Genomic DNA, 54,905 nt, shown 5'->3' with positions numbered 1-54,905 from the left:
ACAGAGCGACGACCCCGCCGAAGTGGCCCGCGGCATCCGCAAGCAGATGGAATCGCCAGCCATCAGCATCGAAGTGGATGGTGACCTGCTGATCATTCCGCGCACCAGCATCAAGTACCTGCAGATCAGCCCGGCGCCGATGCGCATGCCGGAGACCACGGTTCTTGGCGCCGAATTGATCGAGTAACGCGCGCTGAATGCTCTTTGTAGGAGCGAGCTTGCTCGCGAATGTGCCATCCGGCAGTACCGACGTTGAGGCGGTTCGCGAGCAAGGACTGGGCGTCCCCCTCGATCCTACAGGTTTGCCCACCCACGTCGCTCGGATAGACAAAGGCCGCCTTGCGGCGGCCTCTGCTGGACTCAGTTACCCTCGCGGCGCAGCGCCTGCGGGGTGAAGTCGCGCGGCCCCAGCGGAGCGTTGAAGTCGTACATCGGCTCGTTGTTGTCCAGGCCGTCGACGAAGTAGCGCGCGCCATCCAGGTCATACAGCGCCTCCAGGGTGCTGAGCACCGTGGGCACGTCGTAGTAGTTGATCGGGTGCACTTCCTGGGCGCGGATCAGCTTGCCGTCCTGGTTGTAGATATCCGTGGCAAGGATCTGCCAGCTGTCTTCATCCAGGTAGAAGCGGCGCTTGGCAAACGGATGGCTCATCCCCTTGCGCAGGGTCGCCTCGACCACCCAGACCCGGTGTGGCTCGTAGCGCAACAGCTCGGGGTTGAGGGTCTTGGTGCGCAGGATGTCGGCGTAGGGAATGCCCTTCTGGTGCACCGCGTAGCTGTTGTAGGGCACCAGCATCTCGCGCTTGCCCAGCAGCTGCCACTCGTAGTGGTCCGGCGCACCGTTGTAGACGTCCACGGTGTCGGCGGTAGCCAGGCCATTGGTGTCCGGCTGCAGGCTGTCGTAGGCCAGGCTCGGCAGACGGCGCACGCGGCGCTCGCCACGGTTGAAGCGCCAGGCCTTGCGAATCGACAGCACCTGGTCGAGGGTCTCCTGCACCACCAGTGCGGAGCCGGCCAGCTTGGCCGGGGCGACCACGTTGTACTTGTAGTAGAACAGGGTGTTGTTCAAGTCCTGGGGGGTCATGCCCTCGCGGCCGTAGTTGAAGTACACGTAGCGGTCGAGCTTGAGCAGGTTGTAGCTGCCGTTGGCGAGCACGGCGGCCTGGTTGGTGACCATGTGAATCTGCTCGCCACGGTAACGCATGATGTGGTTCCAGATCGCTTCCAGGCCACTCTTCGGGATCGGAAACGGCACACCGGCGGCGGCGCCCTGCACACCATTGCCGTCGGCGATCAGCTCGGCGTTCTCGGCGTTGAAGCGGGTGGCGTCATAAATGCGCTGGGGCAAGGATGCGCTGCGGCGGCTAGGGAAAACGCGCAGGTAGTAATCCGGGTTCTCCTGCAGCAGCGCCTGGGTGCCCGGGGTGAGCAGCGCCTGGTACTGCGCCAGATTCTTGCTGTCGACCTTGTACTGCACGGCATCGCCGGCATAGGGATCGATATGGTGGGCGCCGGGCTGGTAACCCGCCGGCGGCGCGGTGATGCCACCCGTCCAGGCCGGGATGGTGCCGCTGGCGTTGCCGGCCTTCTCCGCCCCCATCGGCGTCAGGTCGCGGCCCAGTCGCGCCGCCTCGGCAGCATCGACTTTCGCCTGCGTCGGCAGGGCCCACACCCCTGCCACCAGCAGTACAGCAAGTTTCTTCAACACAGCAGACTCCTTTGCGACGGACTCCTGTCCGCCACTCTTATTTTCGTCCGCGGCGGGCGCCGCTTCTGTCAGGAGGTGAGGGTGGCCTTCCCGGCCGCCGGGTGGTCCCGGTCTAGTCGATGTTCATCCATGAAAAAGGCCTGCATGGCAGGCCTTCGGGTGGTTCAGTCGACGCGCTCGAACTTGAGGTCCCAGACGCCATGCCCGAGGCGTTCGCCGCGGCGCTCGAACTTGGTCACCGGCCGCTCGTCCGGGCGCGGTACATAGGTATTATCCGCCGAAAGGTTGCGGTAGCCGGGTGCGGCATTCATCACTTCCAGCATGTGCTCGGCATAGTTTTCCCAGTCGGTGGCCATGTGCAGCACGCCACCCACCTTCAGCTTCTGCCGCACCAGTTCCGCCCAGGCCGGCTGGACGATACGGCGCTTGTGGTGACGCGATTTGTGCCACGGATCGGGGAAGAACAGCAGCACGCGGTCGAGACTGGCATCGGCCACGCAATCGCGCAGCACTTCCAGTGCGTCGCAGCTGTAGACGCGGATGTTGGTCAGGTTCTGCGTGAGCATGCCGTTGAGCAATGCGCCCACGCCCGGACGGTGCACTTCCACGCCGATGAAGTCCTGGTCCGGCGCGGCGGCGGCCATTTCCAGGGTGGCGTGGCCCATGCCGAAACCGATCTCGAAGGTGCGCAGCGCCTGGCGCCCGAACACCTGGTCGAAGTCCCGCAGGCCGTCGGCCAGCTCCAGACCGTACTTCGGCCAGCCCTGCTCGAGGCCACGCTGCTGACCCTCGGTCATGCGCCCGGCGCGCATCACGAAGCTCTTGATGGTGCGCATCGGCCGGTTATCGCCGTCGGGCAGGATTTCGGGAGTATCACTCATGACTCGAACCTTGCGGGTAAATGCACACGCGGGCCGGTTACCAGAGGCAAACCGGCCCGCGCGCTGGGGTGGAAATACTTAGTTGATGAGGCCGGTCATCGGCGACGACGCGCTCGCATACAGCTTGCGCGGCATGCGGCCGGCCAGGTAGGCCAAGCGGCCAGCGACGATGGCGTGCTTCATGGCCTCGGCCATCATCACCGGGTTCTGCGCGTGGGCGATGGCGGTGTTCATCAGCACGGCCTCGCAGCCCAGCTCCATGGCGATGGTGGCGTCGGAGGCGGTGCCCACGCCCGCATCCACCAGCACCGGGACGGTGGCTTCCTCGAGGATGATGCGCAGGTTGTACGGGTTGCAGATGCCCAGGCCCGAGCCGATCAGGCCGGCCAGCGGCATCACCGCGATGCAGCCGATCTCGGCCAGCTGGCGGGCGATGATCGGGTCGTCGCTGGTGTACACCATGACGTCGAAGCCGTCCTTGACCAGCACTTCGGCGGCCTTGAGGGTCTCGACGACGTTGGGGAAGAGGGTCTTCTGGTCGGCCAGGACTTCCAGCTTGACCAGATTGTGGCCATCCAGCAGCTCGCGAGCCAGGCGGCAGGTGCGCACGGCCTCGACGGCGTCGTAGCAGCCGGCGGTGTTCGGCAGGATGGTGTAGCGATCCGGCGGGATCACATCCAGCAGGTTGGGCTCGCCTGGGTTCTGGCCGATATTGGTGCGACGCACGGCGACGGTGACGATCTCGGCACCCGAGGCCTCGATGGCCACGCGGGTCTCTTCGAGGTCCTTGTACTTGCCGGTGCCGACCAGCAGGCGCGAATTGTAGGTGCGGCCAGCCAGGGTGAAGGGCTTGTCGACCGGCAGGGTGGAGGAAGCTTGGCTCATCGGATCACTCCTCAGGAATTGGGAAAGCTTTGCGGGGCCTGAAAGATGTGGCGGCGGACTCTAGCCGCCGCCGATGGCATGCACCACTTCCACCTGGTCGCCTTCGCTCAGGGCGGTGGCGGCGTGCTGGCTGCGCGGCACGATGTCCAGATTGAGCTCGACCGCGACACGCTTGCCGGTGAGGTCGAGACGCTCGAGCAGGTTGGCGACGGTCTGGCCGTCGGGCAGCTCGAAAGATTCGCCGTTCAACAAAATACGCATGGGCGGGACGGTCATTGCTGGAGGGGGTCGGCATTCTAGCCCGATCGCGCCCGATGACCAAGGCATCGGGCGTCGCAGCTCCGTTTTTCTGACGTCCGGGTCAGCCCAGGCGCGCGGCCGCGGCCAGCAGCAGCGACCAGCCGATGAGGAAGAACAGGCCGCCGATCGGCGTGACGATACCCACACTCAAGCCCGCCAGGGTCAGCAGGTAAAGGCTGCCGGAAAACAGCAGGATACCGGCGACGAAGGCCCAGCCAGCCCATTTCACCAGCGCGCCGCCGACCTGCACCGAGAGCAGCGCCACGCCCAGCAGGGCCAGGGCGTGCAGCATCTGGTAGTGAACGCCGGTCTGGAACACCGCCAGGTACTCCGGCGTCAGGCGACTTTTCAGGCCGTGGGCGGCAAAAGCACCAAGGGCCACGCCGGTGAAGCCAAAAAAGGCGGCAAGCATGAGGAAGATGCGCAGCATGCGAAAGCTCCAGGCAGATGAGTGCCGCTATAATGGCCCGCTCATCCGTCCCGGCAAAGCCAAAACGGTAATAGACCCTAAATGCCCAAGCTGCTCCGCCGCCTGCTCAAGATTGCGCTCTGGTTCGTCGCCATCAGCGTGGCGCTGGTCATCGTCCTGCGCTGGGTGCCGCCACCGGGCAGCATGCTGATGGTGGAACGCAAGATCGAGTCCTGGTTCGACGGCGAACCGATCGACCTGCAGCGCAGTTGGCGCTCCTGGGACGAACTGCCGGAAGACCTGAAGATCGCGGTAATTGCCGGCGAGGACCAGAAATTCGCCGACCACCATGGCTTCGACCTGCCGGCGATCCAGCAGGCACTGGCCCATAACGGGCACGGCGGCAGCGTGCGGGGTGCCAGCACCATCAGCCAGCAGGTGGCGAAGAACGTCTTCCTCTGGTCCGGACGCAGTTGGATTCGCAAGGGTTTCGAGGCCTGGTTCACCCTGCTGATCGAGACCTTCTGGCCCAAGCAGCGGATTCTCGAGGTTTACCTGAACAGCGTGGAGTGGGACTCCGGGGTGTTCGGCGCCCAGGCCGCCGCGCGCCATCACTTCGGCGTCGACGCCCAGCGGCTGTCACGCCAGCAGGCGAGCCTGCTGGCCGCCGTGCTCCCCAACCCGCGCAAATGGAGCGCCAGCCACCCCGGCGCCTACGTGCGCCAGCGCGCCGCCTGGATTCGCCAGCAGATGTGGCAACTGGGCGGTGACGACTACCTCGGCCGACTGTAAACCCTTCCAGCGCCGGACGGTCTTGTCCAGCGACTCAATGCGGCCGGGTCTTCTCGAAGGTGCTGCGCGGCACCACACGCAGCCATTGCAGCAGGCCATCCTTGTGCAGCAAGGTCAGACCCCGTTCGGGGTAGACCCAGGCTTCGCCGGCATCGGTCTGCAGGCGCAGTTTGGGATCGCCCAGACTGACCGCCAGGCGTCCGACGGCCAGTTCTTCCTGCGGCGCCAGCGCCAGTTCCGCCACCGGCTTGCTTTCCAGCTGACGCATCAGCTCGGTGCTTAACGGCTGGTCCTTGCTGTCGGGTTGCATGCCGGTGGCCTTGGCCAGGCTGTCATGTTCGCCAGGGCTCAGCTGCAACTCCGCCTCGACGTGCCAGAGCCCTTCGTCGGCATGCAACTGGCCGCGATAGTTCAGTTGCGGCCCGTCCTGGCTGGCGGTCAGCCAGAGCTCGCCCGGCAGCAGCGCCTGGACCTCGCCCAGGGTCAGGCGACCATCGGCCAGCGGCGCGAACACCTTCTCCTTCCACTCGCCGAACCAATGCGGCGGCTTGGGTGGCGCCGAGGTGCGCGCGACCCACGAGCCCAGGGCGAAGGCCAGCACGGCGATGACCAGGAAGAACATCCCGTAGGCGGGGCGAATGCGCGGCATGGAGTTCTCCGGTTGCGCGGGCAGAAAAAAACCGCACCAGGGGTGCGGTTCTCGGACTCGCCGGGGCGCGCCGAAACCCGTCAGGCTTCGATGCGACCCTTGAGTTTGTTCATCGCGTTCTTTTCCAACTGCCGGATGCGCTCGGCGGACACGTTGTACTTGGCCGCCAGGTCGTGCAGCGTCGCCTTCTCCTCGGCCAGCCAACGCTGGTAGAGGATGTCGCGACTGCGTTCGTCCAGGCCTTCCAGCGCCTCGTGCAGGCTGGCGGTGGAGCTATCGCTCCAGTCCGCTTCCTCCAGCTGGCGCGCCGGGTCGTAGCGATGGTCTTCCAGGTAATGCGCCGGAGACTGGTAGGCACTTTCGTCGTCGGCATCGGCCGCCGGGTCGAAGGCCATGTCCTGCCCGGTGAGACGGCTTTCCATCTCGCGGACTTCGCGGGCTTCGACGCCCAGGCTTTCGGCGACGCTGTTCACTTCGTCGTTGCTCAGCCAGGCCAGACGCTTCTTCTGGCTGCGCAGGTTGAAGAACAGCTTGCGCTGCGCCTTGGTGGTCGCGACTTTCACGATCCGCCAGTTACGCAGGATGAACTCATGGATTTCCGCCTTGATCCAATGGACGGCGAACGACACCAGGCGCACACCCATTTCCGGGTTGAAGCGCTTCACGGCCTTCATCAGGCCGACGTTGCCTTCCTGGATCAGATCGGCCTGAGCCAGGCCGTACCCGGAATAACTCCGGGCGATGTGCACGACGAAGCGCAGGTGCGCCAGAACCATTTGCCGTGCCGCTTCCAGATCTTGCTGATAGAAGAGGCGTTCGGCCAGTTCGCGCTCCTGCTCCGGCGACAACAGCGGAATGCTGTTCACCGAGTGCACATAGGATTCCAGGTTTGCACCGGGAACCAGGGCATAAACAGGTTGCAGAGAAGTGGTCATGCGAATCCTCCGATTCACGAAACTCGCGCAGTGTAGCACTGCGAAATCTGACTGCAAGCGGGTGTAAAAGTTCCTTTACACCCACTTAACCCCAGCAAAATCAGGGGGTTTCAGCGGGGCGCCAGCTCGCGCAGGTGCCGCGCCACGGCCAGCCAGGCGCCGATCCAGCCCAGCAGCACGGCGCCGACGGTGAGCGACAGGCCATCGTCCACCGGCACCCCGGCCAGGCCGAAGTCGCTGCCGTAGAGCCCGGCCAGGTTGACCACCGCGTCGTTCAGCCAGTTCAGGCCGAAGGCCAGCAGCGCCCAGGACAGGATGCCCGCGCCCAGGCCGTACAAGGCGCCCATATAGAGGAAGGGGCGGCGCACGTAACCGTCCGTCCCGCCGACCAGCTTGATCACCTCGATTTCGTTACGGCGGTTTTCAATGTGCAGGCGGATGGTGTTGCCGATGACCAGGAGCAGGGTCAGCACCAGCAGGATCGTCAGGCCGAAGACGAAGCGGTCGCCCAGCTTGAGGATCGCCGACAGGCGCTCGACCCAGACCAGGTCCAGCTGCGCCTGTTGTACGCCCGGCAGTTCGGACAGGCGTTGACGCAAGGCATCCAGCTGGGCCTTGTCGATCTGCTTGGGAGTCACCGAAATCACCGCCGGCAGCGGGTTGTCGGGTAGCTCCTTCAGAGCTTCCCCCAGGCCGGACTGTTCCTGCAGCTCTTTCAGCGCATCGTCGCGGCTGATCAGTTGCGCCTCGATCACGTCGGGCATTTTCTCGATCTGTTCGCGCAGGTCCTGGCCCTGGCTGTCAGTGGCCTTCAGGTCGAGGAACAGGGAAATCTGCGCGGCGCGCTGCCAGGAGCCGCCCAGGCGCTCGACGTTGCCCAGCAGCAGCGACAGGCCCATGGGCAGGCTGAGGGTAATGCCCATCACCAGGCAGGTGAAGAAACTGCCGAAGGGATGGCTGAACAGACGGTGCAGGCTGTCGGCCAGGCTGGCGCGGTGGTTTTCCACATAGGCGGCCAGCGAGGCGCTCTGGTCCTGGTTCTCGTGCTCGTCCGGGCGCTCGCGGGTGTTGCGCTGCGGCGTGCCCTCTTCCGGGCCGTGGGGCAGGTCGTTGGCGCTCATCAGGCGGTCTCCTCGCGGTCGGCGATGATGCGGCCGCGCTGCAGGGTGATCATCCGGTGACGCATCCGCGCGATCAGCGCCAGGTCGTGGCTGGCGATCAGCACGGTGGTGCCCAGGCGATTGATGTCTTCGAATACGGCCATGATTTCCGAGGCCAGGCGCGGGTCGAGGTTGCCGGTCGGCTCGTCGGCGAGCAGCAGGGCCGGGCGGTGCACCACCGCGCGGGCGATGCCGACGCGCTGCTGCTGACCGGTGGAGAGGTCGGACGGCAGGTCCTGGGCCTTCTCCTTGAGATTTACCCGTTCCAGCGCCTCTTCCACGCGGCGGGCGATCTCCGGCTTGGGCAGGCCGAGGATCTGCATCGGCAGGGCGACGTTGTCGAACACGCTGCGGTCGTTGAGCAGCTGGTGGTTCTGGAACACCACGCCGATCTGCCGGCGGAGGAACGGAATCTGCGCGGTGGAGATGCGCGACACGTCCTGCCCGCCGAGCAGCAGCTTGCCGGAGGTGGGCCGCTCCATCGCCAGGATCAGGCGCAGCAGGGTGCTCTTGCCCGCGCCGGAGTGGCCGGTGACGAACATGATCTCGCCGCGGGGCACGCGGAACGAAATCTCGTGCAGGCCAACATGGCCGTTGGGATAGCGTTTGCCAACCTGCTCGAAACGGATCATGCGATCTCCCGGGTCTCGAAGAGTGCGCGGACGAAGGCGTCGGCCTCGAAGGTTCGAAGATCGTCGATCCCCTCGCCGACGCCGATGTAGCGGATCGGCAGGCCGAACTGCTTGGCCAGGGCGAAGATCACCCCGCCCTTGGCGGTGCCGTCCAGTTTGGTCAGGGCGAGGCCCGTGAGTTCCACTGCGTTGTTGAACTGCTTGGCCTGGTTGATGGCGTTCTGCCCGGTGCCGGCGTCGAGCACCAGCAGGACTTCGTGGGGAGCCGTCTCGTCCAGCTTGCCGATCACGCGGCGCACCTTCTTCAGCTCTTCCATCAGGTTGTCCTTGGTGTGCAGGCGACCGGCGGTATCGGCGATCAGCACGTCAATGCCACGGGCCTTGGCGGCCTGCACGGCGTCGAAGATCACCGAGGCGGAATCGGCGCCGGTGTGCTGGGCGATCACCGCGATGTTGTTGCGCTCGCCCCACACCTGCAGTTGCTCAACGGCAGCGGCACGGAAGGTATCGCCGGCGGCCAGCATGACCTTCTTGCCTTCCAGCTGCAGCTTCTTAGCCAGCTTGCCGATGGTGGTGGTCTTGCCGACGCCGTTCACGCCGACGACCAGGATCACATAGGGCTGCTTGCCGGACTCGATGGCCAGCGGCTGTTCCACGGGACGCAGCAGGCCGGTCAGTTCTTCCTGCAGGGCTTTGTACAGCGCCTCGCTGTCGGCCAGTTCCTTGCGCGCCACGCGCTTGGTCAGGTTCTGCACGATGGTGGTGGTGGCCTCGACGCCGACGTCGGCGGTCAGCAGGCGGGTTTCCAGTTCGTCCAGCAGGTCGTCGTCGATGGCCTTCTTGCCCAGGAACAGGCTGGCCATGCCCTCGCCGATGCTGGCGCTGGTCTTCGACAGGCCCTGCTTGAGGCGGGCGAAGAAGCCGAGCTTGGCCGGTTCGGCCGCGGCAGGCTTGGCTTGCGGTTCGGGTTCCGGCTGCGGGGCGGGCTCGGGCTCCGGCTGTGCGATCACGGCGGGAGCTTCAACCACGGCCACGGGCTCGGGCTGGGCGGGCGCGGCAACGGGCGCAGGCTCGACCGGCTGGACGGCCGGCTGCGGCGCCTCGGCAACGACCGGCTGCGGAGCGGGCTGCGGCTCCGGCTGCACCGGCGGCTCGACCGGCACGCTGGCCGGCACCACGTCGACTATCGGTTCGGGGGTCGGCTCAGGCGTCGGCTCGGCGCGCGGGGCTACCGGCTCGGCCTGGGCGGCAGGCGCCTGCTCGGGTGCGGGAACCGGTTCGGCGGCAACAGGCTGTTCAACCTGCGGCGCGACTTCGGCGGCGGGTTGTTCCTCGGCCTGCGGCTTCTTGCGCCACCAGCTGAACAGTCCTTTCTTTTCCCCGACGGGCGGGGCCTTCTTGTCGTCGTTGGAACCAAACATGTAGGGATCGAATCTCTAGGGGACGCCACGGAGGCAGGCAGCAAAAAAGCCTCGAAACAGCTTTGAGAAGCCCTGAACGTGGCCGCCCGGAAAACGGATGGGTATCCTAGCATCTCCTCGCCCGCCGGGGTTAAGAGGCTGGCCGCCAGCCTGCATAGACCCTGCGGATAGCCCGAAAGGTTCATTCGACGATGAAAACCCCTGCACGCCGCCACGCCGGCCTGCTGCTCGGTTCCCTGTTGCTGCCGCTGATGGCGGTTGCCGCAGACCCACAGCCCACCCACGAATACACCCTGGACAACGGCCTGAAGGTCGTGGTCCGCGAAGACCACCGCGCACCCGTGGTGGTTTCCCAGCTCTGGTACAAGGTCGGCTCCAGCTACGAGACGCCCGGCCTCACCGGCCTGTCCCATGCCCTGGAACACATGATGTTCAAGGGCAGCCGCAAGCTCGGCCCCGGCGAAGCCTCGCTGGTGCTACGCGAACTCGGCGCAGATGAGAACGCCTTCACCACCGACGACTACACCGCCTATTACCAGGTGCTGGCCCGCGACCGCCTGCCGGTGGCGCTGGAGCTGGAAGCCGACCGCATGGCCCACCTCGCCCTGCCGGCCGACCAGTTCAACAGCGAAATCGAGGTGATCAAGGAGGAGCGTCGCCTGCGCACCGACGACAAGCCCAACTCGCTGGCCTTCGAGCGCTTCAAGGCCGCCGCCTACCCTGCCAGCGGCTACCGCACGCCGACCATCGGCTGGATGGCTGACCTGCAGCGCATGACCATCGACGACCTGCGCCACTGGTACCAGGCCTGGTACGCACCGAACAACGCCACCCTGGTGGTGGTCGGCGACGTCAGCGGCGACGAGGTGAAAGCCCTCGCGCAAAAGTACTTCGGCGAAATTCCCAAGCGCGACCTGCCTGCCGCGCGCAAGCCGCTGGAGCTGGCCGAACCCGGCGAGCGCCGCCTGACGCTGCACGTGCGCACCCAGCTGCCGAGCCTGATCATGGGCTTCAACGTGCCGAGCCTGGGCAGTACCGACAATCCGCGCGAGGTCAACGCCCTGCGCCTGCTCTCGGCGATCCTCGATGGCGGCTACAGCGCCCGCCTGGCTTCGCGCCTGGAGCGTGGCGAGGAAATCGTCACCGGTGCATCCGCCTCCTACGACGCCTTCGCCCGTGGCGACAGCCTGTTCTTCCTCTCCGCGACACCCAACGTGCAGACCGGCAAGACCCTCGACCAGGTCGAGGCCGCCCTCTGGCAGCAACTGGAAGAGCTGAAGAAAACCCCGCCGAGCAAGGAAGAACTGGAGCGCGTGCGCGCCCAGGTGATCGCCGGCCTGGTCTACGAGCGCGACTCCATCGCCAGCCAGGCCAGCACCATCGGCGAGCTGGAAAGCGTCGGCCTGTCCTGGAAGCTGGCCGATCAGGACCTGGAGTCCCTGCAGGCAGTCACCGCCGAGGACATCCAGAAAGCCGCCCGCACCTATTTCACCCGCTCCCGCCTGACCCTCGCCCAGGTCCTGCCGGAAGTCGCCACCGACAAGGAGCCGAGCCATGAGTGAACGCAATGGCCTGCGCTACGGCCTGGTCGGGCTGATCGTCATCCTGCTGATCGCCGGACTGGTACTCTTCGTTTCCCGCCCCGCCGCCAATACCGAGGTCGCCAAGCCGGCGCCCGAGGCGAGTGCCCCCACCGGCCTGCAATCCCTCGCCGAAGCCGCCGGCAAGGCCCCCAGCCACCGCAAGCTGAACATCCAGCAGTGGCAGACCGCCGAAGGCGCCCGCGTGCTCTTCGTCGAAGCCCATGAGCTGCCGATGTTCGACCTGCGCCTGACCTTCGCCGCCGGCAGCAGCCAGGATGGCGACACCTACGGCCTGGCCATGCTGACCAACGCCATGCTCAACGAAGGCGTGCCCGGCAAGGACACCAGTGCCATCGCCGCCGGCTTCGACGACCTGGGCGCCAACTTCGGCAACGGCTCCTACCGCGACATGGCGGTGGCCAGCCTGCGCAGCCTGAGCGAGCCGGCCAAGCGCGACGCCGCGCTGGCGCTGTTCGACCAGGTGATCGGCCAGCCGACCTTCCCCGAGGACGCCCTGGTACGCATCAAGAACCAGGTGCTGGCGGGCCTCGAGTACCAGAAGCAGAACCCCGGCAAGCTGGCGGGTCTTGAGCTGTTCAAGCGGCTTTATGGCGATCACCCTTACGCCCACTCCAGCGACGGTAACGAGAAGTCGATCCCGAAGATCACCACCGCCCAGCTGCGCGCCTTCCACCAGAAGGCCTACGCCGCCGGCAACGTAGTCATCGCGCTGGTCGGCGACCTGACCCGCGAGCAGGCCGAGAGCATCGCCAACCGCGTCTCCCAGTCGTTGCCCAAGGGCCCTGCCCTGCCGGCCCCGGCCGAGCCGCAGACGCCGAAGGCCGGCGTCACCCATATCGAGTTCCCGTCCAAGCAGACCCAGCTGATGCTGGCGCAGCTGGGCATCACCCGTGACGACCCGGACTACGCCGCGCTTTACCTGGGCAACCAGATCCTTGGCGGTGGCGGCTTCGGCTCCCGGCTGATGGACCAGGTGCGCGAGAAGCGCGGCCTGACCTACGGCGTCTACTCCGGATTCACCGGCATGCAGTCGCGCGGGCCCTTCACCATCGGCCTGCAGACCCGCGCCGAAATGAGCGAAGGCACCCTCAAGCTGGTCCAGGACATCGTCCGCGACTACCTCGACAAGGGCCCGACGCAAAAGGAACTGGACGACGCCAAGCGCGAACTGGCCGGCAGCTTCCCGCTGTCCACCGCGAGCAACGCCGACATCGTCGGCCAACTGGGCGCCATTGGCTTCTACAACCTGCCGCTGGACTACCTGGAAACCTTCCTCAGCCAGGTGCAGGCACTGAGCGTCGAGCAGGTGCAGCAGGCCATGCGCCGCCACCTCGACCCGAACGCCTTCGTCATCGTCACCACCGGCCCGACCGTGCCGCAGAAGCCGCTGCCGCCGCCCACCGAAAAACCCGCCGCGCAACCTGCCGGCGTACCGGAGCACTGATGAGCAAACGACCCGGCGGCGCCCCGCGCGCCGCACAACGTCCCCACGGCGGCCAGGGCCAGCTGCGCATCATCGGCGGCGAGTGGCGCAGCCGGCGTTTCGCCTTCCCCGACGGCCCGGGCCTGCGCCCGACCCCGGACCGCGTGCGCGAGACCCTGTTCAACTGGCTGGCCGCCTACGTCCCCGGCGCCCGCGTGCTGGACCCCTTCGCCGGCAGCGGCGCGCTGTTCCTCGAAGCCCTGTCCCGCGGCGCCAGCGCGGGCCTGGCGCTGGACACCAACGCCGAAGCGGCAACCGCCCTGCGCGGCCACCTCGGCACCCTCCAGTGCACCAGCGGCCAGGTCCTGCTGACCGACGCCCTGCGCTACCTGGAGGGTCAGCCGCCAGCCCCGTTCGACCTGGTATTCCTCGACCCGCCCTTCCACCAGGACCTGCTGCAGAACGCCTGCCGTCTGCTGGAAGAACGTGGCTGGCTGGCCAAGGACGCCTGGGTCTACACCGAAAGCGAAGCCGCGCCGTCCAGCCTCGGCCTGCCGGCCAACTGGCGGCTGCACCGGGAGAAGAAGGCCGGGGCGGTGAACTACGCGTTGTGGCAGCGCGAGGAGTCCTGAACAGGGACTGAACCTTTGCAGAAATTGCAGCGGTTCCAGCCTTGAGGAGTCGCTGGAGCAGTTTCCGACGGGAAACAGCACTATCAACCGACGGCAATGGAAAGCTGAACGATGACCACCTCCCCACTCTCGATCCGCGAACAACTGCTGGCTCTGGAGGAACGCTGCTTCGAACAGCCCGCCAGCGACTGGGCGGGTGACATCGCCCTACCTGATGAACTGGAGCGCTTCTACCGTGAAGTCGGCCCGTGCGACTGCAACCTGGATACCGCCGGCAATCCATTCTTCCTTCCCTCGCTGGCGAAGCTGTGGAAACAGCAGGCCGGCTATCGCTGGCACGGTCTGACCGGCGAGCGGCTGGCGGGGTGGAGCGAGGACTGGATCGTGGTGGCAGACCAGGGTGCCGATCCCTTCATTCTCGAGTGCTCCACCGGCCGAATCCTCTTCGACCAGCATGGCGGCCCCTGGGACCCCGCGCCGATGTTCGACGATCTGTGGCAAATGACTGCCTGCCTCGCCGCCTTCGCCCGGGTCTGGCGCGGAGCCGGCGAGGACATCTTCGCGGCGGATTACAGCGTCAACCCGATCTACCGCCGCGAGCTGATCGGCGAACTGGCGCAGCTGCTGGGCGACACCAGCCGCGCGGAAGACCTGGCCGACGAGTTCGGTTGGTAGGCCGGCTCAGATCGACCTCCCGGCATCGACGGTGCTGGTGCGCACCAGCTCCACGCCGTCAACCACCATCTTCCATTGGCTGCCGTCCTGGTAGGGTGGTTTGGAGACCTTGAAGTGCGTATCGAACGGGCCGAACCCCACGGTGAATCCGTCGGCCTCGTAGCGCTTGATCGGCGCCTCGATGGACTTTGAAGTACTACCCGAAATCCGCTTGTAGGCAACACGGCCGTCCGCCGTAACCAGCACTCATCTCCGGTGAAGTCCATAAGCCGACGTATGACCGGTGCTCCTGCGGCACCGGCTCGCCACACGCGGCCAGCCACAATACCAGGCTCAACGCCGCGATTTGCTTCCACATCCCATCCCCTCCTTTGCGTGGGTTTCCCTGACGGCGGATGCACAAGGCATCCATTGCACGGCCGACTTGGCGTTACTATCACAGCTCGTCAGCCCATTTGATCCATGATGACTATACCCTCCCCGTTCAAACCCGCCTGGTGGCTCCCCGGCCCGCACCTGCAGACGCTCTACGGCTCCCTCCTGCGCCAGTTGCCGAGCCTTGCCCGCACCCGCGAGCGACTGTGGCTGGAGGATGGTGACTTCATCGACCTGGACTGGCACGGCCCGCATGAAGCCGATACGCCGCTGGTGCTGGCACTGCATGGGCTGACCGGCTCCTCGTCCTCGCACTACATCCTCGGCCTGCAGCAGCAACTGGCAGCGCAGGGTTGGGCCAGCGTGGCGCTGAACTGGCGGGGCTGTTCGGGGGAATCGAACCTGCTGCCGCGCGGCTACCACTCCGGCGTCAGCGAGGACCTTGCCTCGGTGATCGCCCACGTCCGCGCCAAACGGCCCATGGCGCCGCTGTATGCGGTGGGCTATTCGCTGGGTGGCAACGTGCTGCTCAAGCACCTGGGCGAATCCTCGGACAGCTGCCCGCTGAAGGGCGCGGTGGCGGTGTCGGTGCCGTTCCGCCTGGATCAGTGCGCCGACCGCATCGGCATCGGGTTCTCCAGGGTCTATCAGGCGCACTTCATGCGCGAGCTGGTTGCCTATGTGCAGACCAAGCGCCAGGCCTTCGCCGCCGGCGGCCATGCGGAGAAGCTCGCCGCGCTGGAGCGCCTCGGCCCGCTGGACGGCATGCGTACCTTCTGGGATTTCGACGACCGGGTGACCGCGCCGCTGCACGGGTTCGCCGATGTCCACGACTACTATCGACGGGCGTCCAGCCGCTATTACCTGGGCGGCATCCGCGTGCCGACCCTGGTCATCCAGTCCAGCGACGATCCCTTCATCCACGCGCAGAGCATTCCGCAGGCCGGCGAGCTCTCGGCCTCCACCGAGCTGGAGCTGCTGGCCCACGGCGGCCATGTCGGCTTCATCGGCGGCTCGCCAGGGCGGCCGGACTACTATCTGGAACGCCGCATCCCGCAATGGCTGCGGCAGCGGCACGGAGCCTGACTGCCCTGGATCAGCCGGTCGTGGCCGCGATGAGGCAGACTGGAGGCGTACCCAGGAAGGGAAGGCCGGACAGGAGTGATGCCATGACCGACACAGCGCTGACGATTCTGCACAACCCGACACTAAGCGATGCGCAGTGCGCCGGGATCGCCGCGCTCTATCGCGCGGTGGGCTGGGGTTCGCCCGGCACGACACAGGAAATACGCGAGCTCTACGAATTCTCCAGCTACACCCTGCTGGTCCAGGACGGCGAACAGGTCACCGGCCTGCTGCGGGCCGAGAGCGAAACGGCACAGACCACCTGGCTGGCGGAAATCGCCGTGCTACCGGGATTCCAGTCATGCGGTGTGGGACGCCTGCTGATGGCGCGTTTCATCGCTGACCATCCGCAGCGCACGCTCTACACGGACGCCACCGAGGGCGTGGAGGAGTTCTTCCTGCGCCACGGCATCGCCCTGCGCCGGCCACGGGTGCCGGGGCCGCGCAAGGTGGATGCTTGAGAGGGATAGCGCGCGACGAGAGCCCCGCGAAAAAATCAGTCGTCCAGCGGCACGTACAACCGATCGAACACCGCTGCCACCGCCTCGCGCGCATCCGGGGCGATATGCCCGCTTTCCAGCGCCAGCACCTGGTAGAGCCCCCGGCGCAGCAGGGCTTCGCTGAGGTCGCCGGTCACCTCGCGGGTGGTGCAGAGGAAGCGCACCCAGGAGGTGAGGATGATCCAGGCATTGAGGGTCAGCGATTCGAGCTGGGTGTCATCCATCAGCAGGATGCCGGCATCGACGAAGCCGCGATACACGGCCTTGGCGTTGACCAGCGCGCGGCGGGCGAAGCTGCGGTAGTTGGCGGCCAGTTCCGGGTCGGCGTCGAGCAGGTGCTCGAGGTCGCGGTGCAGGAAGCGGTAGCGCCACATCGCCTCCAGCAGCGATTCGAGGTAGTAGATCTTGTCTTCCACCATCAGCGCGCGGTCGTCCGGCACGCGCAGGAACTGGTCCACATAGCCTTCGTACTCGGCGAACAGCTCGGCGATGATCGCCTGCTTGTTGCGGTAGTGGTAGTACAGGTTGCCCGGCGAAATGCCCAGGTGGGCGGCGATGTGGTTGGTGGTGACGCTGCGCTCGCCCTGGGCGTTGAACAGCTCCAGGCTGGCCTGGACGATGCGCTCGCGGGTCTTGATGCGTGGGGCCATTCGCGGAACTCGTGAAGACGGATTGCGGGGCAAAGGTACACCGATTGCTACCGCGTAACACCTGGGCAGGCGCATCCCAACTTTTCGTTGGCTGGGCCTGGCGACGCGGACACGGCATGCTGATTGACAGTCTAGAGTAATTGCTCTAAAAATCCAGCGACAGTACAACAACACGAAGCGCCTACCCACCGGACGCTTCCCCAGCCGCTTCCGCCAAGGAGCCCGTCATGGTCGCCGACATCGCCTACCTGCAGCAGAGCCAGCAGCAGATCAGCCAGCTGGAATCCCTCCTCGAACGCCAGCGTCAGGCGTACCGCGCCAACCCGATGCCCGACGCCGGCCAGCGCATCGCCTGGCTGAAGAGCCTCGCCAACCTGCTGGTCACCGAGCAGCAGGCGATCATCGACGCGATCAACAGCGACTTCAGCAACCGCTCGGCCGACGAGACCCTGCTCGCCGAGGTGATGCCCAGCCTGCATGGCGTGCACTACGCGGCCAAGCGCGTGAAGAAGTGGATGAAGCCGTCGCGCCGCAGCGTGGGCATGCAGTTCCAGCCGGCCACGGCCAAGGTCATCTACCAGCCGCTGGGCGTGGTGGGGGTGATCGTGCCGTGGAACTACCCGCTATTCCTCGCCATCGGCCCGCTGACCGGCGCGCTGGCCGCCGGTAACCGGGTGATGATCAAGATGAGCGAATCCACCCCCGCCACCGCGCGCATGCTCAAGACGCTGCTGGCGAAGATCTTCCCCGAGGACATGGTGGCGGTCGTCGAAGGCGAGGTGGAAGTGGGCGTGGCCTTCTCCAGGCTGCCCTTCGACCACCTGCTGTTCACCGGCGCCACCAGCATCGGCAAGCACGTGATGCGCGCCGCCGCCGAGAACCTCACCCCGGTGACCCTGGAACTGGGCGGCAAGTCGCCGGCCATCGTCTCCACCAGCGTGCCGATGAAGGACGCCGCCGAGCGCATCGCCTTCGGCAAGTCGCTCAACGCCGGGCAGACCTGCGTGGCGCCTGACTACGTGCTGGTGCCGCACAACCGCGTCGACGAGTTCGTCGACAGCTACCGCCAGGTGGTGCAGGGCTTCTTCCCGAAACTGGAGAACAACCCGGACTACACCGCGATCATCAACGAGCGCCAGCTGTCGCGCCTGAACGGCTACCTGGCCGACGCCAAGGCACGCGGCGCCACGGTCATCCCGCTGTTCCCGCAGGCCCAGGGCCGCCGACTGCCGCAGGCGCTGCTGCTGAACGTGAACGACGAGATGAAGGTGATGCAGGAGGAAATCTTCGGCCCGCTGCTGCCGGTGATCCCCTACCAGAGCCTGGACGAGGCGCTGCGCTACATCAACGAGCGCGACCGCCCGCTGGCGCTGTACTACTTCGGCTACGACAAGCGCGAGCAGGATCACGTGCTGGCGCAGACCCATTCGGGCGGCGTGTGCCTGAACGACACCCTGCTGCACGTGGCCCAGGACGATATGCCGTTCGGCGGCGTCGGCCCCTCGGGCATGGGGCACTACCACGGCCATGAAGGCTTCCTGACCTTCTCCAAGGCCAAGGGCGTGTTCAGCAAGCCGCGCTTCAATGCCGCCCGGGTGATCTACCCGCCCTATGGCAAGTCGCTGCAGAAGCTGGTGTACAAGCTGTTCATCCGCTGATCTTCCTGGCCGCCGGCAACCCCGGCGGCGCTCTTCACAGGTACTCTCCATCGTAGGTGACCAACAAGAATGACAGACACCTCCCTGAGCGCACCGGGCCTGTCCCGGCGCGGCGTCCTCAAAGTCGGCCTGCTCGGTGGCGCCTTCCTCGCCACCGCCGGCGTCACCGCCACCCTGAGCGGCTGCTCGGCCAGCGTGCCGGCCAACGGCTACAAGGTCCTGCGCGACTCCGACATGCCCTTCCTGCGCGCCCTGATCCCGGTGATGCTGGCCGGCGCCGTGCCCGCCGAGCGCATGGCCGATGCGGTCAAGGGCACCCTGGAAAGCCTCGACTTCGGCCTGGACCGTCTCTCTCCGGAAATGCTCAAGCTCACCGTCCAGCTGTTCGACGTGCTTGCCCTGCCGATCACCCGCGGCCCGCTGACCGGCATCTGGGGCAGCTGGGACAACGCCAGCGCTGCCGACGTGAAGCACTTCCTCGAACGCTGGCAGAACAGCTCGATCTCGCTGCTGAAGATGGGCCACAGCTCGCTGCTGCAACTGGTCCTGATGGCCTGGTATGGCCGCCCGGAGTCCTGGGGGCACTGCGGCTACCCCGGCCCGCCGAAGGTCTGACCCGGCCAGAACAACAAGAATTCGCCTGAGAGAATCCCGATGCCTGTACCCGATCTGTTCGCCGCTGGCCTTGCCGGTGGCTGGAAAGTCCATGACGGCTCACGCCTGGAAAACGACCTGACCCTCGAAGCCGACGTGGTGATCGTCGGCACCGGCGCGGGCGGCGGCACCACCGCCGAAACCCTCAGCGCCGCCGGCTACAAAGTGCTGCTGGTGGAGGAAGGCCCGCTGCGCACCAGCTCCGACTTCAAGATGCAGGAAGCCGAGGCCTACCCGACCCTGTACCAGGAAGGCATCGGCCGGATGAGCAAGGACGGCGCCATCACCATCCTCCAGGGCCGCGCGGTGGGCGGCACCACCCTGGTCAACTGGACCTCCAGCTTCCGCACGCCGGAGCCTACCCTGGACCACTGGGCCAAGGAGCACGGTGTGAAGGGCCACAGCGTCGCCGAGATGGCGCCCTGGTTCGAGAAGATGGAACAGCGCCTGGGCGTCGCGCCCTGGGCACTGCCGCCGAACGCCAACAACGACGTGATCCGCAAGGGCTGCGACAAGCTCGGCCTGCACTGGAAAGTCATCCCGCGCAACGTACGCGGCTGCTGGAACCTCGGCTACTGCGGGATGGGCTGCCCGACCAACGCCAAGCAATCGATGCTGGTGACCACCATTCCGGCCACCCTCGACAAGGGCGGCGAGTTGCTCTACCTCGCCCGCGCCAACCGCCTGCTGATCGACGGCGACAAGGTCAGCGGCCTGGAATGCCTGGCCATGGACGAGCGCTGCGTCGCCCCCACCGGCCGCAAGATCACCGTCAAGGCGCGCCACTACGTGCTCTCCGGCGGCGGTATCAACACTCCGGCGATCCTCATGCGCTCCAAGGCCCCGGACCCGAACGGCCGCGTCGGCCAGCGCACCTTCCTGCACGTGGTGAACTTCAGCGCCGCGCTGTTCGACGAGGTGATCAACCCCTTCTACGGCGCGCCGCAGTCGATCTACTCCGACCACTTCCAGTGGGACGACGGCGCCACCGGGCGCATGTCCTACAAGCTCGAAGTGCCGCCGCTGCAACCCTCGCTGACCGCTACCCTGCTCGGCCGCTTCGGCGAGGACAACGCCATGCGCATGGAACAGTTGCCGCACACCAACGTGCTCCTCGCCCTGATGCGCGACGGCTTCCACCCCGACAGCGCGGTCGGCAGCGTCAGCCTGCGCGGCGACGACACCCCGGTGCTCGACTACCAGATGACCGACTACACCTGGGACGGCATCCGCCGCGCCTTCCACACCATGGCCGACATCCAGTTCGCCGCCGGCGCCAAGGCCGTACTGCCGCTGCACGCCGACGCCGGCTATGTGAAGACCGCCAAGGAAGCCCACGCGCTGATCGACGGCCTGAGCCTGGAGCTGTACCGCACCCGCCTGGGCAGCGCCCACGTGATGGGCGGCTGCGCCATGGGAGAGGACCCGAAGCAGTCGGTGTGCGACAGCCTCGGCCGCCACCACCAGCTGCAGAACCTGTCGATCCACGACGGCTCGCTGTTCCCCACCAGCATCGGCGCCAACCCGCAGCTGTCGGTGTACGGCCTTACCGCGCAACTGGCAGATGCCCTGGCCAAGCGCCTGGGCAAGGCCTGAAGCGATTCCCCGGCCGCCCATGCCGGCGGCCTTTCGTAGGAGCGAGCTTGCTCGCGAACCAGGGTTTCCCGGAGAAATCGGAGCCGGGCGGTTCGCGAGCAAGCTCGCTCCTACAAGGGGGCAGCGACCGCGAAGCCGGCCGCGCAGGCTCTGGCACGGGGCCTGCGCGTGACTGCATGGTCCGCCGCCGATAAACTCAGGTAGTCCGCGCGCGGAAGCACTACCAAGGTCGCTTGGCCCCACGGACATGCTGCGTTACCATCCGCCCCGCTGATGCCCAGCCTGCCAACAAGAGCCGACCAGGACGCCGCGATGAATCGAGTGCTGTACCCGGGTACCTTCGACCCCATCACCAAAGGCCATGCGGATCTGGTCGAACGCGCCTCGCGACTGTTCGACCAGGTGATCATTGCCGTCGCCGCCAGCCCCAAGAAGAACCCCCTGTTCCCGCTGGAGCAACGGGTCGAGCTGGCTCGCCAGGTCACCTCGCACCTGCCCAACGTCGAAGTCGTCGGCTTCTCCTCGCTGCTCGCGCACTTCGCCAAGGAACAGAACGCCAACATCCTGCTGCGCGGCCTGCGCGCGGTGTCGGACTTCGAGTACGAATTCCAGCTGGCCAACATGAACCGCCAGCTCGCTCCCGACCTCGAAAGCATGTTCCTCACCCCGTCGGAGAAGTACTCCTTCATCTCCTCCACCCTGGTGCGCGAAATCGCGGCGCTGGGCGGCGATATCACCAAGTTCGTCCACCCCGCCGTGGCCAGCGCCCTGGCCGAGCGCTTCAAGCGCTGATACGCGTGGCCGCCAAGGATGGCGGCGACAGTCCCTCCTCTGATCCCACTTCGCGTGCAACGAGCGCGCCGATACGGCACAATTTCACCATTGTTGCTACCGATCGCCATGGCTGCCGCCCTGGTTGGAGTTGTTCGATGTCCCTGAAAATCACTGACGATTGCATCAACTGCGACGTCTGCGAACCCGAGTGCCCCAATGCCGCGATCTCCCAGGGTGAGGAGATCTACGTGATCGACCCGAACCTGTGCACCGAGTGCGTCGGCCACTACGACGAGCCGCAGTGCCAGCAGGTGTGCCCGGTCGACTGCATCCCTCTCGACGAAAACAACGTCGAGAGCAAGGAGCAGCTGATGGAGAAGTACAAGAAGCTCACCGGCAAGGCCTGATCGCGCGCATTTCGATATTTTTTCATTGAGCTCTCACAAACCCTTGGGCCACGGGATTGTCTATCCTCCCTAGTTCGCCCAATCAGGTTTTCCAGCCGGTGCAGCCGGCGGTTCGTGAGATGCCATGTCCCTGTTGAATATCCGCTCCCGCGCCACCCTGCTCGGCTTCTGCAGCCTCCTGCTGCTGAGCGCCGCCCTGCATGCCGCGGAACACCCGGCGCAGGCCGGCGTTGCCACTGCCCACCCGGCCGCCACCGTGGCCGGCCTGGAAACCCTCGCCGACGGCGGTAACGCCTTCGACGCCGCCGTGGCCATCAGCGCCGCGCTGGCAGTGGCCGAACCCTATGGCTCGGGCCTGGGCGGCGGCGGCTTCTTCCTGCTGCGCCAGGCCGGCGACCCGCCGACCTACCGCTTCATCGACGCCCGCGAGCGCGCCCCGCTGGCCGCCCATGCGCGGATGTACGAGCGCAACGGCAAGGTCGACCCGCAGCTGTCGATCAACGGCGCGCTGGCCGCCGGCATCCCCGGCCTGCCCGCGGCGCTGGCGGACATCACCAGCCGCTACGGCAAAAAGACCCTGGCTAATAACCTGGTGCCAGCGATCCGCCTGGCCACCGACGGCGTCTCCGTCGACCGCATCTACATCGACCGCGCGTCCTGGCGCCTGGACGCCATGCGCAAGGACCGTGAAACCGCGCGCATCTTCCTCCCCAGCGGCAACCTGCCTGAAGAATGGGACCTGGTGCGCCAACCGGAGCTGGCGCGCACCCTGGAGCGCCTGGCCCGTTATGGCCGGATCGGCTTCTACGAAGGCGATACCGCCGACAAGCTGGTGCAGGGCGTCCGCGCCGCCGGCGGCGTCTGGAGCCTGGAGGACCTGGCCAGCTACCGCACCGTGGAGCGCCCGGCGCTGCGCTATCCGCTGGCCGACGGCAAGGAACTGATCAGCGCCCCGCCGCCCTCCGCCGGCGGCGTCGCCCTGGCCCAGAGCCTGGGGATGCTGCAGCAACTGCCCTGGCAGAAGGCCGAGCCGGTGCAGCGCGCCCACTATGTGGTGGAAGTGCTGCGCCGCGCCTATCGTGACCGCGGCCTGCTGGGCGACCCCGACCGCGTCGCCAATCCGGTGACGCAACTGCTCGCCCCCGACTACCTCAAGCGCCTCGCCGGCGGCATCGACCCGCAGCGCGCCACCCCGAGCGCTTCCCTACCCCCGGCGCCGGCCTGGCGCGAGGGTGACCACACCACCCACTTCGTGGTCATGGACGCGGACGGCAATGCGGTGGCCGCCACCCTCTCGGTCAACCTGCCGTTTGGCGCCGCCTTCACCGTGCCCGGCACCGGCGTGCTGCTCAATGACGAGATGGATGACTTCGCCACCGACGTCAGCGGCGCCAACGCCTATCAACTGGCCGGCAGCCAGGCCAACGCCGTGGCCTCCGGTAAGCGCCCGCTGTCGAGCATGAGCCCGAGCTTCATCGAGAGCCCCACGGAACTGGCGGCCTTCGGTACCCCCGGCGGCAGCCGAATTCCCAGCATGGTGCTGCTGTCGATGCTGGATTACCTGGATGGCAAGCCGATCCAGCAGTGGGTTTCGTCCCCGCGCTACCACCATCAGTACCTGCCGGACGTGATCGAGCACGAGCCGCGCGCCTTCAGCGGCAGCGAGATGGCCGAGCTGAGCCGCCGTGGCTACACGCTCAAGGATGTCGGCCGCGCCTACGGCAACCAGCAGGTGCTGCTGTGGAACAAGAAATCAGGAGCGGTACAGACGGCCAGCGATCCGCGCGGTATCGGCATCGCCACCGAGCTGGCGATGCCGCTGCGCTGATCAGGGCCGGCTCGTCAGGGGCGCCTCAGGGAAGAATCAGGGCTGGCGCGTCGTCGTCCTGCGGCTCGAACAGGCCATGTTCGGTGCCCAGCTGCAGCACGTTGCGCAGGCTCTGGACGATGCGGCTGGCATAGCCCAGGTCGTTCATCAGCGAGCTGGTCTGCAGACCATCCAGCTTCTGCTGGCGCACCGCAGCGAACAGCCGCTGGCGGAAGGCCGTGTCGAACGCCGCGGCGCTTTCGTCGAGCAGTTGCAGGCGCGCCAGGAGCGCGTCTTCCGGCAGCTCACCACCAATCAGCGCCCCCATCGCCCGTACTTCCCGCAGCATGCCGAGCAAGTGGCGGCGCAGTTCCACATAGGCCTCGCGTGTGCTCGACGGTTCGCCCTGCAGGGCCTGGCCGAGGTTCTTCTGCAGGTGCTTGGCGTCCTTCACCGCATCCACCAGTTGCAGCGCCACCACCTGGCAGGACAGCCAGAGCCGCTGGTGCTCCTCGTCCAGCGGCACGTCCAGGCGGCCCATGAAGCTCAACAGGTCGCCGTAGACGCCCTTGATATGGCGCTGGTAGAGCACCTCCGCGGACAGCGCGTGGCGGTCAGGCGCAGCCTGCAACTGGCCCTCGTCCACACGCGGCTGGCTGAGCATTTCCACCGGCAGGTACAGCGCGTGGCAGATCACCTCGATGCTCAACCGGCCCAGGTGGCGCAGCTCCTGCAGCACCGCGCTGGCAGAAGCGTCGGCGGAGTCCAGTGCCCGCTCGTTGAGGTAGCGCGCGTGGGTGCGCTCGATGCTCGGCTCGGCGGGCGCCATGTCGGTGATCAGCACCGGCGGCTCCTCCACCTCCGGCAACCAGCGCACCAGCGCCTTGGCCAGGGCCCCCTGCAACGGCCAGAACAGCAGCACGCCCATGCCGTTGAACAGCGTGTGGAACAGCGCCAGCTGGATCATCGGGTTGTCCGCCAGCCCGAATGGCGTCACCAGCGCGTGCACCAGCCAGGTCAGGGGCGAGAGCAGGATGAAGGTCAGCACACCAGTCACCACGTTGAACAGCACGTGCGCCAGCGCCAGCCGCTGCCCGCTGCGGTTGCCGCCCAGGGAGCCGACGAAGGCCGTGGTGACGCTGCTGCCGACGTTGGAACCGATGGCAATGGCCAGGCTCTGGCCAAGCTCCAGCTGGCCGCCGGCCAGTGCCGCCAGGGTGAGCATCAGGGTGGCGTGGCTGGATTGCAGCACCACGGTGATCAGCATGCCGAAAGTGACGAACAGCAGCGAACCGAGCATACCTTCGGCCTGTAGTTCGCTGGCATCCAGGGCATCGCCGAAGCTCTGGAAACCTTCCTTGATCTGGTCGATGCCCAGGAAGATGAAAGCGATCCCCAGGAGGATGCGCCCGGCCGCCTTGCTCTTGTCACCGTTGAAACCCATCAGCACGCCGAACACCAGCAGCGGCAGGGCAAGCGGACTCAAGCTGAGGTTCTGCCCGGCCAGGGCGAGCAGCCAGATGCCACTGGTGGCGCCGAGGTTGGCGCCGAAGAGAATGGCGATACCACCGGCCAGCTGGATCAGCCCCGTGCTGATGAAGGCGATGGTGAGCAGGGAAACCAGGGTGGAGGACTGCAGCAGGAAGGTGCCGACAAGGCCGAACAGCAGGCTCTTGCCACGGGTCGCGGTACTTTTCTCCAGCCAGCGCTCCAGTTGGCTACCAGCCAGGTCGCGCAGGCCCTCTTCCAGGCACTGCATGCCGAACAGGAACAATGCCAGCCCCGCGCCCAACTGCAGCAGACCGGCACTGGACCAGAAGCTATAGCCAAGACCAACGGCAACCAGCAACAGAAGCACGGGACGCAGGTGCTTCTTCAGCCGGGTCGTATCCATACGTTACCTGCTGCAATCGACGCATCACCAAGGATGCGCTCGCTATCACGGGACGGCCCGAAGCAGCCGTCCCCAAGGGCAGGACTCAGTCCTGCTTGTAGCCGCTCTTGGTGCAGCCCAGGCAGCGAACGAAGGCGGACTTGCCCGGCTCGACCACCAGCGCCTGGCCCGCTTCCTTGACGTTGCCACCCAGCGCGCTGAACGGCAGGGTAACCACGAACGCAGCGGCGCCCACCACGGTGGCGGCGATCAGCAGCGGACGGGCGAAGATCAGGTCGCCCATCATGGCGTAGCCGGGCGGAGCCTCGACGGTGTAGATCGGGTCGCCGCTGGTGCTGGAAGCCACCACTTCTTCGGCGACGGCCGGCATCGCCGACAGCCCGCAGGTCAGTGCCAGGACAACGGCGGTGGTGCGAAACAGGTTCATGGAGAGAAGTCCTTTTTATGTAGTTGGGCAGGCAGACTGCCATTAACTATAACAGCGCTCCGTGACTTGTCGCGTGACAGCCTTCAATCGCCGAAGAATGCATATTCAGGCTTTTTCGGTACAAACGGCCGGTAGAAATCCAGCATCCGCCGCAGATCGACCGCCTCATCCCCCGTCGGCCAGAAGGGCTCGCCGATGACGATGCGCCGCCCCGGATAGTCCAGCGCGGCCAGGACGATGGGCACGCCCGCGCCACGAGCGATGTGGTAGAAGCCCATCTTCCAGCGTTCGACCTTCTTGCGGGTGCCCTCCGGCGAGAGGATCAGCATCATCTCGCGGCTTTCGCGGAAGGCCTGCACCGCCTGGTCCACGGTATTGAGCTTGAGGTGCCGCTGGATCGGGATGCCGCCCCAGCGACGCATCAGTCCGCCCAGCGGGCCACTGAACAGGGTGTGCTTGCCAAACCACCGCGCGTTCAGGCGCAGCACGAACTTGGCGGCGAGGAACAGCATGAAATCCCAGTTGGAGGTATGGTGGGCGCCGATCACCACGAACTTGTCGAGAGCGGGCAGCGAGCCCTCGATGCGCCAGCCCGCAACGCGCAGCATGGCATGGCCGAGCGCCTCGGCCATGGGGTTGCGGGGCAGATAATTACCGGACATGAATCACCTGGTGGCCCCCTCGAGAGGGGCCATTGTTGTTATGGATTATTTTAGAGCGACAGAGTAACGGGGGTGGCGAGCGTCAACGTTGGCAGCGCGGACAGTACACGCTGGCGCGCTGGCCGAGCCGGACCTCGCGCAGGGTCGAGCCGCAGACCTTGCAGAACTCGCCGCCGCGTCCGTAGACGAACAGCTCCTGCTGGAAGTAACCCGGCTGGCCGTCGCCGCCGACGAAATCGCGCAGCGTGGTACCACCGCGCTCGATGGCGATCGCCAGGATGCGTTTGATCTCCTGCGCCAGCTTCAGGTAGCGGGCCCGGGAGATAGTACCGGCCTCGCGGCGCGGGTCGATGCCGGCAGCGAACAGTGCCTCGGTGGCGTAGATGTTGCCCACGCCGACCACCACCGCGTTGTCCATGATGAAGGGCTTCACCGCCATGCTGCGCCCGCGGGACATCTGGTACAGCCGCTCGCCCTCGAAGGCTTCGGTCAGCGGCTCCGGCCCGAGATGACGGAGCAACTCATGCTCCAGCGGCGCCTGGCTCCACAGCAACGCGCCGAAGCGCCGGGGATCGGTGTAGCGCAACGCCAGGCCCGACTCCAGCTCGATGTCCACATGCTCATGTCGCGCCGCCGGCAGCCCGCACTCGACCAGGCGCAGGCTGCCTGACATGCCCAGGTGGCTGATCAGCGTGCCGACCTCGGCATTGAGCAGCAGGTACTTGGCCCGCCGTTCCACCTGCAGGATGCGCTGCCCGGAGAGGCGCACGTCGAGGTCATCGGGTATCGGCCAACGCAGACGGCGCTCACGGACGATCACGCGACTGACGCGCTGGCCTTCGAGGTAGGGCGCAATGCCCCGGCGGGTGGTTTCGACTTCGGGTAATTCAGGCATGGATCACGACGGTAGAAGAAGGTCTTTGTAGGAGCGAGCTTGCTCGCGAACGGGTCGACCGGCAACACCGGCGTCAGGCTGGTTCGCGAGCAAGCTCGCTACTACGCAATGCGGCAGGGCCAATCAGTCCAGCGCACGCGCCAGCTGGATCAGTTCCTCACGCCATTCCGCGGCCTTCGGCAGGGCGAGGAACGACGGATTGAGCAGCGTATCCCGCGCCTCATAGGTGAAGACCTGGCCATGCAGGTCAAGCATTTCGCCGCCGGCACCTTCCAGGACGCCCTGGGCCGCCGCGGTATCCCACTGCGAGGTGGGCGCGAGGCGCGGATAACAGTCCGCCGAGCCCTCGGCCAGCAGACAGAACTTCAGGGAACTGCCGATATTGGCCAGTTCCAGGTCGCCGAAACGCTCCGCCAGGCCGGCCAGCAGGCGCTCCTGGGCAGGGCTCGAATGGCGCTTGCTGGCCACCACGGTGAAGGCTTCGGCCGGGCTGACCCGCACGCTGATTTCCTGCGGATCGCCACCGCGCTCCTCGCGCCACGCGCCAAGCCCGGTGCCGCCGTAGTAGCAACGGCCGCTGGCGGGGATGCCGACGACACCGAACACCACCCGACCGCGCTCGATCAGCGCCACGTTGACGGTGAACTCCTCGCTGCCGGCGATGAACTCCTTGGTGCCGTCCAGCGGGTCCACCAGCCACCAGCGCGTCCACTGGGCACGCTGCTCAAGCGGGATGTTGCAGTCTTCCTCCGACAGCACCGGCACTTCCGGCGCCAACGCGCGCAGACCGTCGGCCAGCAGGCGGTGGGCGGCCAGGTCGGCGGCGGTCACCGGCGACTCGTCGGCCTTCTGTTCGACGTTCAGATCACTGCGCCAGAACGGCAGGATCACGTCGCCGGCCTTGTGCACCAGGTCGATGACCGCGGGAAGAAAGGCATGCATCACGGTTGGTATTCTCCTCGTTGGGTCAACAGGTCGCGCACCAGGTAGAGCGCGGCCAGTGCGCGTCCTTCGCTGAACTGGGCATGCTGGGCGAGGCTGGACAGCTCCCGCAGACTGATCTTGTCCACCCGCATCGGCTCCGGCTCGTCGCCGGGCAGGCTTTCGGGATAGAGATTGCGCGCCAGCACCACCTGGATGCGCTGGCTCATGTAGCCGGGCGACAGCGACAGTTCGGTGATGTGCTCGAGTTCGTGGGCGCCGTAGCCGGCCTCCTCCTTGAGCTCGCGGTCGGCGGCGGCGAGGATGTCCTCGCCCGGCTCCACCAGCCCCTTGGGCAGCGACAGCTGGTATTCGTCGACCCCGGCGCAGTATTCCTCGACCAGAACCACATGCTCGGCATCGAGCATCGCGACCACCATCACCGCGCCATAGCCCTGCCCCTTGCCCACCAGCCGCTCATAGGTGCGCTCCACACCGTTGGAGAAGCGCAATTGCAGCTCTTCGACGGCGAACAGTCGGCTTTTGGCGACGATCTCGCGGGCGAGCACCGTGGGTTTCTGACGCATGGGGCGACTCCTGGGGGTGGCCGGGTCGGCTATGATAACCCGCCTTCTCCGATTGTCCGTGTCGGATGTTGCGCGGAGCCTGCCGATTCACTGCGCAATTACGACACCCTGTTACCGAGCCCACCATGCCAAGCCTGCCCTGGTCAGCCATCGATACCGTCCTGCTCGACATGGACGGAACCCTGCTCGACCTGCACTTCGACAACCATTTCTGGCTCGAACACCTGCCCAGGCGTTACGCCGAACACCACGGCATCAGCCGCGAGCAGGCCGACGCCGAGCTGCTGCCGCTGTTCCGCGAGCATGCCGGACAACTCAACTGGTACTGCCTGGACTTCTGGACCCGCGAGCTGAAGCTGTCGGTCCGCGACCTCAAGCGCGAGGTCGCCCACCTCATCGCCCTGCGCCCGGATGCCGACCTGTTCCTCGCCGCGCTGCGCCTGCACGACAAGCGCGCGGTGCTGATCACCAACGCCCACCGCGACTCGCTGTCACTGAAACTGGAACGGGTCGAGCTCGCGCCCTGGTTCGACCGCCTGATCAGCTCCCACGACTACGGCTACCCCAAGGAAGACCGGCAGTTCTGGCAGGCGCTGCAGGCCGATATCGGCTTCGACCCGGCACGCAGCCTGTTCATCGATGACAGCCTGCCGATCCTGCGCGCGGCGCGGCAGTTCGGCGTCGGCCACCTGCTGGCGGTGCGCCAGCCCGACAGCCGTGGCGGGCCCAAGGACACCGAGGAGTTCGCCGCCCAGGACAGCTACCGGACGCTGATCGAAGGGCTCTGATTCCCGCTCGGCAAAAAAGAGCCCGGCACTGGGCCGGGCTCGTGGGCGTTACGCCGGAATCCGCAGCACCTGGCCGGGATAGATCTTGTCCGGATGGCTGAGCATCGGCTTGTTCGCCTCGAAGATCTTCATGTAGGCGTTGGCGTTGCCGTACTCGGCCTTGGCGATGGCGCTCAGGGTGTCGCCCTTCTTCACGGTGACGAAGCGCGCTTCCGGGGCCGGCGTGGCGACGGTGATGTGGTCTTCCACGCCGGAGACACCCGCGACGTTGCCCAGGGTCAGCAGGATCTTCTCCTTCTCCTCCTGGCTGGCCACTTCGCCGGTGGCGATCACCTTGTCGCCCTCGACGCTGACCTGGATGTTCGGGTTGCCCAGGCCGACCTTGGCGATATGCTCCTTGAGCGATTCGGCGGCCTGCGCCTCCTGGCCCACGATGCTTTCCCACAGCTTCTCGCCGGCTTCCTTCACAAAAGCAAAAATGCCCATTTCCAATCTCCCTACAGTTACAGTGACAGGCGGCCGGCATTGGGCAGACCGCGTGCGCTAGGAGTCTAGTCGGCAAGATTGGTAACGCCCGCCGGATTATTCCCAGCCCAGCCTTTTTACCGACTGAAAGCCGCCTCCCGGAGCCATCCAGCGATGGACATCAAACAGCTCAAGTTCCTCTGCGCCCTCGACGAGACGCGGCATTTCGGCCAGGCGGCGGCACGCTGCCACGTCACCCAGCCGACCCTGTCGATGCGCCTGCGCAGCCTGGAGGAGGAACTGGGCCTGGAGCTGGTGCGGCGCGGGCAGCGCTTCGAAGGCTTCACCGAGGCCGGCGAGCGCGTGCTGGCCTGGGCCCGCAGCCTGCTGGCCGCCCACGACGGCCTGTACGCCGAGGCCGCCGCCTGCCGGGGCCAACTGGTCGGCACCCTGCGCCTGGGCCTGGTGCCGCTGGCGGGTTTCGACCCCATGCGGCTGATCGAGCTGTTCGCCCAGCGCCACCCGGAGCTGCGCTTCCAGCTCTACGCGCTGAGCTCGGAGAACATTCTCGAAGGCCTTGGCCGCAACCAGTTGGACCTCGGCCTGTCCTACCTCGACCGCCTCGACCGTGAGCACTTCGAAGGACTGGAACTGGCCGGCACGCGGATGGGTCTGCTGCACGACCGCCGGCACTTCCAGTTCGACAGCCCGACCCTCGGCTGGGACGCCCTGGCGGACCTGCCCCTGGGCCTGCTGTCGACCGGCATGCATTTTCGCCAGTCCATCGACCATGGTTTTCGCAGCCGTGGCCTGACACCCCGGCCGCGTCTGGAAACGGACGCCGTGCACCAGTTGCTGCAAGCCGTGGAGCGCGGCCTGTGCTGCGCAATCATGCCGCTGGGCAGTGGGCTGGACGCCCAGGGAGAGCACTTCGCCCTCACCCCGATAGAGGACGCCCGCACCCTCTCCCCACTGGGGTTGATCATTCGCCGCAGCGAGCCGCGCTCGGCCCTGGCCGAAGCCTGCTTCCGCGAAGCGGCCACGCTGTTGGACGACTCTCCGACCGAGTGATAGACGGCGTCGATCACGGTATCGAAACTACCCATTAGACGCTCCCCGCGTATCGGCCTAGTCTGGCGCTATTACTAGAGAACCATAGGGCTCAGCCCATGCCTTGCTTGATCGCCCGCCCGGCCGCCGCCGAGGTCCGGGCTCCCGACACGTCCGCCGACGCCCCCGTCGACGGCTACGCCTACGCCGAACTCACCCCGGAAAGCGACATCGGCAGCACCCCGCTGGCCGACGAAGTCGCCCTGGCCATCGCCTACAACGGCCTCAGCCAGGCCGTGATGATGGTCTCGCCGAACGATCTGGAAGATTTCGTCCACGGCTTCAGCCTCGGCGCCGGCTTCATCGAATCCATCGACGACATCTATGACATCCGCCTGACGCCCCACGGCGATGCAATTGCCGCCGAAGTGCAGGTCAGCAACCGCGCCTTCTGGGCGCTCAAGGAGCAGCGGCGCCAGCTGGCCGGCAATACCGGCTGCGGCCTGTGCGGTGTCGAGGCGCTGGACCAGGCGCTGCCGGACCTACCGGTACTGCCGTCTGCACCGCTACCACCCGCCGCCCACCTGGCCGGCCTGCGCGAGCGGGTGAATGCCGCCCAGGAAATCGCCCGCCGCAGCGGCGCCGTGCACGCCGCGCTGTTCGTCGACGGCAGCGGCGAAATCCGCCTGTGCCGCGAGGACATCGGCCGGCACAACGCCCTCGACAAGCTGGTCGGCGCCCTCAAGCGCCAGCGCCTGGACCTCCGCGACGGCTTCGCCGTGGTCACCAGCCGCTGCAGCCTGGAGCTGATCCACAAGGCCCTGCGCGCCGGACTACCCACCCTGGTCAGCCTGTCCGCTCCCACCGCGCTCACCGTGCAGTGGGCCCGCGAGCACAACCTGAACCTGATCCATCTGCCCCACCGCAGCGCCCCGCGCGTCTACAGCCCGGCTCCGAAAGCCGTCTGACCGCCCCCTGAAAAAAGCGTCGCCGCCGTCCTTCAAGAAAGAGCCCACATGAGCCTGCAATCCGTAAAACCTCGCTATCAACCCTACAAAGGCCCGGCCGCTGGTTGGGGCGCACTGATCAGCGTCACCCGCTTCTGGCTGGACAGCAAACAGCCGTTCAAGAACCTGCGCGCACTGCTCAAGACCAACCAGAGCGGCGGCTTCGACTGCCCCGGTTGCGCCTGGGGCGACTCGCCCGAAGACGGCCGGGTGAAGTTCTGCGAGAACGGCGCCAAGGCAGTGAACTGGGAAGCGACCAAGCGCCGCGTGGACGCTGCCTTCTTCGCCCGCCACAGCGTCAGCGCGCTGCGCGAGCAGAGCGACTACTGGCTCGAATACCAGGGCCGCCTGACCGAGCCGATGCGCTACGACCCGGCCACCGACCGCTACCAGCCGATTGCCTGGGACGACGCCTTCGCCCTGATCGCCCAGCACCTGAACGCCCTGGAAAGCCCTGACCAGGCCGAGTTCTACACCTCAGGCCGGGCCAGCAACGAGGCGGCCTTCCTCTACCAGCTGTTCGTCCGTGCCTACGGCACCAACAACTTCCCCGACTGCTCGAACATGTGCCACGAAGCCAGCGGCGTGGCCCTGGGCGCGAGCGTGGGCGTCGGCAAGGGCACCGTAACCTTCGACGACTTCGAGCATGCCGACGCGATCTTCGTGTTCGGTCAGAACCCCGGCACCAATCATCCGCGCATGCTCGAACCACTGCGCGAAGCGGTGCAGCGCGGTGCCCAGGTGGTCGCCTTCAACCCGCTCAAGGAGCGTGGACTGGAGCGCTTCCAGCACCCGCAGAACGCGCTGGAGATGCTCACCAACGGTTCCGAACCGCTGAACACCGCCTTCTTCCGCCCGGCGCTGGGCGGCGACATGGCCGCCGTACGCGGCATCGCCAAGTTCCTCCTGCAGTGGGAGCGCGAGGCCCAGGCCAAGGGTGAGCCGGCGGTGTTCGACCACGCCTTCATCGCCGAACACACCCAGGGCGTCGAGGCCTACCTGGCCACGGTGGACGACACCAGCTGGGACCACATCGTCCAGCAGTCGGGCCTGAGCCTCGATGAGATCGAGCAGGCGGCGATCATGTATCGCCGCGCCGAGCGCGTGATCGTTTGCTGGGCCATGGGCATCACCCAGCACCACCATTCGGTGCCGACCATCCAGGAACTGGTCAGCCTGCAACTGCTGCGCGGCAACGTCGGCCGCCCCGGCGCCGGCCTGTGCCCGGTGCGCGGCCACAGCAACGTGCAGGGCGACCGCACCATGGGCATCAACGACCGCCCACCGGCAGCCCTGCTCGACGCTATCGAACGCCGCTTCGACTTCAAGGTACCGCGCGAGCACGGCCACAACACGGTCGAGGCGATCGAGGCGATGCTCAAGGGCGAGGCGAAAGTCTTCATCGGCCTGGGCGGCAACTTCGCCCAGGCCACCCCGGACAGCCCGCGCACCCACCGCGCCCTGGAGCGCTGCGCACTGACCGTGCAGATCAGCACCAAGCTCAATCGCAGCCACCTCACAGTGGGCGGCGATGCACTGATCCTGCCGTGCCTGGGCCGCACCGACATAGACCGCCAGGCCGAAGGCCCACAGGCGGTAACCGTGGAAGACTCCTTCAGCATGATCCACGCGTCTTTCGGCCAGCTGGAGCCTTCCTCGAAGCTGATGCGCTCGGAACCCGCCATCATCGCCGGCATCGCCAAGGCCACCCTGGGCAACCACCCGGTGGACTGGGACGCGCTGATCGCCCACTACGACCGCATCCGTGACCTGATCGCCGATACCATCCCCGGCTTCGCCGACTTCAATCGCCGCGTGGCGCACCCCGGCGGCTTCCACCTGGGCAACGCCGCCGCCGACCGGCGCTGGAACACCGCCAGCGGCAAGGCCAACTTCCACGACCAGCCGCTGCCGGCGGACCTGGTCCACGAGAAAGTCCGCCAGTCCGGCCAGGAGCCGCACCTGATCCTGCAGACGCTGCGCTCCCACGACCAGTACAACACCACCATCTATGGCCTGGACGACCGCTACCGCGGCGTGCGCGGCCAGCGCGAGGTGGTATTCGCCAACGAAGCGGACATCCACCGCCTGGGCTTCGAGCCAGGCGAGAAGGTCGACATGGTGTCGCTCTGGGCGGACGGCGTGGAGCGCCGGGTCAACGGCTTCACCCTGCTGGCCTACGACATCCCCAGCGGCCAGGCGGCGGCCTACTACCCGGAGACCAACCCGCTGGTACCGCTGGAAAGCCACGGCGTGGGCAGCTACACCCCGACCTCCAAGTTCGTCGCCATCCGCATCGAGAAGGCCCGGCCGAGCCTGCGGATCGTTTGATGTTGTGCGGCAAGCCGGGGCCTGTGCCCCGTAGGGCGTACAACCGTTCGCGGTTGTACGCCGATACGCGCTGATTGCCGGCTGGCGCAGTGGTTGAGTTCGAAGCGCACGTGACGGGCGTCCAGGCGGAAGTCCGCACGGACGGGGGCCGAGCTCAGGCGGCGTATAACGCCGAACGTTATACGCCCTACCCGCCCGTGGCCTTTCCAGGCGCGCAGGAGATTACATCCCGCGAAAAATCCGCCGGAATCGCATACGTAGGAAGGGAATGAACGCTAAACTCGGAAGGGCATCAGGGGCAAGCGTGAAAAGCCATCATTGCAATAGCACTTTTCGTCAAAAACACACACAAAACAAAGCCCCGGAATAACACTCAGACCGCGCAAACTCGAAAAAGTTCTGACCCTAAATCAAATACTTGCATTATTTGATGAAAGTCGTGTTATTCGTCGGAAGTGCCTTGTCAGAGCCTTCGCACGAACCGAGGATCGCTTCCAACATCCCCACAGAGAGATCCTCTCTATGAAATACTCCTCGATGCTCCTGTTGTCTCTTGCGCTGGTTGGTGGCACCGCCTTCGCGGACGGCGACACCCGTGCCGGCGTCGGTGGCGCCCTGGGCGGGGTATTGGGTTCGGTCATCGGCCAGTCGGTCGGTGGCAGCACCGGCGCCGCTATTGGTAGTGGTATCGGCGGTGCGGCCGGTGGTGCGGTCGGTGCCCGCCACGGCAACAAGACAGAAGCCGCCATCGGCGGTGGCCTGGGCGCAGCCGGCGGCCAGGTGATCGGCAACAAGATGGGCGGCACCACTGGCGGTCTGATCGGCGCGGCCCTGGGCGGCGGCGCGGGCGGCGCACTGGGCAACCACTACGCCGACAACAACCGCGACGACGACGATGATGACTACCATCACGGCTACCGTCGTGCCCGCTACTACGACCGCGGCGACTGGCACGATAACGGCCGCCATCGCGGCTGGTACAAGCACAAGCACCATCGTCGCCATTGGGACGATTGATCCGCGGCAGGCAAACCGCGATCAGTCCACGGAAATGATGACTGACAGCCGGGCAGGCGTTGCCCGGCTGTTTTGTGTGCGGGACAATTTCCCCATCCCATTCCTAAATTCAGGTTCGCAAGATGCGTAAGACTCTTTCTGTTCTGGCGCTGGCCCTCCTGGCCAGCCAGGCCATGGCCGATGACACCAAGGCTGCCATTGGCAGCGGCGTAGGCGGTGCCCTGGGCAACGTCGTAGGCGGCGCCCTGGGCGGCTCCACCGGCGCAGCCATTGGCGCTGGCGTTGGCGGCGCAGCCGGCGGCGCGATGGGCGCGAAGAACGGCAACAAGACCGAGGCTGCCATTGGCGGCGGCCTGGGTGCTGCGGGCGGCTCCGTGATCGGCAACAAGGTCGGTGGCTCCACCGGCGGCACCATCGGTGCGGGCCTGGGCGGCGCCGCGGGCGGCGCGCTGGGCAACCACATGTCCGACAAGAACAACGATGACGATGATGACCACGATGGCCATCACGACAACGGCTACCACAAGGCCAAGGGTCACCATAAGCACAAACACAAGTATCACGACGACGATTGATGCTGTGTTGAACCAAGAGCCCGCCTTCCGGCGGGCTCTTTCATTTCAGGCCTGGAGAGCGGGCAACAGGGAGAGCAGCGCGCTCAGCTCCTGCGGCGGACGCCGCTCGATGCGCCAGTACTCGCTGCCGTCGTCGGTGCGCGAAAGCCAGCCGCCGTCGACCAACGCCCGGCGCAACAGCAGGTGATCGCCGAGGCACTCCTGGGCGCGTAGCCGCTCGTTGAGTTCCGGCTCGCTCCAGCGCTGGCGCGCCGGCAGCCGCGACCACAGCACCCAGAGGCAGGCCTCGCGATGGCTGTGCTTCTTCGGCCAGCGTTGCAGGCAGCCGGACTCGTCGAAATAACGCCGCCACTGCTCGATGCGGCGGAAGTCCACTACCGCCTCGGGCTCGGCCTCGCGCACCAGACGCGCCTCGGCCTGGTGGCTGGCGCGCAGCGCCTGATAGTTGCGAAAGCCAACCGCGCGGGCCAGCAGATTGAGCATTTCGACATGGCCGGGACGTTCGGGCGACTCGTCGAGCTGACGCGCCAGCGATTTTGCCAGGGCGGAAATGTCGGGGGCGTTGAAGGGCAAGCGTTGCCTGGACACAGTGCAATCCTCGTTGCGTGCCAAGACCTCGCGTAGAGGTTATCGGGGGTCGCCGTATTCCGATGCGGCACTCAAGGAATGTGTGTCGGATCGTCAAGGGTGCGGGGAACCGCGCGGCAGGTTTAGCGCTCTCCATACGGAGGCGGCGACGCCTGGGTGAACTGCCGACCGGCGGCCAGCATAGGCCGGCGGTGGCGCCCAGGGCAAGTCCCGGCTGGTTCGGCAAAGCTGGTATAGGCTTGCCGAGCAGGGATCACTGGCGAGAAGGAGCTATCCGTGAAAGCTGTAGCGGTTGCCGGACTGTTGTTGACGCCGTTGCTGGCGAATGCAGCGCAGGCCGGAAGCTGGCAGATATGCCGGCTGGAAGTGGAGATCACCGAGACGGTGAAACAGCCTTACCCGGGGCTCAAGGGGCGAGTGGAATCGGTCAAGGCCAGACCCGCCGAGGCGCAATGCCCGGACAAGGGCGCAGTGATCGCCTTCGAGCCGGAGAGCGCCGACTGGCAGAGCATGATCCCGCGCAGGCACTGGCCGGCGCCGGGGCAGCGGGTGTGGATGCGCTACCAGTACCTCGATGGGACGTGCAAGAACGATGGGAACGAGCGGCCGTGCCGGATCGAGCATTATCCGATGGGGTGGTGAGTCGGTGGGCTGATGCAACGTTCCCTTCGCAATGACTGGCCCCTGGCGCTCCTACGGATTGCAACGACTTCGGATCGCTCCTGCGACCATGGAGTCCTCCTCGATGCCTTCCACAAGAGCATCGCGGACAAGGTCCGCTCCTACGTGAAGTCCTGCGCGGGGGCCTGCCCTCTCCCTAACCCACTCCCTGAAGGGAGTGGGGACCGTTCGGTGCAGGATGAAACCATGGCGTCCGTTAGCACGATCTGCTCCCTCTCCCTTCAGGGAGAGGGCGGGGGAGAGGGAGAGGCCCAGGCACGGATTTTCAGAAGAAGACAGTTGCTCCTGCGGAAAGCCGTTCAGGCGCGGAGCAGTACTTCCATCGCCTCACGCAGTGGCGCCGGAATCGGCACCGGCCGACTGCTCGAGCGATCGACGAACACATGCACGAACCTGCCTGCCGCGCAGGCCAGGTCCTCGCCTTGGCGGAAGATCGCCAGCTCGTACTGCACCGAGCTGCTGCCCAGCTTGCCAACCCGCAGGCCGACCTCGATGCGCTCGGGGAAGGCCACCGGGGCGAAATAGTCGCAGCTGGAGCTGACCACGAAGCCCACCACCTCGCCGTCGTGAATATCCAGGCCGCCGCGTTCGATCAGGTAGGTATTCACCGCCGTGTCGAAGAAGCCGTAGTAGGTCACGTTGTTCACGTGGCCGTAGATGTCGTTGTCGTGCCAGCGGGTGGTGATCGGCTGGAAGTGCGCGTAGTCGACGCGGCTGGGGTGTTGTTCGCTCATCGCTCTCTCAGTAGGCGGCTCGGTAGATGGCCAGCGCGTCGCTCTCGCTGACTTCACGGGGATTATTCACCAGCAGGCGCTGCTGCAGCATCGCGTCGGCGGCCAGGCGCGGCAGGCTGTCCTCCGGCACGCCGGCGTCGCGCAGGCGCGAGGGCAGGCCGCAGCGCGGGCTGAGGGCGGCCAGTTCGGCGATGAACTGCTCGGTGCGGTCGGCGTCCGTGCGCAGGCGCTTGCCCAGCAGCAACGGCGCCAGTTCGGCGTAGAGCGGGCCGGCGTCGGGCGCATTGAAGCGGATCACTTCCGGCAGTACCAGCGCATTGCTCAGGCCGTGGGGAATGTGGAAGTGCCCGCCCAGTGGATAGGCCAGTGCGTGCACGGCGGCCACCGGGGCATTGGCGAAGGCCTGCCCGGCCAGGCAGGCGCCCAGCAGCATGGCCTGGCGCGCCTCGCGATTGCGGCCGTTGTGCACGGCTTCGCCGAGGTTCAGCGCCAGCAGACGCAGGGCCTCGCGGGCCAGCAGGTCGGACAGGGGATTCTTCTTCAGCTTGCTGGTGTAGGCCTCGATGGCGTGGACCATGGCGTCGATGCCGGTGGCGGCAGTGACCTCCGGCGGCAGGCCGAGGGTGAGGTCGGCGTCGAGCAGCGCCAGGTCCGGCAGCAGGTGCGGGCTGACCACACCCATCTTGGTGGTCTCGCCGGTGGTGACGATGGCGATCGGCGTGACTTCCGAGCCGGTGCCGGCGGTGGTCGGCACCTGCAGCAGCGGCAGGCGCGGGCCACGGGCGTTGCCGACGCCGAAGATATCCTTCAGCCCTTGGGAGGCCAGCGGATGCGCCAGCAATGCCACCAGCTTGGCCACGTCCATCGAGCTGCCGCCGCCGAAGCCGATCACCAGTTGCGCGGCCATTCGGCGCGCCCGGTCGGCGGCTTCCAGCACCACGCTTTCCGGCGGGTCGGCCAGCACCTGGTCGAAGACTTCCACCGCCACGCCGGCGGCGGCAAAGCCCGGCAGCACGCCATCGAGCATGTTCAGCCGGGTGATGCCGGGGTCGGTGACGATGAGTACGCGCTGGGCGCCGCGTTCGCGGCAGAGTTCACCCAGGCGGGCGGCGGAGCCACTCTCGCAGAGGATCTGCGCGGTGGTGGCGAAGCTGAAAGGCTGCATGACGGTCCCCGGTCTTGTCGTTATTCGGCGGAAAATCCGTTGGCCTACTTGGCGGCCAGCCCGGGGAGCATAGCAACGGGGCGCAATATCACGAAACCTTGTACCGCCTGGCGAAACCGTTATTCACCGACTGAATGGGGGCACGAAGGCTCATGAGGCGTAGGAGCGGACTCCGTCCGCAATCCGGCCTCACGCTGGGTCCATCGCGGACAAAGTCCGCTCCTACGAAAGAGGTCCCGCAGAAACAAAAAAGGCCGGCATTGCGCCGGCCTTTTCTTCATCGAGGACAGGTCAGACAGCGACCGGCGCCTTGATGTGCGGGTGGGCCTCGTAGCCGACCAGCTCGAAGTCCTCGAAGCGGAAGTCGAACAGGTCCTTCACCTCGGGATTGATCTTCATGGTCGGCAGCGGCAGCGGCTGGCGGGTCAGCTGCAGGTCGGTCTGTTCCAGGTGGTTGGCGTACAAGTGGCAGTCGCCGCCGGTCCAGATGAACTCGCCCGGTTGCAGGCCCGCGACCTGCGCAACCATCAGGGTCAGCAGCGCGTAGCTGGCGATGTTGAAGGGTACGCCGAGGAAGATGTCGGCCGAGCGCTGGTACAGCTGGCAGCTGAGCTTGCCGTCGGCGACGTAGAACTGGAACAGCGCGTGGCACGGCGGCAGGGCCATCTCGTCGATCAGCGCGGGGTTCCAGGCGGAGACGATCAGGCGGCGCGAGTCCGGGTTCTTCTTCAGCATCGCCATCAGGTTGGCGATCTGGTCGATGTGACGACCGTCCGGCGCCGGCCAGGAGCGCCACTGGTAGCCATAGACCGGGCCGAGGTCGCCGTTCTCATCGGCCCATTCGTCCCAGATCGAGACGCCGTTTTCCTTCAGGTAGGCGATGTTGGTCGAGCCTTTGAGGAACCACAGCAGCTCGTGAATGATCGATTTCAGGTGGCACTTCTTGGTGGTCACCAGCGGGAAGCCTTCGGCCAGGTCGAAGCGCATCTGGTGGCCGAACACGCTGTAGGTGCCGGTGCCGGTGCGATCGCTCTTGAAGGTGCCGTGTTCGCGCACGTGGCGCATGAGGTCGAGGTACTGTTTCATCGATGCAGTCTTAATCCGGTGAGGCTCTGCGGCGCGGCTCGCGATGGCCGCCGGCGGATCGATCCGCCCGGGCAGAATCTGAACAAGCGGCAATACTAAGGGGCGCGGCCCACTCTCGCCACCCCGACCGGCCCGGTGGCCGCCGTAAGTTCCGAACGACACGACGCAAGCGGCGCCAGACCGCGCGCCGCCACCTTTGCCTGGTGCCAGAGAGGTTCGCATGTCCGACGTTCAACGACCCGACTTCCCCCTTTCCCGCCGCCGCCTACTGGCGGTGGCCTGCACCGGCGCAGCAGTAGGCGGCGTGCTGCTCAGCCCCGCCGCCCGCACTTGGGCCGCGCTGACGCCCCAGGCTGAGGCGGAGCTGGCCAGCTTCATGACCCTCTCCCAGCGCCTGACCGGGCGCAGCAACCTCGACCCACGCATCGGCCAGCGCCTGTTCGAGGCCCTGGCCCAGCGCGACACCGCGCTCAAGCAGAGCCTCGCCGAGCTGCAGGCGCACCTGGCCGAGCCGCCCGCCAGCTGGGGCGAGCGCCTGCAGTGGCTGGCCCGGCAGATCCTGGGCGGCTGGTACCTGGGGCAGATCGGCGATGCCAGTAGCGCCAGCGTGGTCACCTACGAGCAGGCGCTGATGTTCAAGGCGGTGGACGACGTGCTGGTGATCCGCAGCTACTGCCCGAACAAGCCGGGCTTCTGGGCGGCCCAGCCGGCCGAGCGGGAGGTGTGAACATGGCCGAGACGCAACGCGCGGATTTCGTGGTGGTCGGCTCCGGCGTCGCCGGGGCGCTGGTGGCCCATCAGCTGGCGCTGGCCGGCAAGGATGTGCTGATCCTTGAAGCCGGGCCGCGCATGGCGCGCTGGGAGATCGTCGAGCGCTTCCGCAACCAGGCGGACAAGTCCGACAACCAGGCGCCCTACCCCTCGAGCCCGCACGCCCCGCACCCGCAATTCCACCCGGACAACCACTACCTGATCCAGAAGGGCACGCACCCCTACGACGTGCAGTACCTGCGCGTGGTCGGCGGCACCACCTGGCACTGGGCGGCCTCGGCCTGGCGCTTCCTGCCCAACGACTTCAAGCTGCTCAGCCTCTACGGCGTGGGCCGTGACTGGCCCATCGAGTACGCGGAGCTCGAACCCTGGTACCAGCGCGCCGAGGAAGAACTGGGCGTCTGGGGACCGGGCGACGAGGAGCTGGACTCCCCGCGTAGCCAGCCCTACCCGATGCCGCCCCTGCCGCTTTCGTGGAACGAGCAGCGCATCAAGACCCTGCTCAACGCCAACGGCTACCGCGTGGTCACCGAACCGGTGGCGCGCAACAGCCGTCCCTACGACCAGCGGCCGACCTGCTGCGGCAACAACAACTGCATGCCGATCTGCCCCATCGGCGCCATGTACAACGGCATCGTCCACGTCGAGAAGGCCGAGGGCGCCGGCGCGCGGCTGGTGGAAAACGCCGTGGTGTTCAAGCTGGAGAAAGGAGACGGCGGCAAGATCACCGCCGCGCTGTACAAGGACCCGCAAGGCAACGAGCACCGGGTCGAAGGCGGCACCTTCATCCTCGCCGCCAACGGCATCGAGACGCCCAAGCTGATGCTGATGTCCGAGGTCGGCAACAGTTCGGACATGGTCGGCCGCAACCTCATGGACCATCCCGGCACCGCCGTGCAGTTCTATGCCAACGAGAAGCTCTGGCCGGGCCGAGGGCCGCAGGAGATGACCTCGATGGTGGGCTTCCGCGATGGCGCCTTCCGCAGCGAGTACGCCTCCAAGAAGATCCACCTGTCGAACCTCTCGCGCACCGACCAGGTGGCCGCCGAGCTGATCCGCAAGGGTCCGCTGCTGCTGGGCCGCGAGCTGGAAGCGCAAATCCGCGACCGCGCCGCGCGCTTCGTACGCTTCGACAGCTTCCACGAAATCCTCCCGCACCCGGAGAACCGCATCGTTCCCAGCGCCAGCGAGCGCGACGCGGTGGGCATCCCCAAGCCGGAGTTCACCTACGCGATGGACGACTACGTGCACAAGAGCGCGGCGCACACCCGCGAGGTGTACACCCACGCGGCGAAGTTGCTGGGCGGCACCGAAGTAGTGTTCGAGGACAACTTCGCCAACAACAACCACATCACCGGCACCACCCTGATGGGCGTAGACCCGAAGGACTCGGTAGTGGACAGCCACTGCCGCAGCCACGACCACCCCAACCTGTTCATCGCCGGCAGCGCCGTGATGCCCACCGTCGGCTCGGTGAACTGCACCCTGACCATCGCCGCCCTGGCCCTGCGCCTGGCCGACCAACTGAAGCGGGAGGCCTGACGATGAAAACCCTGGCACTCCTCGCCCTGCTCGCCGCACCGCTGCAGGGCCACGCCGCCAACGCGCTGGACCCGGCGCCGCAGGACCTGCTGCAACGCGGCGAATACCTGGCCCGCGCCGGCGACTGCGCCGCCTGCCACACCGCGCCGGGTGGCAAGCCGTTCGCCGGCGGCCTGCCGCTGGTCACGCCACTGGGCGCCGTGTACTCCACCAACATCACCCCCGACCCGAAGACCGGCATCGGCAGCTACAGCTACGACGACTTCGCCCGCGCCCTGCGCGACGGCGTGGCCAAGGGCGGCACCCGCCTCTACCCGGCGATGCCCTACACCGCCTACGCGAAGATCAACGACGACGACATGAAGGCGCTCTACGCCTGGTTCCTCAACGGCGGCGTGCAGGCGGTGGCGCAGCCCAACCAGGACTCGGACATCGCCTGGCCGCTGGACGTGCGCTGGCCACTGGCGATCTGGAACCTGCTGTTCCACGACGACCAGGTCTACCAGCCCAATCCGAAGCAGAGCGAGGCCTGGAACCGTGGAGCCTACCTGGTCCAGGGCCTGGCCCACTGCGGTACCTGCCACACCCCGCGCGGCATGGCCTTCCAGGAAAAGGCCATGAATGAGCGCAGCACCGGCTTCCTCGCCGGCGGCGCCCTGGGCGGCTGGTACGCCTTCAACATCACCCCCGATACCCACAGCGGCATCGGCGGCTGGAGCGACGCGGAGATCGTGCAGTACCTCAAGACCGGCGGCGTGCCGGGCAAGGCCCAGGCCGCGGGCCCCATGGGCGAGGCGGTCGAGCACAGCTTCCAGTACCTGACCGAGGCCGACCTGCAAGCCATCGCCAGCTACCTGCGCAGCGTCCCGGCAGTCAGTGACGGCGAGCGCAAGGCGCGTTTCCAGTGGGGCAAGCCGGCCGAGGACGTGATCACCCTGCGCGGCCAGGACTTCGCCGCGCAAAAACAGGACGACGGCGCCCGCCTGTACCTGGGCAACTGCGCCAGCTGTCACTCCTGGAGCGGCGAAGGGGTGAAGGACGGCTACTACCCGATGCTGCTGAAGAACAGCGCGGTCGGCGCCCTGCAGCCGGACAACCTGGTGCAGGTGGTGCTCGGCGGCGTGCACCGCAAGGTCGGCGACGAGGAGCTGTTCATGCCCGGTTTCGCCGGCACCCTCAACGACGAGCAGATCGCCACGCTGGTGAACTACCTCACTGCGCAGTTCGGCAATCCGGAGATAAAAGTCGACAGCGCGCGGGTCGCGGAAATACGGCAGCCATGACGCCAACCCCAACGTAATGGCGGGTCGCCATCTCAGGATGAAAATGGCCCGCCCGCGTTGACAGCCTCCCCCTGCTCACGGAAGCTCCCTTACCCCTGGAGTCGTCGCGGAACAACGGATGTCCATGTCCAACAAGACCAAGAAGCCTCGCCCCACTCCCCCCGCATCCCAGCCTTCAGCCCCCCGCCGCACCTGGCTTGCAGTTGCTGCCGGGGTACTGCTCCTGGTCACCCTTGGCGCCTGGATCTGGGTGCAGCAGGACAGCGGCGTCACCCTGCCCAGCGATCAGCCACCTGCCCAGGCCGCCGCGCCCGCTCCGCAAGCGCCGACGCCCGCTGCGCAAGCCGCGCAACTGGTCGCCGAATCCACCTGCGAAGGCTGTCACCAGGCGCAGACCAAGGACTGGCAGGGCTCCCATCACCAGCAGGCGATGAAGCCGGCCAGCGAAGGCAACGTGCTCGGCAATTTCGCCGATGTCACCTTCAAGGGCGAGGTCGAGACCACCCGCTTCTTCCGCAAGGGCGACGAATACTGGGTCAACACCCCCGGCAACGACGGCAAGCCGGCGGACTTCAAGGTGGCCTACACCTTCGGCATCGAACCCTTGCAGCAGTATCTGCTGGAATACCCTGGCGGCCGCCTGCAGGCCCTCGGCGTGGCCTGGGATAGCCGCAAGAACCGCTGGTTCCAGCTCATGCCCGGGCAGCGCATCGACTACAAGGACGAACTGCACTGGACCCGCCCCGCGCAGAACGCCAACTTCATGTGCGTGGAGTGCCACACCACCGGTTTCAAGCGTAACTACGACGCCAAGACCGACAGCTTCGCCAGCCACTGGAACAGCCTCGGCGTCGGCTGCCAGGCCTGCCACGGGCCGGCGTCGAAGCACCTGGAATGGGCGCAGAAGCCGGACCGCAGCGCCGACAAGGGCTTCGAGGTGCCGCTGAAGAACGCCAGCCAGAGCACCATCGTCGAGACCTGCGCCCGCTGCCATGCCCGCCGCGCGCCGCTCGGCGACGGCTACCAGAACAAGCACCGCTTCATGGACGACTACCTGCCCAGCACCCTGACCCGCGAGCTCTACGAGATCGACGGCAAGATCAAGGACGAAGTCTTCGAGTGGGGTTCCTTCACCCAGAGCAAGATGTTCGCCAAGGGCGTGCAGTGCACCGACTGCCACAACCCGCACAGCGGCGAGCTGAAGGCGCCGGGCAATGGCGTCTGCCTGCAATGCCACAACACCGCCGGCAAGCCGGTGCGCCCGCAGATCGACGGCAAGGGCCTGAAGGCGAAGAACTACGACTCGCCCGAGCACCATCACCACGAACCCGGCAGCCCCGGCGCGCAGTGCACCTCCTGCCACATGCCAGGCCGCTACTACATGGTCAATGATTACCGACACGACCACGGCTTCAGCCTGCCCGACCCTGCCCATGCCCGGCGCATCGGCGCGCCGGATGCCTGCCAGGCCTGCCACAAGGACACCCCGGCGAAGAAGATCGCCGAGCAGTTCCGCCAGTGGTATGCCAGCGAACAGCCGGCCAAACCGAACGCCTCCGACAACCCCACACCGCGCTACGACGACACCCTGTGGAAAGCCCGTGGCGGCAAGCCGGGGGCCTCGCGCGCGCTGCATCTGCTGCTGGCCTCGCCCGAGCTGCCGGCGATCCGCCGTGCCACCCTGCTCGCCGAGTTGCCCGCCTATCCCAGCCCGCGCTCGCTGGAACTGGCAGGGCAGGGCCTGAAGAACTCCGATCCGCTGGTGCGCACCGCTGCCATCAACGTCCTCGTGTCCCTCGCCAACGGCCCGCAGCAGGCACTGGTGCTGGCGCCCATACTGGCTCCCCTGCTCTCCGACCCGATCCGCGCCGTGCGCATCGCCGCCGCCTGGCAACTGGCGCAGCTGCCGCCGCAGGCGCGCCCCGGCCTCGATGAAGCGCTGGACAAGGGGCTGCGCGAGTACGAAGACGTGCAGAAGAGCCTGGCCGAACGCGCCGAAGCCAATCTCAACCTCGCCATGCTCTACCAGCGCACCGGTCGGGGAGACCAGGTGGAGCCTGCGCTGCGTGCGGCAATGGCGCATAACCCGGACTTCCTGCCGGCAACCGTCACCCTGATCCAGTGGCTGGAAGCCAATGGCCGTCAGGCCGAGGCGCGCCAGTTGCTCGACGACGCCCTACGCCAGCATCCCAACGCCGGCCTGCTGCACCACGTCAACGGCCTCGCCCTGGTGCGCCAGGGCGAACGCGCGGCGGCGCTCAAGGAACTGCGCGAAGCGGTGCGGCTGTCTCCGGACGACGACCAACTCCGCTACGTGCTGGCCATCGCCCTGCACGACAGCGGGGAAGCCGACGCCGCCACCCATGAGCTGGAAGCGCTGCTGCAACGCCACCCGGCCAACCGCGCGGCACGTCTGGCGCTGATCGGCTACCTGCGCGAAACCGGGCAGATGCAGAAAGTGCAGATGCTGCTGGCGGAACTGGAACAGCAGAACCCGGACGATCCCACGCTCAAGCGCGAGTGAATCTTCCGACGAACAGGTGGGAACTAGCGAAGCGGCAAAAGCTCTGACAGACGCACTCAACCAAGGAGTTACCATGCGTCGCCGCTTCATCCCTGCCGTCATTGCCCTCACCCTGCTCCCGCTGGCCTCGGCCATGGCCGAAGACAACGACTTCTGGCGCTCGGTCCTGACCTCCGGCGCCACCACCGCCTCCAGCTACCTGACCAGCCGTGACGACCACAAGCTGGTCGGCCCGGCCCAGGACGACGCCGCCAGCTTCATCGCCACCGACGGCGCCATTCGCGGCCCCTACCTGGAAGCCGCGCTGCTGCAGATGCGCGCCAACGACCCGGCACTGGCCAACGCCAGCGACGCGGAGCTGGCCAGCGCCCTCCTCGCCAGCCAACGCTGACCGCGACGGCGCGCGCTGCCGCCAGCGCAACGCGCGCCGCCCGGCGCAAAGGTGGAACTCCCCGCAATCCCCACGCATCTCACCTGTACACGGACCCTCCGGAGGTGATTCTGATGCACACCGCCAAACTGGCCACCGTACTCGCCTTGCTCGCCGCGCCTGTTGCTTCGGCCATGGCCGACGACTTCCTGCGCGACATCATTTCGTCCGGCGCGACCACCGCGTCGCTCTACCTGACCTTCAGGCACGACCACAAACTGATCGCCGCCGCCCAGGACGACGCGAGCACTTATGTCGCCAGCGATGGCGCGATCCGTGGTCCTTACCTTGAATCCGCACTGACCCGCCTGCGCAGCGACAACCCCAGCCTGCGCCAACGCAGCGACATGGAGCTGGCCAACGCCATCCTGATCCGCAGCGACGATGCATCTGCCCAGTGAGCCCCACCGGCGCGGCCCCTGGCGCTCGCCACGGGCCGTACCCTGCTGGCGGGGCAGGCGTGAGGATCGGGTCGTTCCGCCCGCCCAGCGTCATTCCCTCGTGCTGACTGCCTCGCTGTAGGAGCGCAGCTCCGCTCTGGCTCTGACTCTGGCTTTAAAGACTTCCAGAGAAATGTCCACACGCACCGGAGCGCCCCTTCAGGAGGCCGAGTGGAATCGGAGTTTCAGGGGTTGAGCGGCATGGATGCCGCGAGAGCCGCGATGGGCCAGGGATGGCCCTTCGCGGCGGGCCCCTGAAACTTCGATGGAGCGAGGGAAACGAAGCGCAGCGAAGTAACAGCCGAAGGCTGGCCCGAAGGGTGAGCGAAGCGAATCAGCCCCGCGAAGCGGGACCCGGATGATGGGGCAAAGACCTTTGGTTACTTTCTGTGGGGCGGCCATCCGTAGTTTGAGAAAGTAACTCGCCCGAGGGGGCGAAACAGAAGACATCCGAGCACACCGATGCGGCGCAGAAACGCCGAACGTCAAGTCGGCGGATAACGCTTGGAGCGTTATTCGCCCTACAAGAGCATCACGGACAAAGTCCGCTACTACGAAACGTGGTTACAGGCGACTCCGCCGCCGGGACAATTCGCGAGCACGCTCGCTCCTACGAAAGCCCGTCCATAGCGGCGAAATCGCCACAACGAAAAAGCCGCCCGAAGGCGGCTTTTTCAGTTCGACTCAGCGATCACTCGCGATAGTCATCCACCGGCACGCACGCACAGAACAGGTTGCGGTCGCCGTAGACGTTGTCCACGCGGTTCACCGCCGGCCAGTACTTGAAGGCGCGGGTGTGCTCGGTCGGGGTCACCGCCTCGGCGATCTCGTACGGGCGCTGCCACAGACCCGTGACGTCCGCCAGGGTATGCGGCGCGCGCTTGAGCGGATTGTCCTCGGCCGGCCATTCGCCCGACTCGACCTTGGCGATCTCGGCGCGGATCGACAGCATCGCCTCGATGAAGCGGTCCAGCTCGTGCTTGGACTCGCTCTCGGTGGGCTCCACCATCAGCGTGCCGGGCACCGGGAAGGACATGGTCGGCGCGTGGAAGCCGTAGTCCATCAGGCGCTTGGCCACATCTTCCTCGCTGATCCCGGTCTGCGCCTTGAGCGGGCGCAGGTCGAGGATGCACTCGTGGGCGACACGGTCGTTACGGCCGCGGTAAAGCACCGGGAAGGCGCCGTCGAGGCGGCTGGCCACGTAGTTGGCGTTGAGGATCGCCACTTCGGTGGCGTCCGCCAACTGCGGGCCCATCATGGCGATGTACATCCAACTGATCGGCAGGATGCTGGCGCTGCCCCAGGGCGCGGCGCTCACCGCACCATTGAGCGGGTTCGGGCCTTCGATGCGGATCACCGGGTGGTTGGCAACGAAGGGCGCAAGGTGCTTCTTCACGCCGATCGGGCCCATGCCCGGACCGCCACCGCCGTGGGGGATGCAGAAAGTCTTGTGCAGGTTCATGTGCGACACGTCGGCGCCAATGTCCGCCGGACGCGCCAGACCGACCTGGGCATTGAGGTTGGCGCCGTCCATGTACACCTGGCCGCCCTGGGCGTGGATGACATCGCAGATCTCGCGGATGCCTTCCTCGTACACGCCGTGGGTCGAGGGGTAGGTGATCATCAGGCAGGACAGCTGCGGGCCGGCCTCCTCAGCCTTGCGCTTGAGGTCTTCCAGGTCCACGTTGCCGCCCTTGTCGCACTCGACGATGACCACGCGCATGCTCGCCATGATCGCCGAGGCCGGGTTGGTACCGTGGGCCGAGGATGGGATCAGGCAGATGTTGCGGTGCGCGTCGCCCCGGCTCTCGTGGTACTTGCGGATCGCCAGCAGGCCCGCGTACTCGCCCTGGGCGCCGGAGTTGGGCTGCATGCAGATGGCGTCGAAGCCGGTGATCGCGCAGAGCCAGCGCTCCAGTTCCTCGATCATCAGGCGGTAGCCTTCGGCCTGCTCGCGCGGCACGAACGGGTGCAGAGTGGCGAATTCCGGCCAGGTGATCGGGATCATCTCGCTGGTGGCGTTGAGCTTCATGGTGCAGGAGCCCAGCGGGATCATCGCCTGGTTCAGCGCCAGGTCCTTGCCTTCGAGCTGACGCAGGTAGCGCAGCATCTCGGTTTCGCTGTGGTGGCGGTTGAACACCGGGTGGGTCAGGTAGCCGCTGCTGCGCTGCAGGTCGGCGGGAATGCCGTCGGCGACCTTGCCGGCATCAAGTTGGGTGACGTCCAGGCCGTGACCGGCGCCCAGCAGGATGGCGAACAGGGTGGCGAGGGTTTCGGCGCTGGTGGTTTCGTCCAGGCTCACACCCAGGCGGTCTTCACCGACGATGCGCAGGTTCACGCGGGCAGCGCGGGCGCGCTCGACGATGGCCTGTTGCTGTGCGCCGACATCCAGGGTCAGGGTGTCGAAGAAGTGCTGGTTGACGCGTTTCACGCCCTTGGCTTCCAGGCCGGTGGCCAGGACCGCGGTCAGGCGGTGCACGCGCTGGGCGATGCGCTTGAGGCCCTGCGGGCCGTGGTAGACGGCGTACAGGCTGGCGATGTTGGCCAGCAGCACCTGGGAGGTACAGACGTTGGAGTTGGCCTTCTCGCGGCGGATGTGCTGCTCGCGGGTCTGCAGGGCCATGCGCAGCGCGGTGTTGCCGCGGGCGTCCTTGGACACGCCGATGATCCGCCCCGGCATGGCGCGCTTGTATTCGTCGCGGCAGGCGAAGAAGGCCGCGTGCGGGCCGCCGTAGCCCATGGGCACGCCGAAGCGCTGGGCGCTGCCCAGCACCACGTCGGCGCCGAGCTCGCCCGGCGGGGTGAGCAGCAGCAGCGCGAGCAGGTCGCTGGCCACGCAAGCGATGGCCTGCTGGGCGTGCAGCGCGTCGATCAGGCTGCGCAGGTCGCGGACTTCGCCACGGGTATCGGGGTATTGCAGCAGCGCGCCGAACACCGCGTGCTGGCCGAGGTTTTCCACCTCATCGACCACCACCTCGAAGCCGAAGGCGTCGGCGCGGGTCTGCACCACGGAGATGGTCTGTGGGTGGCACTGGGCGTCGACGAAGAACAGGTTGCTCTTGGCCTTGGCCACGCGCTTGGCCAGGGCCATGGCCTCGGCGGCGGCGGTGGCTTCGTCCAGCAGTGAGGCGCTGGCCAGGTCCAGGCCGGTGAGGTCGATGGTCATCTGCTGGAAGTTCAGCAGCGATTCCAGACGGCCCTGGGCGATCTCCGGCTGGTAGGGGGTGTAGGCGGTGTACCAGCCCGGGTTCTCCAGTACGTTGCGCAGGATCACCGTGGGGGTCAGGGTACCGTAGTAGCCGGTACCGATCAGGCTGGTCCACAGTTGGTTCTGCTGGGCGTACCCCTTCAGCTTGGCCAGCGCGCCCTGCTCGTCGAGGGCAGCCGGCAGGTCCAGCGCCCGATTCAGACGGATGGCCGGCGGCACCGTCTGCACGATCAGGTCGTCGAGACTGCTCACCCCCAGGGTATCGAGCATGGCCTGTTGTTCGGCGGCATCCGGACCCAGATGGCGGGCGAGGAAGGCGTCGGGCTGGTGCAGCTGGGAAAGCGAAGGGGTGTTCGACATGGCGTCGGCTCTCGAGAGGTCGTGCCTTAAAAGAACAGGCCCCGACGAGTCGAGGCCTGTGTGTACAGCGGTGTCTTACGCGTCGGCGTCGCAGGAAGCGCGGTAGCCGGCAGCGTCGAGCAGCTTATCCAGCTCCGCCGGGTTGCTCGGCTTGAGCTTGAAGAACCAGGAGCCGTACGGGTCGTTGTTCACTTCTTCGGGGGTGTCGGCCAGTACGTCGTTGACGGCGATGACTTCGCCGCCCACCGGGGCGTAGATGTCCGAGGCGGCTTTCACCGACTCCACCACACCGGCTTCCTGGCCGGCGGCGAGGGTCTTGCCCACTTCCGGCAGTTCGACGAAGACCACATCACCCAGGGCTTCCTGGGCATGGTCGGAGATGCCCACGGTCACGGTACCGTCGGCTTCCAGGCGCGCCCACTCATGGCTGGCGGCGTAACGCAGGTCGGCGGGGATATTGCTCATCTTGTTTTTCCTCGGTGACTGGGCGACGGGCGGCGCTGCCGCCCTATTCAAGTTAGATGCAATTTAGATCAGGGCTTTGCCATGACGCACGAAATTCGGCTGAACGACGCGAACCGGGTACCACTTGCCACGGATTTCCACCTCGGCGCGGTCGCCGGTGGCGGCCGGCACGCGGGCCAGGGCGATGGATTTGCCCAGGGTCGGGGAGAAGCTGCCGCTGGTGATCTCGCCATCACCGACGCCAGCGACGCGTACCACCTGGTGGGCGCGCAGCACGCCGCGCTCTTCCAGTACCAGGCCGACCAGCTTGGGCGCATCGCCCGCGGCTTTCTGCGCTTCCAGGGCCTGACGGCCGATGAAGTCGCGCTCGGCCGGCTCCCAGGCGATGGTCCAGCCCATGTTGGCGGCCAGCGGGGAGATGTCTTCGTCCATGTCCTGGCCGTACAGGTTCATCCCGGCTTCCAGGCGCAGGGTGTCGCGCGCGCCGAGGCCCGCCGGGGCAATGCCGGCGCCGACCAGTTCGTTGAGGAAGCCCGGCGCTTCGGCGGCCGGCAGCATGATTTCCAGGCCGTCCTCGCCGGTATAACCGGTACGGGCGATGAACCAGTCACCATCGGCCTTGCCCTGGAAGGGCTTGAGCTCGCGGATCAGTGCGGCGCGGGAGGGAGTGACCAGCTCGGCGGTCTTCTCGCGGGCGTTCGGGCCCTGCACCGCCAACATCGCGAGGTCCGCGCGCTCGGTCAGGGTGACGTCGAAGCCTTCGGTATGGGCCTGCATCCAGGCCATGTCCTTGTCGCGGGTGGAAGCGTTGACCACCACGCGGTAGCCGTACACGCCGAGGTAGACGATCAGGTCGTCGACCACCCCGCCACGGTCGTTGAGCATGCCGCTGTACAGCGCCTTGCCCGGGGTCTGCAGTCGTTCGACGTCGTTGGCCAGGAGTCGCTGCAGGTATTCCTTCGCCTGCGGACCGGTGACGTCGACCACGGTCATGTGGGAAACGTCGAACACGCCGCAATCGCGACGTACCTGGTGGTGCTCTTCGACTTGCGAGCCGTAGTGCAGCGGCATGTCCCAACCGCCGAAATCGACGATCTTGGCGCCGAGGGCGACGTGCAAATCATAGAGCGGTGTGCGCTGTCCCATGGGTGGTCTCCTTCCGGGCGAGGCGGGTGCGGAGCGCGAGAACGGCCCGCACGAAACGCGCGCATTGTAGTCGCATGACCGGCCTGTGGACAGCGTGTCCGACAGTCGAATCTCAGCGATCGGCACAACCGGCCGCGCGCGCCGAGCGGCGGATCAGGCCAACGACCGGGAACAACCCCACCAGCACCAGCGTCAGGGCCGGCAGCGCCGCCCGCGCCCACTCGCCTTCGCTGGTCATTTCGAAGACCCGCACCGCCAGCGTGTCCCAGCCAAAGGGCCGCATCAGCAGCGTCGCCGGCATTTCCTTGAGCACGTCGACGAACACCAGCAACGCGGCGCTCAGCGCCCCCGGCAGCAGCAGCGGCAGATAGACCCGGAAGAACAACCCCGCACCGCCCACCCCGAGGCTGCGCGATGCCTCCGGCAGCGACGGACGGATACGCGCCAGGGCACCCTCCAGCGGGCCATGGGCCACTGCCATGAAGCGGATCAGGTAGGCCACCAGCAGCGCGCCGAGGCTGCCCAGCAGCAGCGGCTTGCCGGCGCCGCCCAGCGCCGTGGACAGCGGAATCACCGCGTGATTGTCCAGCCAGCTGAAGGCCAGCATGATTGCCACCGCCAGCACCGAGCCGGGCAGCGCGTAGCCAAGGTTGGAAATACCGACCGCCGAGCGCACCGCCGGAGTGGGCGACAGGCGGCGAGCGAAGGCCAGCAGCAGCGCCACCGCCACCGTCAGCAGCGCGGCGCAGCCGCCCAGGTAAAGGCTGTGCAGAATCAGCCCCCAGTAACGCTCGTCGAGATCGAAACGGCCCTTCTGCCAGCACCAGACCAGCAGTTGCAGCAGCGGAATGACGAAGGCGCAGGCGAACACCAGCAGGCACCAGGCCGTCGCCACGAACGCCTTCCAGCCATGCAGGCGATACAGCGCGGCACCGCGCGGCCGTTCGCTGGGCACGCCGCTGCGACCCCGGCTGTAGCGCTCACCCAGCAGCACCAGCATGACGAACAGCAGCAACAGGCTGGCCAGCTGGGTGGCGCTGGAGAGGCTGTAGAAGCCGTACCAGGTCTTGTACACGGCGGTGGTGAAGGTATCGAAGTTGAACACCGCGACGGTGCCGAAATCCGCCAGGGTCTCCATGACCGCCAGGGCAAGGCCGGCACCGATGGCCGGCCGCGCCATGGGCAGGGCGACCCGCCAGAACGCCGCCCAGGGCGACAGCCCGAGCACCCGCGCCGCTTCGGTCAGCCCGCGACCCTGGGCGAGGAACGCGGTGCGCGCCAGCAGGTAGACGTAGGGATAGAACACCAGCACCAGGACGATGATCACCCCGCCGGTGGAGCGCACCCGCGGCAGCCGCAAGCCGCTGCCGAACCACTCGCGCAGCAGCGTCTGCACGGGCCCGGCGAAGTCCAGCAGGCCGACGAAGACAAACGCCAGCACATAGGCCGGCACCGCGAAGGGCAGCATCAGCGCCCAGTCCAGCCAGCGCCGGCCGGGAAACTCGCAGAGGCTGGTGAGCCAGGCCAGGCTCACACCGAGTACGGTCACCCCAACCCCGACGCCAAAGACCAGGAGCAGCGTATTGCCCAGCAGGCGCGGCAGCTGGGTGTCCCACAGGTGCGCCCAGATCTCCCGGTCGATCTCCGCCCAGCTCAGCAGCAACACGCTGATCGGCAGCAACACCAGGGCGGCGACGAGGAAGGTGATGAGGTACCAGCGGTTGACGCGCATGCAGCGGATTATCCGGAAACTTCAGTGGGTACTCGGGCCAGGCGCATCCGAAGACGCTCGAAACACGCCGCCGGCGAGTTCGAAATCAACTGATCTTCAGCGAGCAGGGATAAAGCGCAAGGTAGAGCGGTCGAATCGGCCACTTTGCCATCCCCCTCGCTAAGGAAAAAGCCCATGTTTCTTCGCCGCGCTCTGCCAACCCTGCTCTTCGCCCCGCTGTGTGGACTGGCATTGGCCGACGAACCCACCGCCACCGAAGCCTGCCTGAACCTCGCCCATCGCACCCTGGCCGGCGACCCGCAACAGGCGCAACGCTGGCAGGAGGTCTGGGTCGATGCTGGCTTGACGCGCGAGGAGGCCTACGACGGCGAAGTCGAAGGCCAGCGGGTCGACCGACGCCTGCGCCTGGTACTGCGCCGGGACAGCGCCGAGGACGGGCTGCTCACCTGCTTCCTGAAGGGGAACAACCAGGCCGTTTCG

The 54,905-nt window shown here is 66.7% G+C and carries 55 protein-coding genes (2 of these 55 running past the window's edge); 28 read left to right on the top strand and 27 right to left on the bottom strand.

Going from position 1 to position 54,905, the window contains the following annotated elements; all coding sequences use genetic code 11:
* Nucleotides 1-187, top strand: the 3' portion of a protein-coding gene (locus tag O6P39_RS01830) for a hypothetical protein (RefSeq protein WP_275609784.1). Its footprint begins 68 nt before the window's first position; only the last 187 of its 255 coding nucleotides appear in the window; its start codon lies off the left edge, out of view; the stop codon is at nucleotides 185-187.
* A gap of 173 nt (nucleotides 188-360) precedes the next feature.
* Here the strand turns inward: O6P39_RS01830 and O6P39_RS01825 are convergent, their stop codons facing one another.
* The 5 genes from O6P39_RS01825 to O6P39_RS01805 form a co-directional block, all read right to left on the bottom strand.
* On the bottom strand, nucleotides 361-1,707 hold the full coding sequence (locus O6P39_RS01825; protein ID WP_275609783.1) for a DUF1329 domain-containing protein: 1,347 nt from the start codon (nucleotides 1,705-1,707) through the stop codon (nucleotides 361-363).
* Nucleotides 1,708-1,871: 164 nt separating this feature from the next.
* A complete protein-coding gene (gene trmB, locus O6P39_RS01820) occupies nucleotides 1,872-2,543 on the bottom strand; it encodes a tRNA (guanosine(46)-N7)-methyltransferase TrmB (protein WP_275611867.1) in 672 nt (223 codons plus the stop codon).
* 123 nt (nucleotides 2,544-2,666) lie between these two features.
* A complete protein-coding gene (locus tag O6P39_RS01815; protein ID WP_152219462.1) occupies nucleotides 2,667-3,473 on the bottom strand; it encodes a thiazole synthase in 807 nt (268 codons plus the stop codon).
* 60 nt (nucleotides 3,474-3,533) lie between these two features.
* Nucleotides 3,534-3,734 (bottom strand): sulfur carrier protein ThiS, encoded by a 201-nt coding sequence (gene thiS, locus O6P39_RS01810; RefSeq protein ID WP_275609782.1) that lies wholly within the window; start codon nucleotides 3,732-3,734, stop codon nucleotides 3,534-3,536.
* A 100-nt stretch (nucleotides 3,735-3,834) separates the two neighbouring features.
* Nucleotides 3,835-4,203: a DUF423 domain-containing protein gene (locus O6P39_RS01805; protein ID WP_275609781.1), complete on the bottom strand. Its 369-nt coding sequence runs from the start codon at nucleotides 4,201-4,203 to the stop codon at nucleotides 3,835-3,837.
* A gap of 81 nt (nucleotides 4,204-4,284) precedes the next feature.
* On the opposite strand from O6P39_RS01805, the gene mtgA reads away from it, so the two are divergent.
* Nucleotides 4,285-4,974, top strand: a complete 690-nt coding sequence (gene mtgA, locus O6P39_RS01800) for a monofunctional biosynthetic peptidoglycan transglycosylase (protein ID WP_275609780.1) — start codon at nucleotides 4,285-4,287, stop codon at nucleotides 4,972-4,974.
* A 34-nt stretch (nucleotides 4,975-5,008) separates the two neighbouring features.
* On the opposite strand, the gene O6P39_RS01795 is transcribed toward mtgA, so the two are convergent.
* The 5 genes from O6P39_RS01795 to ftsY all read right to left on the bottom strand — a co-directional run bounded on the left by O6P39_RS01795 (nucleotide 5,009) and on the right by ftsY (nucleotide 9,771).
* Entirely contained in the window at nucleotides 5,009-5,623 is a 615-nt protein-coding gene (locus O6P39_RS01795; RefSeq protein WP_275609779.1) for a hypothetical protein, read from the bottom strand.
* Between the two features lie 80 nt (nucleotides 5,624-5,703).
* Nucleotides 5,704-6,558 (bottom strand): RNA polymerase sigma factor RpoH, encoded by an 855-nt coding sequence (gene rpoH / locus O6P39_RS01790; protein ID WP_207887093.1) that lies wholly within the window; start codon nucleotides 6,556-6,558, stop codon nucleotides 5,704-5,706.
* A 110-nt stretch (nucleotides 6,559-6,668) separates the two neighbouring features.
* The gene (ftsX, locus tag O6P39_RS01785; protein ID WP_275609778.1) at nucleotides 6,669-7,679 is read right to left on the bottom strand and encodes a permease-like cell division protein FtsX; all 1,011 of its coding nucleotides are present in this window, start codon (nucleotides 7,677-7,679) and stop codon (nucleotides 6,669-6,671) included.
* The gene (ftsE, locus tag O6P39_RS01780) at nucleotides 7,679-8,350 is read right to left on the bottom strand and encodes a cell division ATP-binding protein FtsE (protein WP_275609777.1); all 672 of its coding nucleotides are present in this window, start codon (nucleotides 8,348-8,350) and stop codon (nucleotides 7,679-7,681) included. The genes ftsX and ftsE overlap by 1 nt, the downstream gene beginning before the upstream one ends.
* Entirely contained in the window at nucleotides 8,347-9,771 is a 1,425-nt protein-coding gene (gene ftsY, locus O6P39_RS01775; RefSeq protein ID WP_275609776.1) for a signal recognition particle-docking protein FtsY, read from the bottom strand. The genes ftsE and ftsY overlap by 4 nt, the downstream gene beginning before the upstream one ends.
* Nucleotides 9,772-9,962: 191 nt before the next feature.
* Here ftsY and O6P39_RS01770 point away from each other — a divergent pair, with 191 nt between their 5' ends.
* From O6P39_RS01770 to O6P39_RS01755, 4 genes are all read left to right on the top strand, one after another.
* A complete protein-coding gene (locus O6P39_RS01770; RefSeq protein WP_275609775.1) occupies nucleotides 9,963-11,333 on the top strand; it encodes a pitrilysin family protein in 1,371 nt (456 codons plus the stop codon).
* The gene (locus tag O6P39_RS01765; protein WP_275609774.1) at nucleotides 11,326-12,819 is read left to right on the top strand and encodes a pitrilysin family protein; all 1,494 of its coding nucleotides are present in this window, start codon (nucleotides 11,326-11,328) and stop codon (nucleotides 12,817-12,819) included. Before O6P39_RS01770 ends, O6P39_RS01765 begins: the two co-directional genes overlap by 8 nt.
* Nucleotides 12,819-13,430: a 16S rRNA (guanine(966)-N(2))-methyltransferase RsmD gene (gene rsmD, locus O6P39_RS01760; RefSeq protein WP_275609773.1), complete on the top strand. Its 612-nt coding sequence runs from the start codon at nucleotides 12,819-12,821 to the stop codon at nucleotides 13,428-13,430. The genes O6P39_RS01765 and rsmD overlap by 1 nt, the downstream gene beginning before the upstream one ends.
* Nucleotides 13,431-13,541: 111 nt before the next feature.
* Nucleotides 13,542-14,105, top strand: coding sequence for a hypothetical protein (locus tag O6P39_RS01755; RefSeq protein ID WP_275609772.1), 564 nt, complete (start codon nucleotides 13,542-13,544; stop codon nucleotides 14,103-14,105).
* 6 nt (nucleotides 14,106-14,111) lie between these two features.
* Here the strand turns inward: O6P39_RS01755 and O6P39_RS01750 are convergent, their stop codons facing one another.
* On the bottom strand, nucleotides 14,112-14,351 hold the full coding sequence (locus O6P39_RS01750; RefSeq protein ID WP_275609771.1) for a hypothetical protein: 240 nt from the start codon (nucleotides 14,349-14,351) through the stop codon (nucleotides 14,112-14,114).
* Between the two features lie 219 nt (nucleotides 14,352-14,570).
* Between O6P39_RS01750 and O6P39_RS01745 the strand changes: the two genes are divergently transcribed.
* Nucleotides 14,571-15,566 (top strand): hydrolase, encoded by a 996-nt coding sequence (locus O6P39_RS01745; RefSeq protein ID WP_275609770.1) that lies wholly within the window; start codon nucleotides 14,571-14,573, stop codon nucleotides 15,564-15,566.
* An 83-nt stretch (nucleotides 15,567-15,649) separates the two neighbouring features.
* Nucleotides 15,650-16,066, top strand: a complete 417-nt coding sequence (locus O6P39_RS01740; protein WP_275609769.1) for a GNAT family N-acetyltransferase — start codon at nucleotides 15,650-15,652, stop codon at nucleotides 16,064-16,066.
* A 35-nt stretch (nucleotides 16,067-16,101) separates the two neighbouring features.
* Here the strand turns inward: O6P39_RS01740 and O6P39_RS01735 are convergent, their stop codons facing one another.
* On the bottom strand, nucleotides 16,102-16,755 hold the full coding sequence (locus O6P39_RS01735) for a TetR/AcrR family transcriptional regulator (protein ID WP_275609768.1): 654 nt from the start codon (nucleotides 16,753-16,755) through the stop codon (nucleotides 16,102-16,104).
* Between the two features lie 227 nt (nucleotides 16,756-16,982).
* Here O6P39_RS01735 and O6P39_RS01730 point away from each other — a divergent pair, with 227 nt between their 5' ends.
* The 6 genes from O6P39_RS01730 (at nucleotide 16,983) to O6P39_RS01705 (ending at nucleotide 23,672) form a co-directional block, all read left to right on the top strand.
* Nucleotides 16,983-18,413, top strand: a complete 1,431-nt coding sequence (locus tag O6P39_RS01730) for a coniferyl aldehyde dehydrogenase (RefSeq protein WP_275609767.1) — start codon at nucleotides 16,983-16,985, stop codon at nucleotides 18,411-18,413.
* Nucleotides 18,414-18,482: 69 nt separating this feature from the next.
* Nucleotides 18,483-19,028, top strand: a complete 546-nt coding sequence (locus tag O6P39_RS01725; protein WP_275609766.1) for a twin-arginine translocation pathway signal protein — start codon at nucleotides 18,483-18,485, stop codon at nucleotides 19,026-19,028.
* A 39-nt stretch (nucleotides 19,029-19,067) separates the two neighbouring features.
* Entirely contained in the window at nucleotides 19,068-20,663 is a 1,596-nt protein-coding gene (locus O6P39_RS01720; protein ID WP_275609765.1) for a GMC family oxidoreductase, read from the top strand.
* 312 nt (nucleotides 20,664-20,975) lie between these two features.
* The gene (gene coaD / locus O6P39_RS01715; protein WP_184590535.1) at nucleotides 20,976-21,455 is read left to right on the top strand and encodes a pantetheine-phosphate adenylyltransferase; all 480 of its coding nucleotides are present in this window, start codon (nucleotides 20,976-20,978) and stop codon (nucleotides 21,453-21,455) included.
* 137 nt (nucleotides 21,456-21,592) lie between these two features.
* Complete coding sequence (locus tag O6P39_RS01710; RefSeq protein WP_207885708.1) at nucleotides 21,593-21,844, top strand: YfhL family 4Fe-4S dicluster ferredoxin; 252 nt, start codon at nucleotides 21,593-21,595, stop codon at nucleotides 21,842-21,844.
* A 124-nt stretch (nucleotides 21,845-21,968) separates the two neighbouring features.
* Nucleotides 21,969-23,672: a gamma-glutamyltransferase family protein gene (locus tag O6P39_RS01705; RefSeq protein ID WP_275609764.1), complete on the top strand. Its 1,704-nt coding sequence runs from the start codon at nucleotides 21,969-21,971 to the stop codon at nucleotides 23,670-23,672.
* Between the two features lie 25 nt (nucleotides 23,673-23,697).
* On the opposite strand, the gene O6P39_RS01700 is transcribed toward O6P39_RS01705, so the two are convergent.
* The 6 genes from O6P39_RS01700 to nudE all read right to left on the bottom strand — a co-directional run bounded on the left by O6P39_RS01700 (nucleotide 23,698) and on the right by nudE (nucleotide 29,037).
* On the bottom strand, nucleotides 23,698-25,545 hold the full coding sequence (locus O6P39_RS01700) for a Na/Pi symporter (RefSeq protein WP_275609763.1): 1,848 nt from the start codon (nucleotides 25,543-25,545) through the stop codon (nucleotides 23,698-23,700).
* Between the two features lie 85 nt (nucleotides 25,546-25,630).
* Nucleotides 25,631-25,972: a multidrug transporter gene (locus O6P39_RS01695; protein ID WP_275609762.1), complete on the bottom strand. Its 342-nt coding sequence runs from the start codon at nucleotides 25,970-25,972 to the stop codon at nucleotides 25,631-25,633.
* 83 nt (nucleotides 25,973-26,055) lie between these two features.
* The gene (locus tag O6P39_RS01690) at nucleotides 26,056-26,634 is read right to left on the bottom strand and encodes a lysophospholipid acyltransferase family protein (RefSeq protein WP_275609761.1); all 579 of its coding nucleotides are present in this window, start codon (nucleotides 26,632-26,634) and stop codon (nucleotides 26,056-26,058) included.
* A gap of 82 nt (nucleotides 26,635-26,716) precedes the next feature.
* Entirely contained in the window at nucleotides 26,717-27,529 is an 813-nt protein-coding gene (mutM, locus tag O6P39_RS01685) for a bifunctional DNA-formamidopyrimidine glycosylase/DNA-(apurinic or apyrimidinic site) lyase (RefSeq protein WP_275609760.1), read from the bottom strand.
* A gap of 123 nt (nucleotides 27,530-27,652) precedes the next feature.
* Complete coding sequence (cysQ, locus tag O6P39_RS01680; protein ID WP_275609759.1) at nucleotides 27,653-28,471, bottom strand: 3'(2'),5'-bisphosphate nucleotidase CysQ; 819 nt, start codon at nucleotides 28,469-28,471, stop codon at nucleotides 27,653-27,655.
* Nucleotides 28,471-29,037, bottom strand: a complete 567-nt coding sequence (gene nudE, locus O6P39_RS01675; RefSeq protein WP_275609758.1) for an ADP compounds hydrolase NudE — start codon at nucleotides 29,035-29,037, stop codon at nucleotides 28,471-28,473. The genes cysQ and nudE overlap by 1 nt, the downstream gene beginning before the upstream one ends.
* A 125-nt stretch (nucleotides 29,038-29,162) precedes the next feature.
* Between nudE and yrfG the strand changes: the two genes are divergently transcribed.
* The gene (yrfG, locus tag O6P39_RS01670) at nucleotides 29,163-29,825 is read left to right on the top strand and encodes a GMP/IMP nucleotidase (protein ID WP_275609757.1); all 663 of its coding nucleotides are present in this window, start codon (nucleotides 29,163-29,165) and stop codon (nucleotides 29,823-29,825) included.
* 48 nt (nucleotides 29,826-29,873) lie between these two features.
* Here the strand turns inward: yrfG and lysM are convergent, their stop codons facing one another.
* On the bottom strand, nucleotides 29,874-30,311 hold the full coding sequence (lysM, locus tag O6P39_RS01665) for a peptidoglycan-binding protein LysM (RefSeq protein WP_275609756.1): 438 nt from the start codon (nucleotides 30,309-30,311) through the stop codon (nucleotides 29,874-29,876).
* 153 nt (nucleotides 30,312-30,464) lie between these two features.
* Between lysM and O6P39_RS01660 the strand changes: the two genes are divergently transcribed.
* The 5 genes from O6P39_RS01660 (at nucleotide 30,465) to O6P39_RS01640 (ending at nucleotide 36,270) form a co-directional block, all read left to right on the top strand.
* Nucleotides 30,465-31,361 (top strand): LysR family transcriptional regulator, encoded by an 897-nt coding sequence (locus tag O6P39_RS01660; protein ID WP_275609755.1) that lies wholly within the window; start codon nucleotides 30,465-30,467, stop codon nucleotides 31,359-31,361.
* Between the two features lie 98 nt (nucleotides 31,362-31,459).
* Nucleotides 31,460-32,308, top strand: a complete 849-nt coding sequence (fdhD, locus tag O6P39_RS01655; protein WP_275609754.1) for a formate dehydrogenase accessory sulfurtransferase FdhD — start codon at nucleotides 31,460-31,462, stop codon at nucleotides 32,306-32,308.
* 48 nt (nucleotides 32,309-32,356) lie between these two features.
* On the top strand, nucleotides 32,357-34,678 hold the full coding sequence (locus tag O6P39_RS01650; protein WP_275609753.1) for an FdhF/YdeP family oxidoreductase: 2,322 nt from the start codon (nucleotides 32,357-32,359) through the stop codon (nucleotides 34,676-34,678).
* Nucleotides 34,679-35,200: 522 nt separating this feature from the next.
* The gene (locus O6P39_RS01645) at nucleotides 35,201-35,695 is read left to right on the top strand and encodes a hypothetical protein (RefSeq protein ID WP_275609752.1); all 495 of its coding nucleotides are present in this window, start codon (nucleotides 35,201-35,203) and stop codon (nucleotides 35,693-35,695) included.
* A 122-nt stretch (nucleotides 35,696-35,817) separates the two neighbouring features.
* A complete protein-coding gene (locus O6P39_RS01640; protein WP_275609751.1) occupies nucleotides 35,818-36,270 on the top strand; it encodes a glycine zipper domain-containing protein in 453 nt (150 codons plus the stop codon).
* 45 nt (nucleotides 36,271-36,315) lie between these two features.
* Here O6P39_RS01640 and O6P39_RS01635 read toward each other — a convergent pair whose 3' ends face one another.
* Nucleotides 36,316-36,858 (bottom strand): DUF2087 domain-containing protein, encoded by a 543-nt coding sequence (locus tag O6P39_RS01635; protein WP_275609750.1) that lies wholly within the window; start codon nucleotides 36,856-36,858, stop codon nucleotides 36,316-36,318.
* A gap of 276 nt (nucleotides 36,859-37,134) precedes the next feature.
* Between O6P39_RS01635 and O6P39_RS01630 the strand changes: the two genes are divergently transcribed.
* Nucleotides 37,135-37,500, top strand: a complete 366-nt coding sequence (locus tag O6P39_RS01630; protein ID WP_275609749.1) for a hypothetical protein — start codon at nucleotides 37,135-37,137, stop codon at nucleotides 37,498-37,500.
* A 338-nt stretch (nucleotides 37,501-37,838) separates the two neighbouring features.
* Here the strand turns inward: O6P39_RS01630 and O6P39_RS01625 are convergent, their stop codons facing one another.
* The 3 genes from O6P39_RS01625 to O6P39_RS01615 form a co-directional block, all read right to left on the bottom strand.
* Nucleotides 37,839-38,273, bottom strand: coding sequence for a thioesterase family protein (locus O6P39_RS01625; protein WP_275609748.1), 435 nt, complete (start codon nucleotides 38,271-38,273; stop codon nucleotides 37,839-37,841).
* A gap of 7 nt (nucleotides 38,274-38,280) precedes the next feature.
* Nucleotides 38,281-39,438 carry an iron-containing alcohol dehydrogenase gene (locus O6P39_RS01620; RefSeq protein WP_275609747.1) on the bottom strand — a complete coding sequence of 386 codons (1,158 nt, stop codon included), beginning with the start codon at nucleotides 39,436-39,438 and terminating at the stop codon, nucleotides 38,281-38,283.
* A 291-nt stretch (nucleotides 39,439-39,729) separates the two neighbouring features.
* Complete coding sequence (locus O6P39_RS01615; protein ID WP_275609746.1) at nucleotides 39,730-40,524, bottom strand: thymidylate synthase; 795 nt, start codon at nucleotides 40,522-40,524, stop codon at nucleotides 39,730-39,732.
* A 220-nt stretch (nucleotides 40,525-40,744) separates the two neighbouring features.
* Here O6P39_RS01615 and O6P39_RS01610 point away from each other — a divergent pair, with 220 nt between their 5' ends.
* From O6P39_RS01610 to O6P39_RS01585, 6 genes are all read left to right on the top strand, one after another.
* The gene (locus O6P39_RS01610) at nucleotides 40,745-41,251 is read left to right on the top strand and encodes a sugar dehydrogenase complex small subunit (protein ID WP_275609745.1); all 507 of its coding nucleotides are present in this window, start codon (nucleotides 40,745-40,747) and stop codon (nucleotides 41,249-41,251) included.
* Between the two features lie 2 nt (nucleotides 41,252-41,253).
* Nucleotides 41,254-42,837, top strand: coding sequence for a GMC family oxidoreductase (locus O6P39_RS01605; RefSeq protein WP_275609744.1), 1,584 nt, complete (start codon nucleotides 41,254-41,256; stop codon nucleotides 42,835-42,837).
* A gap of 2 nt (nucleotides 42,838-42,839) precedes the next feature.
* Nucleotides 42,840-44,120 carry a cytochrome c gene (locus O6P39_RS01600; protein ID WP_275609743.1) on the top strand — a complete coding sequence of 427 codons (1,281 nt, stop codon included), beginning with the start codon at nucleotides 42,840-42,842 and terminating at the stop codon, nucleotides 44,118-44,120.
* Nucleotides 44,121-44,238: 118 nt separating this feature from the next.
* Nucleotides 44,239-46,644 carry a tetratricopeptide repeat protein gene (locus tag O6P39_RS01595; RefSeq protein WP_275609742.1) on the top strand — a complete coding sequence of 802 codons (2,406 nt, stop codon included), beginning with the start codon at nucleotides 44,239-44,241 and terminating at the stop codon, nucleotides 46,642-46,644.
* A 73-nt stretch (nucleotides 46,645-46,717) separates the two neighbouring features.
* Nucleotides 46,718-47,035, top strand: a complete 318-nt coding sequence (locus O6P39_RS01590; RefSeq protein ID WP_275609741.1) for a DUF2388 domain-containing protein — start codon at nucleotides 46,718-46,720, stop codon at nucleotides 47,033-47,035.
* 113 nt (nucleotides 47,036-47,148) lie between these two features.
* On the top strand, nucleotides 47,149-47,475 hold the full coding sequence (locus tag O6P39_RS01585) for a DUF2388 domain-containing protein (protein WP_275609740.1): 327 nt from the start codon (nucleotides 47,149-47,151) through the stop codon (nucleotides 47,473-47,475).
* 730 nt (nucleotides 47,476-48,205) lie between these two features.
* Here O6P39_RS01585 and gcvP read toward each other — a convergent pair.
* The 4 genes from gcvP to O6P39_RS01565 all read right to left on the bottom strand — a co-directional run bounded on the left by gcvP (nucleotide 48,206) and on the right by O6P39_RS01565 (nucleotide 54,425).
* Nucleotides 48,206-51,082: an aminomethyl-transferring glycine dehydrogenase gene (gene gcvP, locus O6P39_RS01580; RefSeq protein WP_275609739.1), complete on the bottom strand. Its 2,877-nt coding sequence runs from the start codon at nucleotides 51,080-51,082 to the stop codon at nucleotides 48,206-48,208.
* Nucleotides 51,083-51,157: 75 nt separating this feature from the next.
* The gene (gene gcvH / locus O6P39_RS01575; protein ID WP_275609738.1) at nucleotides 51,158-51,547 is read right to left on the bottom strand and encodes a glycine cleavage system protein GcvH; all 390 of its coding nucleotides are present in this window, start codon (nucleotides 51,545-51,547) and stop codon (nucleotides 51,158-51,160) included.
* A 63-nt stretch (nucleotides 51,548-51,610) separates the two neighbouring features.
* Entirely contained in the window at nucleotides 51,611-52,693 is a 1,083-nt protein-coding gene (gcvT, locus tag O6P39_RS01570; protein WP_275609737.1) for a glycine cleavage system aminomethyltransferase GcvT, read from the bottom strand.
* 112 nt (nucleotides 52,694-52,805) lie between these two features.
* Nucleotides 52,806-54,425 (bottom strand): iron ABC transporter permease, encoded by a 1,620-nt coding sequence (locus O6P39_RS01565; protein WP_275609736.1) that lies wholly within the window; start codon nucleotides 54,423-54,425, stop codon nucleotides 52,806-52,808.
* A gap of 174 nt (nucleotides 54,426-54,599) precedes the next feature.
* Between O6P39_RS01565 and O6P39_RS01560 the strand changes: the two genes are divergently transcribed.
* Nucleotides 54,600-54,905 carry the 5' portion of a hypothetical protein gene (locus tag O6P39_RS01560; RefSeq protein ID WP_275609735.1) on the top strand. It continues 33 nt past the right edge of the window, so only the first 306 of its 339 coding nucleotides appear in the window; its start codon is at nucleotides 54,600-54,602; its stop codon lies beyond the right edge, outside the window.

This window comes from Pseudomonas sp. PSE14, assembly GCF_029203285.1.
Taxonomy (GTDB): domain Bacteria; phylum Pseudomonadota; class Gammaproteobacteria; order Pseudomonadales; family Pseudomonadaceae; genus Pseudomonas.
This window is presented reverse-complemented; position numbering and strand designations above follow the sequence as displayed.

Excerpts from the sequence above, each read along its gene's own strand:
- O6P39_RS01615 (WP_275609746.1), bottom strand. The coding sequence starts at position 40,524 with ATGAAACAGTACCTCGACCTCATGCGCCACGTGCGCGAACACGGCACC.
- ftsX (WP_275609778.1), bottom strand. The coding sequence starts at position 7,679 with ATGAGCGCCAACGACCTGCCCCACGGCCCGGAAGAGGGCACGCCGCAG.
- O6P39_RS01770 (WP_275609775.1), top strand. The coding sequence starts at position 9,963 with ATGAAAACCCCTGCACGCCGCCACGCCGGCCTGCTGCTCGGTTCCCTG.
- gcvH (WP_275609738.1), bottom strand. The coding sequence starts at position 51,547 with ATGAGCAATATCCCCGCCGACCTGCGTTACGCCGCCAGCCATGAGTGG.
- gcvP (WP_275609739.1), bottom strand. The coding sequence starts at position 51,082 with ATGTCGAACACCCCTTCGCTTTCCCAGCTGCACCAGCCCGACGCCTTC.
- fdhD (WP_275609754.1), top strand. The coding sequence starts at position 31,460 with ATGCCTTGCTTGATCGCCCGCCCGGCCGCCGCCGAGGTCCGGGCTCCC.
- O6P39_RS01605 (WP_275609744.1), top strand. The coding sequence starts at position 41,254 with ATGGCCGAGACGCAACGCGCGGATTTCGTGGTGGTCGGCTCCGGCGTC.
- O6P39_RS01735 (WP_275609768.1), bottom strand. The coding sequence starts at position 16,755 with ATGGCCCCACGCATCAAGACCCGCGAGCGCATCGTCCAGGCCAGCCTG.
- mutM (WP_275609760.1), bottom strand. The coding sequence starts at position 27,529 with ATGCCTGAATTACCCGAAGTCGAAACCACCCGCCGGGGCATTGCGCCC.
- O6P39_RS01815 (WP_152219462.1), bottom strand. The coding sequence starts at position 3,473 with ATGAGCCAAGCTTCCTCCACCCTGCCGGTCGACAAGCCCTTCACCCTG.
- O6P39_RS01590 (WP_275609741.1), top strand. The coding sequence starts at position 46,718 with ATGCGTCGCCGCTTCATCCCTGCCGTCATTGCCCTCACCCTGCTCCCG.
- cysQ (WP_275609759.1), bottom strand. The coding sequence starts at position 28,471 with ATGCATGCCTTTCTTCCCGCGGTCATCGACCTGGTGCACAAGGCCGGC.
- O6P39_RS01755 (WP_275609772.1), top strand. The coding sequence starts at position 13,542 with ATGACCACCTCCCCACTCTCGATCCGCGAACAACTGCTGGCTCTGGAG.
- O6P39_RS01640 (WP_275609751.1), top strand. The coding sequence starts at position 35,818 with ATGCGTAAGACTCTTTCTGTTCTGGCGCTGGCCCTCCTGGCCAGCCAG.
- O6P39_RS01645 (WP_275609752.1), top strand. The coding sequence starts at position 35,201 with ATGAAATACTCCTCGATGCTCCTGTTGTCTCTTGCGCTGGTTGGTGGC.
- O6P39_RS01745 (WP_275609770.1), top strand. The coding sequence starts at position 14,571 with ATGACTATACCCTCCCCGTTCAAACCCGCCTGGTGGCTCCCCGGCCCG.
- yrfG (WP_275609757.1), top strand. The coding sequence starts at position 29,163 with ATGCCAAGCCTGCCCTGGTCAGCCATCGATACCGTCCTGCTCGACATG.
- ftsY (WP_275609776.1), bottom strand. The coding sequence starts at position 9,771 with ATGTTTGGTTCCAACGACGACAAGAAGGCCCCGCCCGTCGGGGAAAAG.
- O6P39_RS01625 (WP_275609748.1), bottom strand. The coding sequence starts at position 38,273 with ATGAGCGAACAACACCCCAGCCGCGTCGACTACGCGCACTTCCAGCCG.
- O6P39_RS01720 (WP_275609765.1), top strand. The coding sequence starts at position 19,068 with ATGCCTGTACCCGATCTGTTCGCCGCTGGCCTTGCCGGTGGCTGGAAA.
- coaD (WP_184590535.1), top strand. The coding sequence starts at position 20,976 with ATGAATCGAGTGCTGTACCCGGGTACCTTCGACCCCATCACCAAAGGC.
- lysM (WP_275609756.1), bottom strand. The coding sequence starts at position 30,311 with ATGGGCATTTTTGCTTTTGTGAAGGAAGCCGGCGAGAAGCTGTGGGAA.
- nudE (WP_275609758.1), bottom strand. The coding sequence starts at position 29,037 with ATGCGTCAGAAACCCACGGTGCTCGCCCGCGAGATCGTCGCCAAAAGC.
- O6P39_RS01795 (WP_275609779.1), bottom strand. The coding sequence starts at position 5,623 with ATGCCGCGCATTCGCCCCGCCTACGGGATGTTCTTCCTGGTCATCGCC.
- O6P39_RS01650 (WP_275609753.1), top strand. The coding sequence starts at position 32,357 with ATGAGCCTGCAATCCGTAAAACCTCGCTATCAACCCTACAAAGGCCCG.
- O6P39_RS01730 (WP_275609767.1), top strand. The coding sequence starts at position 16,983 with ATGGTCGCCGACATCGCCTACCTGCAGCAGAGCCAGCAGCAGATCAGC.
- O6P39_RS01710 (WP_207885708.1), top strand. The coding sequence starts at position 21,593 with ATGTCCCTGAAAATCACTGACGATTGCATCAACTGCGACGTCTGCGAA.
- O6P39_RS01660 (WP_275609755.1), top strand. The coding sequence starts at position 30,465 with ATGGACATCAAACAGCTCAAGTTCCTCTGCGCCCTCGACGAGACGCGG.
- O6P39_RS01690 (WP_275609761.1), bottom strand. The coding sequence starts at position 26,634 with ATGTCCGGTAATTATCTGCCCCGCAACCCCATGGCCGAGGCGCTCGGC.
- O6P39_RS01765 (WP_275609774.1), top strand. The coding sequence starts at position 11,326 with ATGAGTGAACGCAATGGCCTGCGCTACGGCCTGGTCGGGCTGATCGTC.
- O6P39_RS01700 (WP_275609763.1), bottom strand. The coding sequence starts at position 25,545 with ATGGATACGACCCGGCTGAAGAAGCACCTGCGTCCCGTGCTTCTGTTG.
- ftsE (WP_275609777.1), bottom strand. The coding sequence starts at position 8,350 with ATGATCCGTTTCGAGCAGGTTGGCAAACGCTATCCCAACGGCCATGTT.
- O6P39_RS01805 (WP_275609781.1), bottom strand. The coding sequence starts at position 4,203 with ATGCTGCGCATCTTCCTCATGCTTGCCGCCTTTTTTGGCTTCACCGGC.
- gcvT (WP_275609737.1), bottom strand. The coding sequence starts at position 52,693 with ATGGGACAGCGCACACCGCTCTATGATTTGCACGTCGCCCTCGGCGCC.
- O6P39_RS01725 (WP_275609766.1), top strand. The coding sequence starts at position 18,483 with ATGACAGACACCTCCCTGAGCGCACCGGGCCTGTCCCGGCGCGGCGTC.
- O6P39_RS01610 (WP_275609745.1), top strand. The coding sequence starts at position 40,745 with ATGTCCGACGTTCAACGACCCGACTTCCCCCTTTCCCGCCGCCGCCTA.
- thiS (WP_275609782.1), bottom strand. The coding sequence starts at position 3,734 with ATGCGTATTTTGTTGAACGGCGAATCTTTCGAGCTGCCCGACGGCCAG.
- O6P39_RS01565 (WP_275609736.1), bottom strand. The coding sequence starts at position 54,425 with ATGCGCGTCAACCGCTGGTACCTCATCACCTTCCTCGTCGCCGCCCTG.
- O6P39_RS01705 (WP_275609764.1), top strand. The coding sequence starts at position 21,969 with ATGTCCCTGTTGAATATCCGCTCCCGCGCCACCCTGCTCGGCTTCTGC.
- O6P39_RS01595 (WP_275609742.1), top strand. The coding sequence starts at position 44,239 with ATGTCCATGTCCAACAAGACCAAGAAGCCTCGCCCCACTCCCCCCGCA.
- O6P39_RS01740 (WP_275609769.1), top strand. The coding sequence starts at position 15,650 with ATGACCGACACAGCGCTGACGATTCTGCACAACCCGACACTAAGCGAT.
- O6P39_RS01585 (WP_275609740.1), top strand. The coding sequence starts at position 47,149 with ATGCACACCGCCAAACTGGCCACCGTACTCGCCTTGCTCGCCGCGCCT.
- trmB (WP_275611867.1), bottom strand. The coding sequence starts at position 2,543 with ATGCGCACCATCAAGAGCTTCGTGATGCGCGCCGGGCGCATGACCGAG.
- rsmD (WP_275609773.1), top strand. The coding sequence starts at position 12,819 with ATGAGCAAACGACCCGGCGGCGCCCCGCGCGCCGCACAACGTCCCCAC.
- O6P39_RS01620 (WP_275609747.1), bottom strand. The coding sequence starts at position 39,438 with ATGCAGCCTTTCAGCTTCGCCACCACCGCGCAGATCCTCTGCGAGAGT.
- rpoH (WP_207887093.1), bottom strand. The coding sequence starts at position 6,558 with ATGACCACTTCTCTGCAACCTGTTTATGCCCTGGTTCCCGGTGCAAAC.
- mtgA (WP_275609780.1), top strand. The coding sequence starts at position 4,285 with ATGCCCAAGCTGCTCCGCCGCCTGCTCAAGATTGCGCTCTGGTTCGTC.
- O6P39_RS01695 (WP_275609762.1), bottom strand. The coding sequence starts at position 25,972 with ATGAACCTGTTTCGCACCACCGCCGTTGTCCTGGCACTGACCTGCGGG.
- O6P39_RS01600 (WP_275609743.1), top strand. The coding sequence starts at position 42,840 with ATGAAAACCCTGGCACTCCTCGCCCTGCTCGCCGCACCGCTGCAGGGC.